This window comes from Bacillus sp. NTK074B (assembly GCF_017303375.1).
Lineage (GTDB): Bacteria > Bacillota > Bacilli > Bacillales > Bacillaceae_B > Rossellomorea.
On the sequence record NZ_JAFKOH010000017.1, the window covers coordinates 1 to 52,325 of the forward strand.

Consider the following 52,325-nt stretch of genomic DNA (forward strand, 5'->3'; position numbering starts at 1 on the left):
TGGACTAAGAAGGCGTCCTTTTGCCTTCTTGGGCCATTTAGCTTATGACCTCGAGGGGCTAGCCGCCGTAGCTGGACTGGTGAGACCCCGCAGGGCGTGAGGAGGCTCACCGCCAGCCCCGCGGAAAGCGAGCACCACTCGCTGCAATCAACAGCCACTCGCTACATCCAAAAGCAACAATGTTTACGAAAACAGCCTATCGAATAAATGAATAAGTAACTCTATCCTATCAAATGAACAGGAATTAGGGGATAAGAATTTCGGCTCTACTTCCATCTAAGAAAAAAAAGGCTGTCATCAAGAGTCCATTTTACATGACCCTTTGAGACACCCTCTAGTGATAATCATTTCGAAGAACTATTCGTTTCCGCTTCTGTTATTCTTTTTTTCTTACTGGTTTCTTTTTGAAAGGAAAGAATCAGTCCATACGTCATGAAGAGTAATATCACCCCTAATGGCAAAGCCGTAATGATGGTGGCAGCCTGCAATCCACTGATCCCCCCTGAACCCATCAAAATTGCAGCAATGGCAGCCAAGACTAAGCCCCAGCTGAATTTCACAAAAAATGGAGGATTTAAACTTCCGTTAGAAGTTTGCATCCCCAATACAAATGTGGCAGAATCTGCAGATGTGACAAAGAATGTAATGATGAGGAAAAGCGAAATAATCGATAGTACCCCGCTTAATGGCATTTGATCAAACACATAAAATAGGGAAGTCTCCAAACTTTGACCGGCTACATCTATTCCCTGAACAAGATCATAATACAATCCTGTCCCTCCAAATACACCAAACCAAAGAGAGCAAACGATAGTTGGGACAATGATGACCGCAATGATGAATTCACGGACCGTCCTTCCCTTTGAAACCCTCGCAATGAAGGTCCCAACAAACGGTGTCCAGGAAATCCACCATGCCCAGTAAAATATCGTCCAATCTTTCACCCATTGGTTATCTTCCATGTTGAAGGGTGAAAACCGCAGCCCCATACTAGGAAGATTCTGAACATAGCTTCCAAACGTAGTCAGGAATAGTTCCAGTACAAATTGAGAAGGCCCAACGATAAGGAAAACAATAAATAACAATACTGCCAGAATCATATTCGCATTGCTCAGGTATTTGATTCCCTTCGACAACCCTGTAGAAGCAGAGGTAATGTAAAGAACCGTTGCAATACCCATGATGATAAGTTGAACAGTAAAGTTTATAGGGGTTCCCAATAAGTAATGAAGACCGCTATTTATTTGTTGAGCTCCGATACCCAAAGAAATGGCTACGCCAAAAATGGTTGCAAATACCGCGATAATGTCCACGACATATCCAATCGGCCCATTCGCTTTCTTGCCTATGACTGGATATAAAGTGGCACTCATTAATCCAGGCATGTCCTTTCTGAACTTATAATAGGCCAACGCCAAAGCAACAACCGCATAAATGGCCCATGCGTGAAATCCCCAATGAAGATAGGTATACCGCAACCCGATTTTAGCTGATTGGATGGTTCCCCCTTCGCCATAAGGAGGCGTGGCATAATGAGAAACCGGCTCAGATACTCCATAAAAAAGGAGACCGATTCCCATTCCTGCACTAAACAACATGGCGAACCATGTTAACGTCGAATATTCCGGCCTGTCCGAATCTTTCCCTAATCGGATCTTACCGTATTTACTTAAGGCAAAAAAGATGGCGATGATAAAAAAGAATGTGGCTGAAAACTGATAGAACCAGCCAAACTTATCAAGGAGAACTCCTTGAGTATTCGTCATAACATCGATCAGTCCCTGAGGAAAAATGACTCCCCATAATACAAAGATCACGCCGATTGAAATCGCGATCCAAAACATCGGTGTAAAATTCTTCAATCTACTTCCCCCTCAATACAATGGTGTAGCTGAATAAAGTACTTCTCTATATGTAATGAAAATAAAGACATGAAACTATATTACCCTCTGATATACGGGACTAAACTAGTAAGTTAATGGAAATTGAAAAGGAAAATCCATTTATACCTCCCTGATAATTTTCTTTCTGGGAGTATCTATTTTGTATTTATGGGCAAATTATAGTAGACGGAGGTGATAAATATGACTAACAAAAACAACAAAAATCCACAGCAACAAAAAAATGAAGCAGAATTTGCTCAAGAACAAAACGCTGCTGAAAGAGCAAAAAAAGCTGCTAAACAACAAAACCAACAAAATAAATAATCTAACATAGTAGGAAATTCCGGATACTTAATAAGGGATCAGTCTAATGACTGGTCCCTTGTCCCTTTCTATTTATGAAAATAATTGATTACAATCATATAATGAATACACATCCTGAAACTTGCACACCATACGAGAAAAAATCTCCCCGAAATCCGTCGGGAAGATTTTTACTGTCGCATGCTACAACTATTCACTTTGACTACGCTTTGTTTTGAACGGTTTGTATGCGACCACTACGGCAATCACGGCAGAGGCAGCATTTATCAAAGTTCCGATTAAAGGAGAGCCTTTATAGCCTGTACCATCATACAAATTAGTGATGATTAGGCCCGCTATAATACTTAATAACAGACTCACTCCTAGAAATACTCCTATAAAAATAAAAAACTTCTTGGCATTTTTCCACAAAATTACAGCACTCCAATGTAAAGGATTGTTTATTAGAATATATCAGGAATCCACAACAAAGACCAGGTCCAGCCTTCTTTGATTAGGTGCCGGGATGCTCAATACCTTTATCTATTCCGCTTTATCCATTGAAGGTTTATTACTGGAAACTTCCAGCCTGCTTTTCCCCATTAGAAATACAAACACTAATGCAATTCCCAGTGGAATCAATGCATAGGCGAAAGTAGTGGTAATCGAGTCAGACATAGCGTTTGTAATCTTAGTCAGCACAAAATCTGGAATCTTCTCACGCATTTCCGGCTCAAAGATACTTCTCGGATCACCTTGAAAATTACCCCCGGCTTCTTGTCCTTTAAAGGCATTTTCCAAATGAGATGAAAATAGTTTCGTTTGGAGTGTTCCATAAACGGTTATACCGATCGTCATCCCTAAAGAACGGAAAAAGGCATTAGTCGAATTTGCCGAACCCCTGAATCGAGGATTAAGCTTATGGATCGTCGCATTAGGCAGTAATGAAAATGAAAAACCGACCCCGAAACCACTAATGATCATATATAGGGTTAATAACCATCTACTCGTGTCCGGCCCCATCGTCGCAAGTAACACCATTCCCGTTATGAAAGAAATGATGGAAACCCACATAATATTTCGATAACTTGTTTTGGTCATCCGAATCCCGGCCACAGCACTTCCTGCTACTGACCCCAGCATCAATGGGGTTAAGATCAAACCGGCATTTGTTGCTGATCCCCCATACACAGCTTGAACAAAAATAGGGATCAGGATCGTCAGGATGATGAAAGCAGCACCATATAGAAAGGCCAAAGCCTGGGCAGAGGCAAATAATGGGCTTTTAAACATCCAGAATGAAATAATCGGTTCAGATGCTCTTCTTTCAATAAGTAAGAAACTTAAAAAGAATAAAAGGAACGACCCAAACAATCCAATAATTTGCCAAGATGCCCATGGAAATTCTTTTCCTCCAAATTCAAGGGCAAACATCAGACTGACGACCGCTATCACTAACGTAATCGCTCCACCCCAATCAATGCGCTGATCAGATCTCTGTGGAGACTCTTTATAAGACGTTGATATAAAGACGAGGGATAGGAGTCCAATCGGAACATTGACATAAAAGATCCAATGCCAACTGAAGTTATCCGTTAGAAAAGCACCGATCAACGGTCCAAATACCGAAGCAGAACCAAATACCGCTCCCAGGAGTCCTGTCATTTTCCCACGTTTCTCTGGAGGGAATATATCAAATACAATCGTGAAAGCGATAGGCAGCAATGCTCCTCCGCCTATTCCTTGAATAGCACGGAATATACTTAACTGAACGATATCCTGCGCAATCCCACACAGAGCAGAACCAATCAAGAAAATGGAAAGGCCAAATATGTAAAAACGCTTCCTTCCATACATATCAGACAGCTTACCAAATATCGGCATTCCGGCCATCACCGCCACCATATACGCACTTGTGACCCAGACGAACTTATCAAGTCCGCCGAGATCTGAAACAATGGACCCCAAAGCCGTAGCTACAATGGTGTTATCCATGGCAGACATGAGGATCCCCAACAATAAACCGGCAAGTGCCAGCTTCATATTACTTTCTTTCGCAACCATCACCATCATCCTTCCAAAATCCGATAACTTCTATTTCATTATAGAACTTTCTAACTGATTGTCTAGTCAGATAATACCTGTATATTAGAAACAAAAAAACAGAGTACGTCAGCTGACGTACTCTGTTTGGAATTATACAATTGGATTACTTTTGAACGTTAGCCGCTTGTGGTCCACGTGCGCCTTCAACGATTTCAAATGTAACGTCTTGACCTTCTTCCAATGATTTGTATCCTTCACCTTGGATAGCAGAGAAGTGAACAAATACATCGTCTTGACCTTCAACTTCGATGAAACCGAAACCTTTTTCAGCGTTAAACCATTTAACTTTACCTTGTAACATAAAACATGTACCTCCTAGTGCAGTTGCACATAAAAATATTTATATTCCTGCTCTGATTAAGATTCAAGACCAATGTTCTTCAATCATGTATATTAACCGAACAAAAATAACTAATTAAATGATAACAGACTCTCCCTCAAAATTCAAGGCGGGAATGGGTCTAATTGTAAAATGACTAACCCAAACTACTCTGCTGTTGTCTTGGAATGTTCTTTAGTATACAACTTCTTGATCATCCGTATTTGGCCTCTGTGATTGATTTCATCTTCAAAGACATGAAACCATTTAAAGAAGTTATTTCCCTTTTGCCCATACCACCAATCTGTTTCTTCATATAACCATGCTTCGTCCAATTTTGAAAATTGCTGAATGGTTTTCTCCCTGGTACGTTTAAGATTTTCCAGGTAATACTCTACAGCATTTCCTTTAATAATTCCTGCCGCCTGTATTCCTAAACTTAATGCAGGTTCCAATTCAGCGGCATATGCTTCTACCTCATCATTTGTCATTTCTTCGAATGTCAACGCCTGATAGATCTTCTCTACAGCATCAAAATGAGCCAACAACATGCCGATGGAATTTGCTTCATCATGACACCGGTAATCGAGCATTTCAACAGAAAGATTTTCGACTTCACATATGGAGGTGAATCTGGCATAATCCATCATGGATAGAAGCAAGGAAAAATCCTTCTTTATTCCATCTTTTTCTTTTATTAAGTATAACGAGTTCATATCCATTATTTGCTCCCCCTTTTGATCTTCTTTGTACTATATTGGATACATAATGGAGATTTCCTCTATTTTTGTCAAAATCATTACGATTGATTGGTAGAGGCTTTTAGTATGTCACGTATTTCTCTCAGAAGTTCTTCTTTCAGATCGGTTTTGTTCTCTACTTTTATCTCCTCTTTTCTCTCCATCTTTTTATATAACCGTACGATGAAGAATATGACCCACGCAATCAGAAAGAAATCCACTACGTTTTGAATAAAGACTCCATAGGTAATCACTGCGTCTCCGAACGTAACCTTTAGGTCAGTGAAACTGATGCCCCCAAGGATGATGCCAAGAAGGGGCATCACGATGTCATCAACAAGTGATTTGACAATTTTGCCAAAGGCTGCGCCGATGATTACGGCTACAGCGAGATCTATGACATTTCCTTTTAAGGCAAACTTTTTAAACTCTTGCCACATACTCATTCTCCTTTATACATTTCCATAAGGTTAAATTTGAACTTTATCCAAATTAGTTTGCCACAATTATACAAATTTATATATTCGTTTAGCTTTGTTTCTGCTAAACTGGACTTTCATCAGTTTAAGTAGGAAAGGAGAGATGACATGTTATACCCTATCAGAATTCGTTCTGGAGCTGTCATTGTAGAAGAAGAAAAAATCTTATTAGCTGAGTTTAAGGACGAAAACGGGCTTCATTATAACCTTCCCGCCGGCGGAGTAGAAGAGGGAGAATCGATTAAAGAGGCTGCCGTGAGAGAAGCTTTTGAAGAAACAGGAGCAAAAGTAGAGGCTGAAGCGTTGGCATTCACCTATGAATATGCCCCACACCTGAATGAACATAGATATGGACCGACTCATACCCTTTCCATGTTTTTCTCTTGTAAGCGGACAGATCTTCATTCCACTCTTTCACCAAGTCAGCCGGACCCTACACAGACGGGGATTAAATGGGTACCAATATCTGAACTTCATTCGATCGTACTTTACCCCATGATACAGGATCGGATTTTGAAGTATATTAAAAAAGAGAAGCAGGAAGTATTTATAGAAGAAAATGAGCTTGTTAAGAAATAATCACTCATAAACACATCCATTCAACCTTCTTTCAAATACCTTTGTTACACTTCTACCAAGGGGGATAAAATGTTTTGGATCTGGTTGACCTTTGTATTGTACGCTATGTTTGTTGCACCTGGAAAAGGTTTTGCAAGTGACCCTATCATTCAGGATCTTCTCCGAGGAAATGTAAATGAAGTGGAACCACTCGTTTTAACCGTCTTTACTTTTCTTGGGCTCTTTCCCATGTTATTTGCAGCACTATTACTACCCTTCGATCAGGACAAAGTTCCGGCATGGCCTTTCATTCTTGGCTCACTTCGCACTGGGGGCTTTCACCCTTCTACCATACTTTTTCCTTAAGAAAGGTGAAAATCGATCCCTTCCTAGAACTCCTCGATGGCTGGTACCTTGGCTTCATCAAATGCGTTCAGCCTACTTCTGATCTTAATGGCCGCTGCTTCATTAATATTACTCAGATATTGGGTCTCACTGGCTTCCTATTGGAGTGCATTTCAAACTTCAAAGCTTGTCAGCGTCATGACGGTTGATTTCTTCATTTTACTTTGGCTTTCCTTTAAATCAATGGTCTCAATCTATAACATCAGGAAGAATCGGTGGCTTTCTTTCATACCTGTCATAAGACCAGTTATGTTACGATGGAGGAAACCAAACTGGAGGGTTACATATGATGTTTACAAAGATTCCGAAAGAGCAGAAAGATGAAATGATTGGAAGGATCCAAAGCTTTTACTATGAACAAACAGGGGATGAAATCGGGGATTTAGGCGCTGAAAATTGGTTCGACTTCTTCATGAAGGAAATGGGTCCCTTCCTTTATAATAAAGGAGTGATGGATTCAAAGGACGTGTTGATGGATAAAATGCTGCTTCTCGAGGACGACCTTTATGCATTGAAAAGACCAGTGAATCCCAAGTGATGCAGCTTTTATTAAAAAGGAGCAGTGCAAACTACTCCTTTTTAATATCATGAACAACCATGTCATCAATCCGTCCATTATCATTTACGATTTCAATGGTTACGGTTTCTTTATCTTTATTCTTTATTTCGTTAATCACCTTGTCCATATCGTCACTCTTTTTAATATCTACGGTTTTCTCAACTTTGAACTCTTGTGCTGCCTCTCCTTCTGATCGGCTTTTGAGCTCTTCATCCGAATAGATCAAGTCGGTTCCCAAAGCATTCTTGATCGTTTTTCCTTCCAAGTAAAAACGGGCACGGAACTTGGTATCCGGTTCTAAGGCTTCATCGGTTAATAATCCGGTAAATGTAAGTGATTCCTCTTGTTCATTCCACGTCACACCACCCTTTACAACCATATCTGCTGCATTTCGGTTGCATCCCGTTAAGAGGATGGCCACTAATACACCTGCAATCATTACTGCATTTGATCCTTTCACTTGTTGTCCTCCTTATATGTATGTGCACTATTATCTTACCAAAGTATCAATAAAGTGCACCAGAAACAATTGTTTTCGATACGGATAATGAAAAATACATTGATTGATTAACGATGGGGATGAAGATATGAGGATATGGGGATGTATAAATTGGAGTGATTACCGGATAATAGTCTCCTTGACTATCCAAAAAAGAATAGGCAGGTGGTTGGATCAATGTATCCCTGTCATTTCCATTTCTTAAATGGAGTGAGCTTCATGGATAACATTCTTTACTCCCGATATTGATCGTACCACCAATTAAAAGTAACCATTATGAAATAAACGTGGCTCCAGGGCAAGGGATCATTTTTTTAGATGTTTATTACATACTGCCTTCAGGATAAACAGTTTTTCCTGTACGCTTAACATCCTCCAGCATTTAGCACGAATGATCATAATTTTTCCCCTCTCCTTATTTCATGTTACTTCTCTTTACCTCCATCTAACCTTTTACAAACCAGTCAATTTGCTACAAATTGTCAAACAAAAATACTTTCTCCGACATAATGGCTTATCGAAAAAAGTATGAAAACGAAACGAATGTCAATCCGTACCAGTAAATGTAGAATTTCTTTTTATCTATTTTTGTTTAACGGCCAGTCAAAGGCGTTCATAGCAGTTTAATAAAATGATTCAGCACACGGGCTGTGAGCCCCCAGATTACTTTGTCCTCATAATAGTAAAAATGCTCTTTCATATTTCTAGCTTGCCATTCGTAGTTTTCACCACCAGGGATTTGTTTATATGGAAAGCCCTCTTCAGGCTCCATTTTAAACTTGATAGTATACAATTCCGGTTCCTTTTCACGAAGATATGAAAGTGGGGCGGTGAAAACTTCTTCCACTTCCGCCGGGTTTGGACGCATATCTTCAAATAATATATTCAGTTTTCCCACATAAGGATAAATGATGGTCCCGAATGGAGAAACAATATAATCCAAGGGATGTATGTCGGAAATTGCTTTCTCTGCAATCCCGAGTTCTTCTGACGTCTCCCTTAGCGCTGCCGCCCTCTCATCGGAGTCACTACGGTCGATCCTGCCACCCGGAAAGCATATTTCCCCCGGTTGTCTCCGCATCTTCAATGAGCGTACTTCAAATAATACGTGAATCTCATCTTCCACTTCTATCAAAGGAAGTAGAATAGCATACTCAGAAAATGTTTCACTTCCCAGCACTTTAGGCGCTCTGTCTTTGAAACGCATCAAAAGCTCGTTCATATCCATCCTATCCCTCCTTCTCTCATTATTCCATTCTATGATTTTCTTTATTATAGTATGAAAGAGATCTAACACCAAACCATATGAGCTCAACACAATTTACACCATTATTTTCCAGTACTTCTATGAAACTATGTTATACTATTGAAGTGTTCTCCGGTGAAGAGAAGAACACTCAGCTAATAAGAGAAAGGATTTGAAAGCATGTTTGGAAAAGTTGCTTCAGACGTATTAGGTTTAAGTGATATAGGTACAGTCATCAATCCGGCTGATTACGATAAAGCGGATGCCGATGATTACATTATGCATGAGGATGGAGAAAAGATCTATTTCCTGATCAAATCCAAGTCTGATGAGTATTGCTTTACAAATAAAGCGCTCATCCATCTGGACGGCACGAGTGCAGCCAGCAAAAAACGGGTTCTCCGCCGCCTCGATTATTATAAATATCAGCTCTCGAATATCCTTCTTGAAACCGCGGGAACCGTGGATCTCGATGTTGAAATCAAATTTAAGATCGGGTCGGATGTCTATTCCATTGATGTTCATAAAAAACACTTAACAGAAGTGAAAGATCTATATAAATCCCTGATTAAGATTAGTGAAATCACTACCGACAACAGCATATATTCTTCTTTCTCAAACGAGAGTCTCCAATTAGCGGCCTCCACATTGGGACAAGTAAAGACAAATGATGTGAATGTAGTTGAGCAGTTTAAAGAGGTCAATCAATATGCCTTCAATTGGATGGCAGATAAGAAAAAAGAGTTGACCCTAAAGGATTTCGGATTTGTATTTGAAAAATTCATTCAAAATTAATCATCTCATCATCCGGCTGGAATGCTCAGCCGGATATTCATTATGACAACTCAGTGGCACTTTACCCTTTCCACTCCTGGATCCCGTCATCCTCAATGATACCTAACGTTACATCAGCGATATCGGGATCAGCGATTAATTTCTCCTGTATGGCAAACTTAATGTCATCTGCTTCTGAAAGCGGCAGACCTTTCTTTAATTCAAGATATGATTCTACATGGTAATAGCGTCCTTCCTGGATGATTCTCAACTTGAAAATATCAATGACTGCCTCATGTTCAAAGATCGCACCAGCAATCCTGTCTTCCACTTCTTTAGGCGCTGCCACCCCAATCAGACCGACCATGTTATCATACCCTACCCGAAAAGCTACCCCCACCATCAGGAAACCAATTATGATTGTCACGACTCCGTCCAGTAATTGAAACGCGCTGAAATAAGAGACAAGTACGGCTACCAGTGCAAGGATGGCCCCTGAAACAGCTACCAGGTCTTCATAAAATACGAGTCTTGTTGGTGGTGCTGCCCGTTTTACATGCTTGAACGCACCATAGACAATACCCGCTCCCCTGCTTTCCACTCGAGCTTCCTGCCCGATTTCCTTCATGACTTTAAAGAGAATGGTTCCATCAATGACGATGTTTAACAATAGCACTGAAACATTGATCCAGATCCCTTTGACTTCTGCAGGATGTTTAAGTAGGTGAAACCCTTCACGAATCGTTTCATATGCCATAACCGATACGACGATAACCGCGATCATACAGAATAAGTTGATAACACGTCCGAAACCTGTCGGGAACTTTTCTGTCGGCTTTTTTTCTGAAAGAACACTGCCGATAAACACAAACCCTTGATTGACTGCATCTGCCAATGAGTGCATTGCCGATGCAAACATGGCCCCACTCCCGCTGAAAAGGAAAGCAGCCCCCTTCGCAATTGCCAGGATCCCATTCCCCACCATTGCAAAAAAGGAAGATTTATTACCCTTTTTCACTAGCGAAAGAAAAGATTCATTGCTCATAACGATCACCCCTTACGTTTTATCAAGCTAATAGGTAGTATCTCTCAAGCCTGTACTTTCATAAGTCAATTGACGAACCTTTTGAGCTTTTCTATACTGAAACAATAAGTATGGATACATACTATGTCCAATCTAGTTAGGAGTAAGAATCATGGATTTTACGATACAACACCTTTCCTTTTATTTAATACAGGTCGAAGGCAATGGGGAAGAAGCAGATAAACGTCATAAACATTTTCAAACGTTAACCGGAGCTCAATATGAAGAGAGTCCCCTGAAAAGCTTTCTTGACGGCGAACTGACAAAGATTGTCAAACGTAAGGTAGACAGGCATTCCAAGTCAGAGTCAGCTCCAACTAAGATTGGCCGCTTTGTTGTAGAGCCCGGTCATGAGCTGACCTCGAATCCAAACTATAATTTATTTCACCGAACACGGTTCGCAGAAAGTAAAGAAGCGTTTCGTGAGGAGTGCGATCAAATAGTCCAAATGTATATTGAAGCGAGCGCCATTAGAGGCGGAGCATTTCTTGTGGCTACAGCAAAGCTTACGAAATTTTTTGATGATCCCTTCTTGTTCATCATGAAATGTGATTTTGAACCAAAAGTTGCCACCATCACGGATGAAGCGACTTTGATCCACAATGTGGAAATGGCGATTACGACCAAAAACATGAAATCGATTCAATATCCGTATATGCCAGAAGAAGGTATGATGGATTCAGCGGAAATCAAGATCCATCAGGCGTCACATGCGAGATACTTTGAAGATTTCCTGAAATGGGTCGAGTATGAAAAATCCATGCCTGAAATCATCAAATCCCAAGTATATGGAATGGTAAAGGAACATATTTCTGAAACCTATGCGGAAGAAAGCGACGAACGGGTGGAATTTGAAGAAGCCGTTGAAGAATGGGCCATCAGCCCAAAGCGTGAACTGCAGGAACGGTTCACGACGGAACAGGTTGTCGAAGCCACTTCCCAAATTGTCGAGCAATCCCCTGAAGTGGAACTGAAAGTGAAGCTTGACCATGTGTCAGTGAAAGCCCTTCTTTCAGATTTCGGCGATAGCATCCATTTAGCAAAAGTGAATGGAAAATATGTATTGATGATCGAAAGTGAATCGGTCATGTTTGAAAAAGGGTTTTCCCCTCTCGAATTTTTAAAGCCTGATGAACTGCATGAGGTGATTCAACATATACAAGAAAAAGATTAACTTTGCCATGTGAAAAGCATGGCTTTTTTTGATCTAATCTTTCAATGAATAGTTGAACACTCTTGTGAAAATTTCGTTAATGGAATAAACTTTAGTAAGGAATTTTAATTGGGGATGGAGGTTGACTTTTGCTTTCTACTAGACAACTTCAAGACATTAAGGCACTACAGGAACTATGCGAACATCATGATGAGATCCATCTAAAGTTAAATTGGGAAATGCTACGAAACCGCAAAGATGGTCAAGATGATCTTTTACATTACCAAGATTCTAAACTGATCGGATTTTTGGCGATATACGGCTTTGGGGACTCATATGAATTATGCGGGATGATTCACCCGGATTTCCGCCGTCAACACCTGTTTCAAGATCTATTTCACAAGGCCGTGAAATCGTTGGAAAGCCGGACCGTCAATAAGCTCTTACTCAATGTACCCGGATCATCGACCACAGGAAAAAAATTTGCAGCCCAAACAAAGGCGGTATATGACTTTACCGAGTACGAAATGAAATGGAATCAGACACGATTGACCTCAGACAGCGATACTGTTCGCTTAAGAACAGCGGTTGAACACGATATTGAAACCATCATCGACCTTGATGAAAGCTGTTTCGGAGTTGTACGGGCAGATGCTGAATCCTACACAAAAAGATTATTCAAAGACTCTTCCCACGGCCATTTCATGATTATCCATGATGGGAAAACTCTAGGAAAGATAAGAGTCCAAAGAATGGAAAGAAAAAGCTTTATTTATGGTTTCGCCATTTTCCCAGACTTTCAGGGTAAGGGAATCGGACGAAAAGCATTATCACAGGTGGTAATGCAGGAAGTAAAGTGGACAGATGACATCTACCTGGATGTGGCAGCAGCTAATCAGAGCGCACTGAAACTCTACAAATCCAGTGGCTTTGAAACCTTTTACAGTCAAGATTATTACCATTATCCTATTTCATAAAACGAAAGGAGCACATGTGGCTCTTCAAACCCTTGTGCTTTTATTTGTAAAATTGGTGCTCTATTTTCCAAGTATCCCCGATTGTTAGTATTCCATGTGAATAATAAGGAAGCTTCCGTTTATCTGTGGGTGATCCAGGATTGAACAGGAGTGCGCCTTTCATATATCGTGAAAAAGGTATATGGGAATGACCAAAAATGATCACATCCACCTGTTCTTCGTCAAAGGCTTCCAGAACTCTTTTTTCGGTCGTTTTTCCTTTGCCGTCCCCATGTACCAACCCAATCTTCATACCCATCAATTCAATGGTCCTTTTTCTGGGCAGAAGGGATTGAAGTTCTGGGCGATCGACATTCCCGACGACAGCAATCAGTTCACCGTACTCTTCAAATTCCTTATAAACATCCACTGTATGAAAATCTCCCCCATGAATGATTAGATCACTTTCCATAAGGTCCTTCTTGAGAAGAAAAGGGAGATCTCTCCCTTTTCTCGGCATATGGGTGTCGGATACAATGACAATTTTCATATCATTCTCCTTTTTGTGTATCGTTTGATTTCTCAAGTAATTTTCCTCTTTCTGCCTCAATTGATTCAAGATCAATCCGGTCAAAGAGCGGGTTTGTGTTTTCAATCGAAAGGGTTAACGGCTGGGATACCTGCTTCCATGCTGGTTGCATGTGAATGCCTAATTGTTTCCCTAAATGAAAGGCGGTAAAGGGTAAAAATGGCTCAATCATCATTCTTAGATTACATATTATATAAAGAAACTCTTCCAGTACCTTTTTGCCTTCTTCCCTATTCTCTTTCACTATTACCCACGGTCTCTGATCATCAAAACGTTTATTCGACCAACGAATGAATTCAAACACCGTTTCCAACCCCTGACGTGTGCTTCCCTCTTCAATCAATCCGCCTACAGAAGTGAATATCTCTTCTATTCTTCGTTGCAAATGGTCTTCTACATAGGTTAAAACAAGAGATTCTCCGAATTCTTTCTTATAGAACTTCACTGTACGCTGAACAAGATTTCCGAAGGCACCGAGAAGTTCGCTGTTATGGCTGTATATAAACTCCCTCCAGGAAAAGTCAGCGTCCCTTTTCTCAGGTGCATTAACGGTCAGAAAATAACGAATGGTATCGGGATGATAATCGGTCAGCAGGTCCTTCAGCCATACAGCCCAATTGCGGCTGGTAGATATTTTCCTTTAGAATCGCCCATCATGGACACAATATACTTGTTCTACCTCCTTTTCATACAGCCACCCTCCCTGATAAAGATGGGTGAAGATCCGTTGAACCTCTTTATGGTGATGTTCAGTATCGGTTCTAGTATATTCATCATAGCTAAACCCCAAAGCTTGAAAGCATTGAACAAATTCTTCATGATATCGGTTCGCTACGTTTTCAACACTGGTGCCTTCCTGCTTCGCACGGATCCCTATCGGGGTACCGTTACAATCGCTTCCGGACACATAAAGAACTTTTTCCCCTTTCATCCGGTAATAACGAGCGATAACATCTCCAGGCAGTAGTGCCGCGATGTGTCCCAAATGAAGTGAACCGTTAGCGTAGGGCCAAGCCCCTCCTATAAAAATCGTCATATCCTTATCCTCCTCGAATATAATAAAAAACCCCTCGTCCTTAGATATCGACAGATATCTAAGGACGAGGGGTTAAGCTCGTGGTACCACCTTAGTTCATAGCTTGCTCACACAAGACTACCTCAACAAGTACGGGGCATAATAGCCCTTATACCGTGGCAATGATAACGGACGCCCATCCCCGTTCCACCCTACACCCAATTGGTTCGAATGGAATGCTCCGAGATCATTTTCCAAAATAGGTCACCCTGCTTCTTTTCAGCATCCGAAGCTCTCTGATAAGGGAACCCACCATGTACTCTTCTCATCAACGCACAAAGTGATTTAATTATATTATGCCACTATTCCCAAAAAATGCAATATTCATTTCAAGGTTTTATTTTCTCACTTTAGTGGAAAAGGGAAGGGCGGACAGATTAATAATTTGAATAGTCCTCTCCTATTATTCATTTCAATCTCAGAACTGAGACAGCTTCACATGTTTTACCAATCATTTCATCTATATGAAAACGAGGTGATGCCCAGATGATTTCCATGCAAAAGCAATTCAAGCGTCCAAAAGGAATCCTTGGCTGGTTCGTTGGAAAAGTCATGGAATATGATAATCGGAGAATAAATAATTGGTCCATTAAACAATTGTCCATCCAAAACGGAGATCGGATTCTTGAAGTGGGCTATGGTCCGGGATATTGTATCTCACGAATTTCCCGTCGGTTTCCCGGTACCCGGGTGGACGGTGTCGACATATCCGACACCATGAAGGAGGTTGCCCAAAGGAAAAACAAGAAAGCCATAGACGAAGGGCAAGTACGTCTGTTTGTACATGACATCAGTCAGTTCGAAATAGAGGCTGTTCAATATGACCGGATCTTTTCCGTCAATAATTATCCTTTATGGAATGATCAAAAACAAGGACTGATCCATTTATACAACATGCTGAAAGAAGATGGAACGTTACTCATTACCGTACAGCCCCGGGGTGATGAAGAGCGGGACAGCAAGGCTCGACGCTATGGGGAAGAGATTTCTCAGGCTTTACAGGAAACCGGCTTTAAACATATTACTCTATCCTATAAAGATGTGAACCCTGCACTGACTGTCTCTATAAAATGTGTAAAATAATTCATCATGCCAAGTAAACAGCCGACCCTGTAAGGATCGGCTGTACATCTTTTACTCCTCAGTGTTGCTTTCGTCTGTGTTGCTTTCTTCATCCATGTTTTCTTCCGTATTTGTATCATCATCTGTGTCGCTGCTGCACCCGGCTGCAAAAGTTACTACTGATAGTGCTGTCATTAACATTAATAACCACTTTTTCATACTTTTCATTTTCTTAGCCTCCTGTTATGATGCTTTGTTCAACTACATCTCTATCATACTGAATTTTCATAGTATGAGAAGGCTATTTACCTTTTTTTTACATTCATTTAGATTCTGTTCATCAACTTCTACATTTCTTTACAAAATGGACGAATTCATGAGTGGAAAGCTCCTGTCTTCGATGCTCTGATTAACTCCCTGATTTCATCGAATGAGTCTTGCTGAATAAGGTCTATAATTTTACTTCCAACCACTACCCCATCACAGCTTTCACTCATTCTGCGAACATGATCCGGGGTGGATATCCCGAATCCTGCCAGAACCGGAACCGGACTATTGGTCTTAAGCTTGTTTAAGTGACGAGATATATTCTCTGCAAACCCTTCTCTCGATCCAGTAATTCCATTAATTGTGACAGCATAGAGGAACCCTTCTGTCACAGACGCTAATTCCTTCACTCTTTCCAAAGGGCTGGTGAGGGTTGCCAATTGGATCACGGCTATTTCCTTTTCCTTCGAAGGCTGCTTAATCAAATCGTAATGCTCGAGGGGCAGATCAGGAATGATCACTCCGTCCACACCTGCTATTTTACAATCTTCGAAGAAGCGTTCTACACCATATTTGTAGATCGGATTGATATAGGTCATAAAAATCAGGGGGATCTCAATTTCTCCCCTTCTTTCAGTCAGAACATCGAACACCCTTCGAAGGGTGGTTCCCTTCTCCAACGCTCTTTTACCCGCTTCTTGAATCGTCGGTCCATCTGCAACGGGATCAGAGAAGGGGATACCGATTTCTACGGCCGTCGCCCCACCTTCTTCAAGCTTCTTTAGAGTTGTTATCAATGTTTCTAAGCCACCGTCTCCAGCCATTATATAGGGAATGAACAGTTTATTTCCCCGTTTTAATTCTGCTTCAAGGTTGCTTTCCAGAAATATTTTACCCATGCTGACTACCTCCCATTATGTCTTTTACTTGTTCAACATCTTTATCCCCTCTGCCCGATAGACATATGACGATTGATTGGTCCTTAGTCATGCCTGTAGCCAAATTCACCGCATAGGCAACGGCATGTGAGCTTTCGAGTGCAGGAATAATCCCTTCAGTCTGTGATAATTGTTTAAATGCTTCCAGGGCTTCAGCGTCAGAAATGGATGCATAACGGACTCTGTTAATCTCTTTTAAGTAGCTGTGTTCTGGGCCTACACCAGGGTAATCGAGTCCTGCTGAAATGGAATGGGCTTCCTGTATCTGCCCTTCTTCATTCTGAAGGAGATACATCATGCTTCCATGAAGGATTCCGACAGATCCTTTTGTTAATGTGGCCGCATGCTTCTCTGTTTCAATACCGCTTCCAGCTGCCTCTACGCCATATAACTCCACCTCTTGGTCCTCAATGAAAGGGTGGAACATTCCAATGGCATTGCTTCCTCCCCCGACACATGCCACAATGGCATCTGGAAGACATTTTTCTTTCTCGAAAAATTGTTTCTTGGTTTCTTTTCCAATGACACTCTGGAAGTCCCGGACCATTTTCGGAAATGGATGTGGACCTAAAACGGACCCCATAATATAATGAGTATCCTCTACATTGGCAACCCAGTAACGAAGTGCTTCATTGACGGCATCCTTCAGGGTGGCGCTTCCCTGGGTGACGCTGATTACCTTCGCACCAAGCAGCTCCATTCTGAATACATTCAGCTTCTGCCTCCGAATATCTTCGGCACCCATGAAAATAACACAATCAAGGTTTAATAAAGCACAAACGGTGGCGGTTGCGACCCCATGTTGACCTGCTCCTGTTTCCGCTACCACTTTTCTTTTTCCCATCCGTTCAGCAAGCAGGGCCTGACCGATGGTGTTGTTGATTTTATGTGCACCGGTGTGATTCAGATCTTCCCGCTTCAGATAAATTTTGGCTCCTCCTACCTTCCTGCTAAGGTTTTCTGCAAAGTAGAGAGGGTTTTCCCTTCCTACATAATCTTTTAAGTAATTTTGTAACTTTTCTTGGAAATGTTCGTCATTGACTGCTTCATCGTAAGCTGTCTCAAGTTCCTCAACAGCTTTCATCAATGATTCAGGAACGAACCTCCCTCCGAATTGACCGAATAGACCCTTATAATCTGGTTGTGCATATAACATTCTTCTTCCTCCATTCACTATTTTTTTATACAAGCACCGATTTTGCTTCCCTGATGAATGACTCTATCTTAATGCGGTCCTTCTTCCCATCCGTTTCAACCCCACTCGAGACATCCACCATATAGGGACGGACCTTAGTGACGGCTTCCCTTACATTCTCCGGATTTAATCCTCCAGCAAGAATCAAATGCTTTGGAATGTTGATTGAATGTGCATAATCCCAATTAAATGTGGTGCCATTGCCTCCACGATGGGGTCCCTTACCACTATCCAACAAGATCATCTCACCAGGAAATCCCTCAATCCCGTCTATATCTCTTCTTTCCTTCACCGAAATCGCCTTGATAAAAGGAAGATTGAGAGCTTCACAGAATTCCACGGATTCATCACCGTGAAGCTGCACATAATCGAGCTCTACGAGATGAAAGATTTCTTCCATTCTTTCTATTGATTCATTTACAAAAACACCGATTTTCAATAGATCTGGAGAAACGGATTTGCTGATCTCGGCCGCTTTCTCCACATCGACCTTTCTTTTACTCTCTGCAAACACGAACCCTATGGCATCAGCTCCCGCTTCTAATGCCCACTCGGCTTCTACCTGTCTTCTGATGCCGCACACTTTGACTTTCGTCATTTCATCTCACCGTTTTCAACTTGGAGAGCGGAGAGGGTAGCTGCAGGATCTTTACTTCTCATTAACGTTTCACCGACGAGGATCCCTTGTGCCCCTGCATCTTTCACTCTCCTTGAATCCGACTCATCCCTGATTCCACTCTCACTTATGAGTACGACTTCCCTGCTCTTTGCCATCGATGCCAGAGATTCAGTAATGAGAAGATCGACTTCAAAGGTTTTCAGGTTACGATTATTCACTCCGATTATAGTAGCACCGAGTTCCAGTGCTTTCATCATTTCTTCCTCATTGTGAACTTCTACAAGAACCTCCAGCCCTAGATTTAAGGCATAGGAATATAATTCTTTCAGTTTGGTGAAATCCAGGGCCGCCACAATTAACAGAATCACATTCGCTCCTGCATCCCTTGCACGATCGATCTGGATTTCATCGATGATAAAGTCTTTACACAGAATCGGGATTGAGACGGCTCTTCGAACATTTGCAAGATCTTCCATCCTCCCTTTAAAAAATGGTGTATCTGTCAGAACAGAAATGGCGCATGCTCCTGCTTCTGCATAGATAGCGGCTTGTGTCGCCGGATCCACTTCGGTTCGAATATCTCCTTTAGATGGAGAAGCCCGTTTGATTTCTGCTATCACCTGTAGGGATGAAGCGGATTTTAGAGTTTCGTATAATGAATTGTTTTGGGTGCTTTGACACTGAAAGGTGGTATATCCGGATTGTTTTAACTTCTTCACTTCTTCTCTCTTTTTTTCAATGATGGTTTCTAAAATGGTTGTCATTCAAATCACCTGCTTTCTTCGTTGTCGGCTATAGTGTACAAGGGATGAGAGTGCTTCATTTGCCCTTCCGCTTTCTATACTTTCCCTAGCGAGCTTTACCCCTTCTGCGAAGGTCGAAGCTTTACCATGGGCAACTAAAGCGATTCCTGCGTTGAAAAGCACCGTATCAGTATAGGCTCCTTCTTTTCCTTGTAAGACGTCCTGTAAGATGCACGCATTGTCCCTTGCATCTCCTCCTTTTATCTCTTCAAGGGTATAAGATGGAAGCCCGACCTCTTCTCCTGATAACGTAAATGAGCTGATTTCACCATCCTCCAAAAGGACAAGATGATTCTTTCCTGCAAGTGACGCTTCATCCATATAGTCCGCCCCATTCAGAACGATTGCCCGCCTTCTTCCCAATTCATGTAAAACATTTGCCATCGTTTCAAGCTTATCCCTTCTGTAGACCCCGACTAGCTGTGTTTCCAATTGAACAGGATTCGTTAATGGACCGATAAGATTAAAGATGGTCGGGATTTTCAATTCTTTCCTTACCTTCATTATTTTCTTAAGCCCTGAATGGATATGAGGGGCATAGAGGAAGGCGATATTGGTTTCATTCAGGAGATTTTCCACTTCATCTGCCCCGAAGTCCAATGAGACACCGAGATGTTCTAACACATCTGCACTGCCGGTCTTGCTAGAAATACTCCTATTGCCGTGCTTTGCAACTTTGACACCTGCTCCTGCCAATACGAATGCACTCGTTGTACTGATATTAAAGCTATGAGATCCATCCCCACCTGTACCGCAGTTATCCAATACATCTTTCACGGTGCTGGTTACGGGCAGCGCCTTCTCTCGAAGCACTTCAACCAGTGCTGTCATCTCCTCGACTGTTTCCCCCTTCATTTTCAACAGGGTCAAGAAACACGCTATTTGACTCTCGGTCGTTTCTTCCTTGAATAACTCCTGAACAGCTCCCCTCATCTCATCTCGTTCTAATGAATGACCGTCAGACAACTTTTGTAGATAGGTTTTCACGGTTATTCCCCTTTCTCATCTCGTCTAAAAAATTTTGAATGATTTTCTTACCCGTTTTCGTCCCGATCGACTCCGGATGGAATTGAACCCCGAACAATGGAAATTTCATATGCTTTATGGCCATGATTTCCCCATCATCCATGGAATGGGCAACTTCTTCTAATGATGGAGGCAAGGTCCCTTTCTTAATCACCAATGAGTGATACCTCATGACTTCAAGCGGTTGAGGCAGATATTCGAATACTCCGCTGCCATTGTGCTTGATGAGGGACGTCTTTCCGTGCATCACGTTATCTGCCAGTTCAATCGTTGCCCCAAAGACGGCGCCGATCGCTTGATGGCCTAAGCATACCCCCATAATCGGCACACTAGCGTGAAGATTCTGGATAATGGAGGTGCAGATCCCCGCTTGTTCGGGCTTTCCCGGTCCCGGCGACAGGATGATGCCTGAAGGATTCAGTTTCTTGATTTCTTCAAGTGTTGTTGCATCATTACGCCTGACGACCACCTTCTCCCCCAGCTCTTCTATATATTGATACAGGTTATACGTAAAGGAATCATAGTTATCAATGAGTAAAATCATCCTGTTACCTCCAATAATGATTTTGCCTTATTCAGCGTTTCTTCATATTCGCTTTCCGGGTCTGAATCATATACAATTCCTGCACCGGCCTGAACATTGGCAGTGCCGTCTTTCAACACCATTGTGCGGATTGCCAGGGCAAAGTCCAGATTTCCGTTGACGCCGATATATCCAACCGCCCCTGAGTATACTCCACGCTTTGTGGTTTCAAGTTCATTGATGATCTGCATCGCCCTGATCTTCGGCGCACCGCTGACCGTCCCTGCGGGCAAACAGCTTGTTAATGCTTCTAACGGGGTCACTTCATCTTTCAATTTTCCTTTCACCTCTGAAACGATGTGCATCACGTATTTATATCTTTCGATGGTTAAGTATTTGGATATATGAATGGAGCCGATTGTACAAACCCTGCCTAAATCGTTCCTGCCCAGGTCAACGAGCATTCGATGTTCGGCCAATTCCTTTTCATCTGATAAAAGTTCTTTCTCGAGCTCCAAATCTTCAGCACTTGTTATTCCTCTTCGCCTTGTTCCCGCAATCGGATTTGTCGTTATCTCGTCACCCTGGACTTTCAATAGACTCTCCGGCGAAGCACCCAGTACGATGTAGTCTTGGAAATCAATAAAGAACATATAGGGTGATGGATTAGATTTTCTCAAGCTCCTATAAAATGAAAATGGGTCACCTGAAAAGGACGCCTGAAGTCTTTGAGAAAGAACCACTTGAAAGATCTCCCCTTCAATAATGGATTGCTTTGCCTTCTCCACCTTATCCATAAATTCATCTTTAGAGGTCTGTGCAAGAAAGCTGAGGCGGTCAAGTTTTTGTTTATGAGTGTGTAAATAAACACCGGTAAGTTCTTTTTCAAGCCTCTTTAGCTTATCGTGCAGTTCTTCTCCTTTTTCCCCGGTCCATTCATCCATCACGACGATATATACTTTATGCTCGAGATGATCGAAGACGATGACCTTTTCATAAAACATAAGGTGGATGTCCGGCATCTCCAATTCATCAGTTGGAGCCTTTCCAATATCCTCGTACTGTCTGATCACATCGTATCCCAGATACCCGATTCCACCACCCGCAAATGGAAATGGAACCTCTTTTTGCTTGTGAGGGATCAGATGTTGAATGATCTTTATCGGATCCCCGGTCCGCTCTTCTACCTGATCAGATGAAGAGCGTTTGATCTGTACGTTATTTCCATATGCCTTGCATTCTAAAAATGGATCGCTCCCTACGAATGAATATCTTCCGGATTGTTCATGTTTCAACGAACTCTCCAATATAAATTTTTTCCTGCCCTCCAGGGACTGAAAGAGTGAGATTGGTGTATACATATCACCATTCAGTTCTTTCACCATGTAATTCAATTCCTGCTGTTTCATCGTTTTTATGCCTCCAATTCACTACCAATAAAAATCCATAAAAAAAGTCCCCTATGAACAGAAAGATCTGTTCATAGAGGACGATGCTGACCGCGGTGCCACCTCTATTGGGATATATAACTATATCCCCTCTTGATTCAAGTACGGGGTCTATCACCCGATACTCTATCCTTTTAACGGTGGAAATCCGTATGATCCTACTTCATTCAGATCATCTCTCATAAGTCCATTCCAGACAAGCTATCATGCTAAGGTCTCACTATCCTTAACTCCCTGTTAGGCATCACTTGAATGTACTCCTCTTATTCAACGATTTATCTCTATGAAATTATAAAAAAAGGGCATCCCTATCCTAATCTTTTGTTAAAAAGAAAGGACGGGATACCCGTGGTGCCACCTTTGTTGACTGCCTCGGCAGTCCACTCAATCGTATCGAAGCAGAATGCTTATAATACGCGTCTTTTGTAACGATAAGACATTCGCCAAAGCCTACTCCTATTGTTTCGGTTTGGAAGCTCGGAAGTCCATTCCCTATGACCGTTCACACTGGTTCACACCAACCACCAGCTCTCTGCAGTGTCGATTATAGGTACTCCTCTTCGTCAAAGCCGTTCGCTCATTTAATTAATTGTTTATTATACTAATCTCTTTTTATCACGATGTCAACTGTTTCTACAAAAATTATATTCAACATTGTGGTAAATGGTTCACACTATGGAAATCATCATCGAATCGCAAACCGGGCGATAGCCGATTTCCATATAGATTTTGTTGGAGGTGGGATTATCGAGGTCAGTATACAGGGAACAGAAAGCATGATCCTTCAATAAAAAGCGGCTGAGCTCAGCTACAACAGAAGTTGCATATCCTTTTTTCCTGTATTCTTTAGGGGTATAAACAAAATTGACAGTAATGCCATTGTCCGTTCTTCTTGCCCCCCTTGCCATGGAAACAGGCTGGCCATCCACTTCCCAAAAGAACACATATGCTTCGTTGTCAATCATGTCTTTCGCCCTATTCAGCGCTTCGTCTCCAGACATAGATACTACTTCTGTATCGGCGACAAATTCACTGATCCAGTTGGCCAACAGGCTCTCCTGACCAGAATATACGGGAACCATTTTCCCCTCGCTAACCGGGACATCGTTCACCTTATTCAATTGATACACACGCTGATTCATGCGGATTCTGGAGCCCGCTCCCGTAACGTGACTCCAGGCCCGAGTCAATTGAAGTGCCGTCTCCTTTTCGGCAACAAAACCTGGAATCGTCAGATGAAAATCATCAAAGAAAACTTTGAGTAGTAAAACTATTTCCTTTATCTCATCTTTCTCTACTTTCAGAGTACTGACAAGGTAGTGGGGAGGAGTCATGATGAATGATCCTACTGCCAAGCCGGATTCCTCTTCCACTAAAAGAAGCAGTGGATCTTTATACTTGTCGCTCGTTTTCATCGTATTCAATAAACCCAGTGGCAGGTTATTCGCCGCCTCATCCTCCATTAACAGAGAATGAACCTTATCGTTGAATGCAACCGCATCCTTGAACTGTGTCAGCTTATACATATTATCACCCCAACACAACATTCGACATATCTTATGACACTTCCTGCTTCATTCAGGAAGCTTTTTCCCGGTGATGGAGTGAAAGATATGGTATCCACTGACAGATACCCCAAGGGTGCCAGCACCTGGAAACACGGAATCGCCACATACCCAGATGTTCGTTAGCGGCGTCCTGTGGGAAAGACTCTTGAACAGGGCATGGTCATTGGTTTGGGGAAATCCGCCAACCCTTCCCCCTGGTCGATTCGTAAACCGTTCCCACGCCTTAGGCGCACCCGGGTAAAGTTCTACAATCCCCTTCTTTATGGAGGGTATGACTGTCTTTATTGAATCCAACATCTTCTCTTGAAGCTCCGCTTTATAGCTATCATATTTTTCTTTCGAATTCCAATTATCTAATTTGGTATGTGTGGAAATGGTCAAGGTCCTGAATCCTTCGGGGGCACGCTTGCGGTCTTCCGGGTGTGACAACGACAGAAATAGATGGTCACCTTCCGTCATATTCCCATTTTCACTTGTACATACTTGTGAAAACAATGGAAGATCTTCCGGCAGCACTTCTTCTTTCAGTAACAAGTAAAGTGACATTGTCCCCCACACCTCTTCGAGACCTTTTCCTTTCAGATAGCTTTTGAATTTCGGACCATACTTCGAAGGAAACAGACTTTCAAGAGCTTGGACCGGTACGTTGCATATTACGTGGTTTGCCCTGTATTCATTGCCCCTATGATCAGTTACTACCCAGTGATGATCTAGATCTTCACGGTCAATACCAACTACTTTCTTCCCCAAAGAGGCGTTGACACCGACAGATTCTGCTGCATTAACAAGGTTATGGGCAATCTGAAACAGCCCACCTTCGAGGTAAAAGGCTCCTTCATGATAGATATCCAGTGCCAGGCATCCCATCAACAATGAACATTGATCGCTCCCCACCTGCATACTGTCAATCAACTGCCCATCAATATAGTGTTTAAAGGAAGAATGATCATGAAGATTGTATTTCTTCAGTAAATGAGACATCGTTTCTTTAAAACTTGGGATAAGCGTCAAGGTTCCTGGACGCAGACTTATCATGAGCTCCATCCATTCTTTCAGTGTTTGAGGCGGCAGAACCGGCAGTGAACCCATTAATTTACGTATTTCCTTTGCCACCCTGTACACTTCCATGAAAAAGTGACTGATCTGATCTGCTGATTCAGGGAATGCTTTCTTTAATTCATTCACATGAGTTACCCGGTTTCGATGAAGGGTCAAGGTTTGATCAGGAAGATATATATCCATCACCCTTTCAAGTAATAAATGAGAGGGGGATTCAATTCCCAGGTATGTAAAGATTCGCTGATGAATACCCTCTTTTTCAAATCCCATGCCAAGAGTAGCCCCGACAGGAAATAAGGCTTTCCCCCGTTGGAACTTACCTGCACATCCTCCCCATTCCCGTGAGGCTTCAAGAATCTGCACATCGTAACCTGAACTGCCAAGGAGGGCTGCAGCGGTAAGCCCCCCGATCCCTCCACCAACAACGACAACCGTATTTTCCATCATTTTCACCCAATCCGTCATTTGTTACTATCCAATGTACTCCTTTGTCCTTGTCAACACAAAAACGGATGGGTCAGTTAAACCCATCCGTTTTTGTGTTTCGATTGAGTGGCCACAGATACCAATACGTACATGAAGAAAGAGATGATAATCGGAAAGATGACCGTATGCATATCCAGGTAGTTCGGTGCAAAGCTATGAAATAATATATATGCCATGAGCCCGGAAACCATTGAAGAAAGCGCTCCCGGACCATTTCCCTTTTTCCAGTACAGCCCTAAAACGATCGGCCAGATGAACACAGCCTCAAGACCCCCGAACGAAAACAAATTGAGCCATATGATCAATTCAGGGGGACTAAGTGCCATAAGAAAAACCAGTATACCGGTTACACTCGTCACCCAGAAGCTAATTTTCTTAATTTGCTTCTCTTCTGCAGATCTATTGATGAAATTCATGTATACATCCTTTACAATCGCTGACGATACAATCAACAGCAAAGAATCCACCGTCGACATGATCGCTGCCATGGGTGCTGCCAGTACAATCCCCGCAAGCCATGGCGGAAGCACTTCAAGTGCAAGTAATGGCATGACTTTGTCCGCCACTTCAATTCCCGGGACGACCGCTCTTGCAAGTACACCGATGAGATGCATCCCAAGCATGATTGAACCAACGACAATCGTACCGATGATCAAAGCCCTGTGCAGGGAACGGGAATTCTTATAACTCATGGCCCTAACGGCTACTTGGGGAAGTCCAACTACACCCACTCCCACTAAAATCCAGAAAGACGAAATATATCTGGCACTCAGTTCACCGCTCGGCCCATGAGGACTTAATAGACTTGGATTTTCAGCTTGCAATTCCAACATGATCTTTTCCATTCCCCCACCTGCCATGATGGTAGCAACGAGTAAAATGAGAGTGCCTCCAAGCATGACAACTCCTTGGATTGCGTCAGTAACGGCAACGGCACGGAAACCGCCAATTATGACATACACAAGCACAGAAACAGCAAAAAGGAACAATGCCGCTTCATAGCTCAACCCCGTCAGAGACTCAATAAGCCGTGCGCCACCTACCCACTGGGCAATCATGGCCGAGAATAGAAATAAAATGATACTGACCGCAGACAGAATTGTAATTTTATTACTCCCATATCGACCTTGTAAATAATCGATTAACGTAACGGCTTTATACTTTCGTGACATGATGGCGAACTTTTTCCCAAGAATCAGGAGGACAAAGTATCCTGTCACCACCTGACTCATGGCAAGAAGCACCCAAGATAAACCATATGTATATGCAGCGCCCGGACCGCCGATGAAGCTAGAGGCACTTCCGTATGTAGCAATCATCGTCATGGCAAGGATGAATCCTCCGAGTTCCCGACTCCCGAGAAAATACTCCTGTACAAATGATTCTGATTTACTTACATTTCTTGCTGTATAGATCCCTGCTAAGAAAATCAAAATTAAAAAGGCAAATAAGGGTATTAATGCCATACTATTCATGATCATCATCCTCCTCGTCAAAAGGAATGTCAGTCAGAAGAAATTTAACGACAACGATCACCAATATGACCATAAGGAGAAATCCCATGATACAGCTATAGAAGAACCATGCCGGCATCCCAAGGATCCAATCGTAATCCGAAACAGGTTGCTCCCCGAGGCCGAAAGCAAAGCCATACCACCATAAAAAATTTATAAGAACGAGTGCAATACCAATCAATGCTTCGTGGTTGGCAATCCGAAACCGTCTATCGTCTTTATGGTTCACTTCCCTTTGTCCCTCCTTTAAATAAACATCCTTTAACAATTTACGACAGGATGATAGGAAATGCAAGAAAAAGACAGGCCTGAAGCAAATGCTTCAGGCCTGTCTTTACAATCTAACAAAAGGGGGGTTATCATGAACCATTCTCTCTATTATGAAAGAGGGGGAACTCTTTTGTTTAATGAGAATGATTTTCAATATCATTGTAATATCTGCATTATAAAAAGTCAACATAAAAGAATGAATGTTCAGAGGAAAATTCTGGTGAATAATAAAAAGAATTGTGGTAAAATTCTAAATTGTACTCACTCTTAAAGAGATAGAAAAGGGGGAATCATTGTGAGCACAAAATTAAAAGCTTTTGGAATACCAATCGTCTTGGCTCTACTAGGTATAGGAGCGCTTTTCTTTCATCAACTTCTGATTGTGAAACAACAGCCGGATCCTGATTGGAGCAGGTCCATTCCTTTAGGCTACAGCTCTGAAGAGCGACCGCTTCCTTTTTATGGTGAAGAAGGACTCTTCCTTGCAGGCAACGGAGAGGTCGTTCAATATTCTTTTGATGAAAGTATCAGCCCTAGGAAAGAAAGCACCCTTCACACCAGTGTAACCCGTGGTAAGCCATTCTGGTCAGACGGTCAAAAGGTTATACAAGTGAAAGGAGAAGAATTAATTTCCACTGAGAAAGGTAAAGTAAGGACCATTGATGAAGAAGTGACAGGAATCAGCACCTCACCTAATGTCATCTTTTACTGGAAGGATGAAGTCCTTTATTCTCTTTCTCCAGATGATCTAACTGCTAAAGAAATTTTCAGGTTCAAAGGCGAGGTGAAAGATGCGTTTATTGATAACGGTGGAAGTGCCGTCTTACAGATCATGCAGGATGATACCCACTCCCTCCTTTACTACATGGATCAAGAATTACAATTGGTGAAGAACCCATTCTCTGTAGTCAATTCAGCCACTAACCACCATATGACCGGCCTGTCTTTTTCAACGGCCGATAATCAATTAAACGTTTTATACAATGAAGAGATGAGGGCCCAAGGAACTCTTTCCTATAAGATCTTTAAATTGAAAACACCGATTGAGGATATTGGAACCTCGATGATCAAGCCTTCAAAATTGGAATTCACGAACGAACAATCAGGGTTTAAGCTGCAAAGCCCGCGATCGGTAAAGTTCGCTTCCATTGATGGAAAGCCGTCCATCCTTTTTACATCTGAGAGTCATCAGGTCGGAGGGCAGAATGCCATCAGTCTTTATGTAGCTCCATTCAGCGACTCTACTCAATTTGTGGCATCGCCGGTCAGTACAACTAAGCATTTTACCTATTCACCAATCCAACTGTCTGACGAGAGTATTTCATGGCTCGATTATGACGGTGATTATTACGAATTATTCGGCGCATCAAAGAATGAACAAGCGATAGCCAAGAGTACGGAATGGTCTAAACGAAGTGTCAAAGAGGCGGTTAATAATGCTGTACTTATGCTCTTTAGCAGTCTGATCACCGTCTTGGTTTCGTTTTATTGGGTTCTCCCTTCCCTTTTTATCCTGATTCTTCTTTATATGTTTAAACCGAATATATTTGAAAAGGAAGAAATCAACTGGGTGGAATACGCTTCCATCATTCTATTCATTTTCATGCCATTGACGTTCATCAGTAAAGCCATGGGAGATTATTTTTATTTTTCTGCTCCCGCCTACCTCACCTTTTCTGGAAGTGAGTACGTTCTGCTATTAGTCATAAGCGTCATCACTGCGCTGCTCTGGAAGGTGGGGAGAGACCCTGATTGGGGTACATTTGGAGGGGTATTTTACTTTATGGGAATTTATATACTTCTTTATGTCACCTCCATCGGCCCTTATATTTTTAATTTGTTTTAATAGTAAAACGCTCAGGTATAGGGATCCTGAGCGTTTCTTATGTGCTATTCTTCTTCTCTCCAATGTTTCCGTTTGTAGAAGTACATATAGATCGTGATGCATAGAGTCAACCATGCACCCCCCGCAGTGAATCCCCCGAGTATATCACTTGGGTAATGAACGCCAAGATACACCCTGCTCAGTCCTATTAATAGGACCAGGATGGCTACGACCAACACACTTAGCCATTTGAATCGTTTAAGATCAAGGGCACGGAACAGTATGAATGCAAGTGAGCCATAAAAGATGAATGAGCTCATGGAATGACCACTTGGAAAACTGTATCCTCCCTGTTGGATCAACGCCTCGATATCAGGTCGATCCCGTTTGAATATCCACTTTAATAGCCCGTTGAACCCCGCCCCTGTAAGGATGGTAATCGATACGAAAAGAGCCAGTGGATACTTTTTTTGAAACAGTAGAATGAGTACCACACATATGGTTAAAATCGTGATACCTTTTATTCCGCCTAAGAACGTAATGGACGTCATGATCTCCGTTAATTTATTTGAAATCGTCCCCCTTACGATTTCAAATACCGCATCATCGAATTGAGCAATTTCATTTTCTTTCCATTCTTCCACGATGGATACGAATCCCCACGTGAATATGATAAGACATAACAGGGATATTGCGACAAAGACGCTTTGTTCAATATGTTTCTTCTTCACACGTTTCTCCCTCTCTCTAAACTCGACTTCTTATCTACTGAGCTTTTTTCTTTGAAGTCGTTTTCTTTTTCGTTGTCTTCTTTTCCTTTTTAGGCTTGGACGAATCAATGGATGCTTGAAGAGCCGCCATTAAATCCGTCACATTTTCTTTTGGTTCTTTTTCTTTGGACGTGACCATTTTCTCCCCTGTTTGTTTAGATTCAATCAATTGACTTAATCGTTCGCGATACGTGTCCTTATAATTCTCAGGCTGGAATTCAGTCGTCAATTGGTCGATGAGCATTGTGGCAGTCTGAAGTTCTTTATCAGTTATTTCATCTTCTTCAGGTACATTCGGTACATCACCGGTGCCTCTAACTTCATCAGGATAATGGATGGTTTCCATGACGAGAGTTTGTTCATATACCCGGACAATTGAAAGCTGCTCCTTCGATCTCATCGTCATTTTAGCAATTCCTACTTTACCTGATTCCTGTAACGCCTTTCTTAACAGGGAATATGCTTTCTTCCCGCCATCATTGGGAGAAACGAAATAACTTCTATCAAAGAAAATCGGATCAATTTCCTCCATTTTAATAAAGTCGACAATTTCAACAGCTTTATCACCGCTTGCTTCTTTCAGCTCTTTCAGTTCCTCATCTTCCAGTACGACAAATTTACCTTTCGTCACCTCATAGCCTTTCACTATATCGGTCTGATCCAACTCCTTTTCGCACGCAGGACAAACTTTCTCATACTTGATCGGTGTATGACAATCTTTATGAAGTGATCTTAGCTTGATATCCCGATCTTCTGTAGCAGCATGAAGTTTTATGGGGATATTCACCAGCCCAAAGCTGATCGACCCCTTCCAAATGGTATGCATAACTTTCATTACCCTCCTTTACATAAACTAATCCCTTACTCATAGCATTTAGTTTCTAAAGTTTCTTCATCCCCCTAAACATCTGGAAATAAATCTCCACATGGAAGGACACACTACTACTAAAAATCAAGGTGACAAATATGAAACCAATGCTCCCTACTTTACAGCCTGAATTACCATCAGAGGAAATATGGCATTATGAAGTGAAATATGATGGGTTTCGAGGGATTCTATCCGTATTCTCCCGTGATGAGATCACTTTGGAAAGCCGGAACGGAAAAGAACTCCTTCACCATTTCCCTGAAATTAAAGAACAAGTCCATACGCTACTGGATAAAAATGAGTTTCCCGCTCCTCTAACTCTGGATGGTGAGGTTGTATTACTACGCTCTTCCTTCAGTACCGAATTCCAAGAACTGCAAGTGAGGGGCAGAATGAGAAATCCGCAAAAAATACAACGTGAAGCCGCCAGGAGACCTGTTACATTTTTAGCATTTGATTTGCTTCAATATAAGCAGGAATCCTTTATTCAAAAGCCTTACCTAAAGAGAAAAGAGAAGCTGAGAGAAGTGTTTGTACAACTTGATTTACCTTTGGAACCCTCTCCATCTCAGCTTTCTTCTCTACAAATGGTCCCTCGCTTCAGAAACCTGAAGGAGATATGGGAACGTGTAGAAAAGGAAGAAGGGGAAGGAGTTATCGCCAAAAGGACTGACAGTACATGGGAAGTAGGGAAGCGAAGTACGAACTGGATAAAAAGAAAAAATTGGAAGTCGTGTCAATGTTTTATCACTGCACTGGACGAGGATAATGATTATTTTCATATCGGTGTATTTGATGGACAACATATCATGTCGATTGGTTTATTCCACTTTGGCCTCTCCCCTGAAGAGAAAAGGATCGTGAAGGCAAGTATTAAACAAAATTATACAGAGAAGAAAAATTCCCTATGGTATATTGATCCCGCCATTACCGTGGAAATCAACTATTTAAACTATCATGAAGGACAACTCCGGGAACCACATTTTAAACGATTCCTATTTTCCACTGCACCGGAAGATTGCACATATGAGCAATTTAAGAAAGACGAAGCCTCACTTCCTACGGAAGTGAATATCACTCACCCTGAGAAGGAATTGTTTAGGGAAATTCAAATGACAAAGCTTGATTTCATCCGGTTTCTTCGAAAGGTATCTGTTATGGTTTTACCTTTCATGAGGGATCGCCCTTTGACCTGCATCCGGTTTCCACATGGTATCTTTGGTGAATCCTTTTATCAAAAGAACACTCCCGACTATTCGCCACGTTTCGTCGAAACATATGAAGAGGATGGTATTCATTACACCCTCTGCAATAATCTTGAAACATTGATATGGCTTGGCAATCAACTGGCACTTGAATTTCACATTCCATTTAGGAAAGCGAATGAGAACTATGTAAGTGAAGTGGTATTTGATTTAGATCCTCCAACGAGAAATCATTTTCAACTTGCCGTCAAAGCAGCAATAATCATGAAAGAACTATTCGACGGATTGAACTTGCATAGTTTTGTGAAAACGTCTGGCAACAAAGGACTTCAGATCTACATTCCCCTTCCTGAGGGCTACACGTGGGAAGATACCGGATTATTTACTGAATTCATTGCTCACTATCTGGTGACCAATTACCCCGATGATTTTACAATTGAACGTTTAAAGAAGAATCGGAAAGGCAGACTGTATGTTGATTATATTCAGCACGGGGAAGGCAAAACCATCATTGCACCTTACTCACTAAGAGGAAACAAAATGGCCCTGGTCGCCACTCCACTATGGTGGGATGAGGTAAACGAGGATCTTCATCCTGAACATTTTACGATCGATGTGGTTTTGAGGAGAATCCAACAGAAGGGATGCCCATTCATACAATTCGAAACGGTAAAAACAAGCCAGCCATTTCAGAAGGTGATCGACTTCTTGAAGAATCGGTCCAAACAGTAAGAAAGAGGGTGCCCATTTTAGATAGGGGCACCCTCTTTCTTACTGTTTGGAATTCATGCACTCATGAACACTTTGCTCTCAATAATGGATTTGGCATGGTTTTGTAGAAGTTCATAGGTTGCTTCTTCCGTAAATTCCTGTCTGGACGCTTCATGGAAATCCTCGGGATGTGAGATCGACAATTCAATTTGGGATTGATAGAGATATGTTGCATTACCGATTAATTCCATATTGTACTGTCCCTCACCCAATTGGTTTACAATGACACGGACTTTCCCTCCGTTATTGTATACATCGATTTCTTTACCGAACTCATTCTGTTCCAGGAGGCACGTTACCAGACTGGAAGCAGACATTGCTGTGCCACATGCGTTTGTAAAGCCGACGCCTCTTTCAAACGTCCGCACATAGATTGACCCTTTTTCCAATGGGTGGACAAAGCTCACATTAACACCATCCGGGAAAAGGTTGTTGGGTCCATTCACTGTCTCTGAGATATTCTTCTGCTCATTTGAGAGAATATGCTCGGTACCAACAACACTGATTAAATGAGGGTTCGGTACTGCCAGGGCAGAGAATGTCAAGCGATCTGAAATCTCAGGAATGCTTTCATTTAATAATGTTTCACGATCCATATTCATCGGCAGTTGATTTAATCCAAAAAGGACAGGAGAAATTTCCACATTATACGTCGGGATGTTTTCAAATATGGACTCCTGTGATGCCACCCGGAGATTGGCTTTCATCGTTTGGATAACAATGGACTCTTTGTCCAGTAGCTCGCATACATAACGTCCCACACATCGAAGGCCATTTCCGCACATGGATGCCTCGGAACCGTCTGCATTGAAGACCCTCATTCTGGCATCACAATTTTCACTTGCTAATACAAACAGGATGCCATCAGCTCCAAGAGACGATCGACGATCACATAATGCAAGGGCAAGGTTTTGTCTTGCTTCATCGGTAAAGTCATATCCATTCGTCATTTCATCAATAAGTAAAAAGTCATTCCCAGATCCATGACATTTAATTAGATTCAAGTCCATCGTGAATCCCTCCACGGTAATTTACTAGTAAACTATTCATAATAGTCTTAGCTTGCCACAAACAAGCCCATTTCGCAATCATCTTCCCCATAATTTTAGAAAAGAAATGAACAGGGATGATTATCAGTTGAATTCCCTTTTCCTTTTCGAGACAATGAATGTGGTGATGATAATGAAAGAAGAATACCAATTTCGCTTTCAGGTCCGGGAAGTAATTGAAGCCTTTGATGAATACCAATCCAGGGATGTGACCGTTTTAGTACGTATTCAGAATGACAAAAAAGACCTTATCCATGAAGGTCTCTTTAGAGTACGTTTTAATAGCATCGGGATTTATCCTTCCCCCGCCGATGTAGCGGGGCAGATAACATCAAAACATTTGCAGCGCCTTCTTCTGGTTGAGCTGAAGCGATATATTAAACCCCAGAGGAAATTTTTATCTCCAGGGGAGTACAAACCCGTATGGTAAGTTATCTTCACTCCGATCATTCATGTGTAAGGAGCTCTTCCGTCCATTTGCAGGAGTGATGATAGCTTTCCATCACTATCCTCTTGTTTAACTTCAATTCTTCCATTATAGTTTCGGTCCCTGCCCAGTCCGCCTTCTCTATAGAGACGACAAGTTCGAGTATTTCTTTTAAATCATTCCGGGAACCCGTTAAAGCATTACAGATATCATCGTTCAAAGGAAGATCTTTTAGAATTTGATCGATCGGCATAGATAAAATGGTCTCCATTAAAGAAAACATCCCAGTCAGGAAATAACTCGATTTCAAGGGTGCACGATTATGTTTTTCTGCCAGTAATTCACACATTTTAGCCCTGGTCAAACATAATGTGATTACCTCATTTTCCAGCTGCTCTTTCTTGCCCGCCTGTTCCCTGACTGCCAATACATAGATCCAGCGTTTGATTTCAAGAAGTCCTAATAGAACGATGGCCTGACGAATCGAGTGAATCTTATGTTTCGGTCGATATGCAGGAGAGTTAATCAATTTCAACAATTTATATGAAAGTGAAAGATCCTGTTCAATCAACTGACTGATCCTGTCAATGCTCGGTTCAGACATTTCAAGGCTTTGAATGATGGAGTAATAGGAATGAAAGTACGTTGGGACATCATGAGTGGCAATGATCTTCGGCTTACTGAAGAAATAACCCTGAAAGTAATGATACCCCTTCCTCATCGCTTCTTCGTAATGGTTCGTGGTTTCCACTTTTTCAGCAAGAAGCTTAAAATGAAGTAAATGGGAAAGTACCTCAATACTTCCTCTTTCGTGTTCCGTTGTATTCATGAAATCTACCTTCACATAATCTGCGAGTTTCATCAATTCCCTGCAAAAAGGGTTGAATTCATTAAATATGAAATCATCTAATGCAATCTTATAGCCCAAGACTTTTAACTGCTGACATACCATCACCACTTCAGCACTCGGAACTACACTCTCAAGAATCTCAACGACGATCTCCCGCGGGTTAAAATAAGTAGGGACACTCAATTTAAGGAGATTTTCTGTAAAATTAATAAAACAGGGCTTGCCGGCTGATAAGCTTTCAAGCCCGATATTCAAATAACTGTTAATAATGACGTCTGCGGTTGCCTGATCCCCGTCGATATTCGGAAATATATTCATTTCATTGTTTCTGTAAAGAAGCTCATAGGCCACCGTTTCTTGATTACGATCAAAAATGGGCTGCCTGGCTACAAATACTTCCATCAAGATCACTCCTGCTTTACTCCTGATCAATATATCAGATAAATAGTCAAAAAGATTCATATTTCCCTTTAATAGTAACAAGAAAGATGTGGAAAGTCCATGTAATTTGACAATAGTTGTAAACGTTCGCAGTTGAGCACAATCCCTTGTTTAACGGATATACAAAAAAGCCCATCAGCATGATCAGCATCATGGTGATGGGCCACTTCACCTGAATACTTATTCATTTCAATGAATGGAATGGACAAAGAAATTCATAAGAAACAGTGCAGCAATGATATATAAAGGAATGGATACTTCCCGGGCCTTTCCTGTAGCCAATTTCAACACTGGATATAAAATAAAGCCGATGGCGATACCGTCCGCAATACTGTACGTGAACGGAATCATCGCAATGATGAAAATGGCAGGGAACGCCTCTGTCAGATCACGAAGATCCATATGTCGGATGTTTTGGATCATCAAGCCTCCGATAATGATAAGGATCGGAGCGATGGCATGATCCGGGATCCACTTTAAGTACGGGATGAACATCACCGAGCCTAAAAATAATACTCCCGTCGTCAAACTCGTCAATCCCGTACGGCCTCCAGCCGTCATGGCTGCTGCGCTTTCCACCGTTGAGACTGTCGGACTCGTTCCGAAGAACCCAGACGTAAAGGCAGAAAATGCATTGGCTTGAAAAGCTTTGGGATATTTGTGAGGTTGACCGATCATATCCGTATGTCCGTGAATAAGACCGATGTTTTCGAATACCAACACCATCGTCACTGAGAAAACTGCAATCCAGAACGGGATGTCCATTATGGCACTGAACGATATATGGCCGAAAACCTGACTGTATTCACTCAAATGAAATGAGTCAGATTGAATGGACGGCTCGATTCCAAAAAGGAATCCAAGTAATGTACCAAATGCAATACTCCATAAGAATTGACCTTTTACATTGCGGATGAAAAGAAAAATCGTCACCAAAAATGTCAGCACTGTCGCCAACACCTTCAATTCACCAAAATCACCAATCATGATAATGGCACTGTCTCCTCTTTGTATGAGACCACCCTTTTCAAGACCGATAAACATTAAAAACATCCCCAATCCAACGGTGATGGCTTCTTTTAATGTTTTGGGAATGGCTTCCGATAATACTTTTGAAAGCTTTGTAAACGCAATGATCATAAAAAGTATTCCTGAAATCACTATAACCGCTAAAGCTTCCTGCCACGAAAGGCCAGATGACTTTACGAGTGTAAACGTAAACATAGCATTAATCCCCATTCCTGGAACCAGAAGGATCGGTGCATTCGCCCAAAAGGCCATCACCAGACACCCTACGAAGGAAGCAAGTATCGTTGCCATGACCGCTCCTTCAAATGGGATCCCAGCTTCAGAAAGAATTAAAGCATTTACAGCGATGATATAGACGATTGTAAAGTAACCAATCGCACCAGCCATCATCTCCTGTTTCATCGTGGTACCGTGATCCTTTAACTGAAAAATACCTCCACGTGCTTTCATATTATAATCTTCCTATAAAACTGCCCTCTCCCTACCCGCTCCTCCTGATAATAGGGGAGCCACAAAATACTATTTTAGCAAAAGGTCTGACGTTTGCCAATATGTATTTTAGTGGTACAGGGGGCGAGGTCTTTGTTTCTCAATTGAGATTCGGTCGAAGATGGTTGGTGTTTTAATGATTTTTAAGGAAACCCAATTAAAGATGACGGAATGTTGCTGATAACAACCGGCATTGAGGAAAATGGAATCAAGCAGGTTCCTCTGCTCATTCAGCTGATTACCAGAAATCCCCGACCAACTCCGTACGACTTACTGAAGGACTTCTCTGACAAGGCATCATCAGTAGGTCCGTCCCTCAAAAAAGCCCCCATAAAGGAGGCTCTTCACTAAGATCCTATTTGTCTATTTCACGGATTAAGTTCGCCATTTCAATGGCTGATACCGCTGCTTCCCAACCTTTGTTCCCTGCTTTTGTACCGGCTCTTTCGATAGCCTGCTCTATTGTATCTGTCGTCAAGACACCAAAGATGACTGGCACATCTTCCTGCAGGCTTAGATTCGCCACACCTTTTGCCACTTCCCCGCTTACATATTCAAAATGAGCAGTTGCTCCGCGAATGACGGTCCCAAGTGTAATGACAGCGTCATACTTTCCAGACCGGGCAAGCTTCTTGGCGATCATAGGTATTTCAAATGCACCGGGAACCCATGTGACAGAGACACTGTCTTCTTCCACTCCATGTCGTTTTAACGCATCTTCCGCCCCGCCTAATAGTTTCGAAGTAATGAATTCGTTGAATCTAGAAACGACAATCGCAACTCTTAACCCTGATCCTACTAAATTACCTTCATAAATGGTTTTCATTTTATATTCCTCCTAGAATTTAAGTAAGTGACCCAACTTAGCATGTTTTGTTTTTAAGTACTTTTCGTTTTCAAATTTCGCCGGCATTTGAATCGGTACGCGGTCCACGATTTCCAGCCCATATCCATTGATTCCGGCAATCTTTCGAGGATTATTGGTCAATAGGCGCATTTTGGTTAATCCTAAATCCCTTAATATCTGGGCTCCGATTCCATATTCCCTCAAATCATCGCCAAAGCCCAATTTTTGATTGGCTTCTACTGTATCGTAGCCTTCTTCCTGAAGCTTATATGCCTTTAGTTTATTGATCAAACCGATTCCCCGGCCCTCTTGCCTCATATATAAGAGTACTCCTTTACCCTCTTGTTCAATCTGGGTAAGAGCTGTGGCCAGCTGGGGACCGCAATCACACCGATTGGAGCCGAATACATCTCCCGTCAGGCATTCCGAATGAACGCGCACGAGCACTTCTTCCTCCTCTGCCCATTCACCCTTTACAAGGGCGATATGCTCTTTCCCGGTAATGTTCTCTGTATAAGCGACTGCTTTAAAGTTTCCGAATTCGGTAGGAAGTTCAATCTCCACTTCCCTTGTCACAAGCTTTTCATTCTTTCTTCTATACCGGATCAGATCTTCAATGGAGATGATCTTTAAATCCCATTTATCAGCTAGCTTCATCAATTCAGGAACCCTCGCCATCGTGCCATCTTCATTCATGATTTCACAAATGACACCGGAAGGCTCCGCACCTGACAGAACAGCCAAGTCTATGGCGGCTTCAGTATGGCCGGCCCGCTTTAATACTCCGCCATTTTTTGCGACAAGGGGAAATACATGACCTGGCCTTTTGAAGTCTTCAGGTGTTGATGCTGGATTCAATAATTCCCGAATAGTCGCCGATCTTTCGTAAGCACTGATGCCGGTTGAAGCCGATTTATGATCAACTGATATGGTAAATGCAGTGCCGTGAGGATCGGTGTTTGACATCGTCATTGGCGAGAGCTTCAACTTTTGCGCAAGTCCTTCGGTAATCGGGGCACAAATCAAGCCCCTACCTTCCTTTGCCATGAAATTAATGACATCGGGTGTCGCTTTATCGGAAAGCGCAATAAAGTCCCCTTCGTTTTCCCGATTCTCATCATCGACGACAATAACGACCTTACCAGCCTTCAAATCTACAATCGCTTCTTCAATCTTATTAAACATGGGGCAACCCCTCCTATTAGTCGGCGAAACCATTTTCCGACAAGAAATCGTAACTGATGTTAGTAGCCGTGCTCTTCACTTGCTCCTTTGCTTCATAGAAGCGATGAAAGTACTTTGCCATCACATCACATTCAATATTGACAATATCACCTGCTTTTTTCTCACCCAGGACCGTATCCCCTCGCGTCTGAGGGATCAATGATATGGTTATCTTATTGCTATTCACTCCGAATACAGTAAGGGAAGTACCATCTATTGCGACAGAGCCTTTCATGATAAACAGATGACTTTGATGCTCAGGAATGGAAATGTCCATATACCAGGCATTTTCCACTTTTTCCACTCTTACGATGCTGCCAATGCCGTCTACATGCCCATTAACGAAATGGCCGCCGAATCGGCCGTTGGCAGCCATGGCCCTCTCCAAGTTCACTCTCGAACCACGGGTTAATGTCCGTAACGTTGTCCCCTCAAACGTCTCAGGCATCACGTCCACCTGAAATTGCCCCAGGTTGAAAGAAGTTACGGTCAAACAGACTCCATTTACACTGATGCTGTCACCGATCTTCACATCTTCCAATACCCGTTTGGCTGAAATGGTAAGTTCCATGGAAGAAGATGATTTCCTCATGCTCTCAATGAAGCCGATTTCTTCTATAATTCCAGTAAACATCCTTTCCCTCCTTTCTTTCATAACTGCTTATGAATTGGGGATTGCAACAATCTTAATATCCTTTCCTACACGTTCCACGCTCAAAATCTCCATTTCAAGACCTTCTTCAATGCTCAGGAACCCTTCCCCGCCAAAACTCGTGAAAGAAGAGCTTCCCCCAATAAGCTTTGGAGACATGTACATAATGAATTCCTGAAACGCTTTTTCCTTTAAGAAGGTAGCATGGATAGTTGATCCACCCTCCACATAAAGAGATCCGATCTGCCTGTCACCCAGTTCTTTTAACACTGAATGAATGTTGACTTCTTCATCTGAAAGGGTGACGATTTCACAGTCCTTTTCCAAGTATGGCCGTCTTTGTTCATCATTGACGGAATTCCCTGTGAAAATGACCGTCGGGCTTTGTGAGTCTTCCACTACATGTGAGTGGAGAGGTGTTCGTAAATGGGTATCCAGAATAATTCGAATGGGGTTTTTTCCACCTTGGGGCAAACGGGTGGTCAGGTGCGGGTTATCTTGTATAACGGTATTGACTCCTACTAATATCGCGTCATGCCGATGACGATCATAGTGGACTTCGGTTCTTGATTCTTCTGATGTGATCCATTTGCTGTCTCCTGATACAGAAGCGGTTTTTCCGTCTAGTGTGACGGCTGTTTTAAGCGTAACAAACGGGGTGCCATTTTGGATGTAGTGAAAGAAGTGTTTATTGAGCTCACAGGCTTCTTCCTGGAGCTCCCCTACCATTACTTCAATGCCAGCATCCCTTAATTGTTGAATACCACGTCCCGAAACATGTGGATTGGGATCCACGGCTGCAATGTGAACACGCTTCACACCACTTGTTATAAGCAGCTCTGAGCATGGTGGTGTTTTCCCGTAATGGGAGCAAGGTTCCAGTGTGACGTAAACGTCGCTTCCTCTCACCTTTTCACCTGCAGCTTTTATGGCGAGCACTTCTGCATGACCTTCACCCGCTTTAAGATGGGCACCCATCCCCACGATTTCTCCATTGTTCACTACCACCGCCCCAACCATCGGGTTTGGCGATGTCTGGCCCTGAGTGGACCTTGCCATCGAAAGAGCAAGCTTCATATATTGAGAGTTGTCCAAATAAATGCCTCCTTTCTTAATTAATATCGTAAAATAAAGAAACCCCAAGCACTAATTCTACTTGGGGGAAGTTGGCATGACTAAATAAAGCATCTAACCGATGAATTAAAAGGAAAAAATATCCACAAGAAAGGGGTAGGTGCTCCTATCAAGATCATCAACTAGATACTGCCGTTCCTTCTCCCATCCAGACTATCACTGTCGGCTTTGGAGTTTCACCAAATCCACCGTCTAATATTCATTAGCCGGGTCACGGACTGAGAGCATATGCTCATCACCGCCGGTAGGGAATTTCACCCTGCCCCGAAGGAAACCTATTCGATTAACATTATTCTATCATAGTTTCCATGCTGAAATCATCTAAGGCGCTTAAAAAATTATTTTTTGTATTCATTTTTCCAGAAAACTAACTTGTACAAAACTACAATAAAAAAGAGGAAGCCACTACCTGATAGAAGCAACCTGCATTCTTCTGCACATTTAAAACAAGCTTCAGCACAATCTCTACAATGTTATTGGTCATGTAAATGACATTCCGCTCCACACGCATCACAGATTTCTGCACAGAGGCCGATGATGCGCTGTACAAACTTACTTGCTCCGCTCCATTGTATGAATGGTATAGGCACAAATATCAGCACACTCCCGATCAAGTTCGATACATTTCATCATGAGTTTCTCATCCTTCAGGCACGCATGATAGCATACATTGCATGCTTCCCTGCAACGCAATAAACCCGGTAAACGTGATTTGTAGTTCTGAGTAAAAGGATGAGTCAGGAAGTAAGAAAATAATCATTATCTACGTACCACAAAAATATCAGGAGCCAATCCATTTCATCACTGTACGTCTCATAAAATGAAATGTAACTATGGTGGGAATCAAACAATCTTTGTATACTCTGGGGAAGATACCCTTTTTGTAAAGATAGATGATTTTGCCGCTTATAATTCAAAATCCATCGCTTATTGCCTTTATAGATAAGGACCGTGTCCCCTCCCTCGCTCTGCCATTCTATAGCGGTGGCACTTTGATATTTCAATTGAAAGGTCATTTTCTTCATTGGATGGTCAATCTTTATGGTCCGACTCCATTTTGAAAATGACAAAGACCCTTTATTCCTCCGGTGAAGCTGGTATTGCTTTGGATTATTAATCATGGATGTCCGCTGAATAAAGTAGTCAGTCCAGCCGTTGGTTTTCAGGTAATAGGAACCTTCCTTCGTGTGGACTCCTACAAGTGAATGTGCAGAAACAGGCATCTTTTCATAAAATAATCGGTTGGCCTTTTTCAATTCTTTCTTAATACTATAGCTAAGGTAAAGATTTGAACAAGCAGGGATGAAGATCAACAGAGGGAAATAATACAATTGTTGTGTCACGACAAGCATCCCCACACCAATGAGAAAGTACATGACACTTCGAAAAAGTAACGTATACTGTTCATTTTTGTATATTTGATAGAGGTTCATGTAATGCTCGTCCTTTCAAGGAATCTCTATCATGTTTATGTGAAAAAACCATAAAAAGACCTTATATAAGGAAAAGGCGAAGGATTTACGAAACTCTCCTGATTTTAAGAGTTGTTTGTAAATCCTTCGCCATGTTTTTAAGAATGCAGTAGTTCACCAGGCTGGTTCCATTCCACCAACTGTTTCAACTTCGATTCTGCATCATGATAGCCCTGCCAGTATAATTCGTCCAATTTTTGCGGATTTTTTTCAATCCGGCTGACTTTGAGGGGATACTGGGGCTGGATAATTAACACTTCCCCATTCTTTTCTTTCAGTTCTATTTCTTGAATCGTCTGATTGTAACGCATATACCGGTTCATTATAGTTTTGTGCAGCTCTGGATACTGGGGATACCTTCTTTTCAAAAAAAAGGAAAATCTTGACGGCTTTTTATAATATCCCCTATTACGGGTCAGGATGACCACATTTTTCTTGAATCCGTCCTGCTCGGCTTTTTCTATGGGAACCGGATCACTTATACCACCGTCCAGGAGGTGACGGGAATTAAAATCAACGACCGGTGCGACAAATGGAAGAGAACTCGACGCACGAATAATCGTAAGAAGGTCTTCTCCATAGTCATTTCTTGAGAAATAGGCAGGCCTCCCTGTATGACAATCCGTGGTACCGACAACGAATTCCGTTTGGTTGGAATAAAAAGCTTTGTAGTCGAATGGGACCAGTTTGTTAGGGATTTCATCAAAAACATAGTCCATACCGAATAATTCGCCCGTTTTCCAGTAGTTGCGCCATGATAAGTATTTAGGGTCGCGGATGAAGTCGACATTCACCTTTTTATTGCGCCCATTTTGTTTGGATAAATAGGAAGCAGCATTACATGCACCTGCGGAGACTCCGATGACATAAGGGAATTCAATACCGTTTTCCAAGAAACATTCCAAGGCACCGGCTGTATAAATCCCCCTCATTCCGCCTCCTTCAAGAACGAGACCCGTCTTGTTTATCATCATCTTCTTGAACACCCGCCTTCTGCTGTAATAAATAATGTTTTACTTCTTGGGGAAAGAGATCCATTCCGGAAAGTTCTCCTATAGATATCCAACAGGGGATATAGTTTCCTCTATTCCGGAAAGTGCCATATTCTTCTCCCTTTCCTGAACCGAATAAACCATTATATTTTCCCACAAAATAATAAGAATGTGTATCAATCTGCCCGAAGGTAAATGCGAATTTCAGATCGGAGACGTTGATACCCAATTCTTCCTCGGCTTCCCTGATGGCCGTTTGAATTTCGGTTTCCCCTTTTTCCATTCCTCCCCCGGGGATTACATAATAAATGGAGTGATCCCTTATTCTCTTAATGAGCGCTACCTTATCATCTTCAATCAGAATGATGCCAACGCGGTGCTTCATATTCGTTTCAACCCCTTTAATTAACACCATTCGACATAACTCACCTAAATCCTTCATGGGTCATGAATGAGGTCCACCCCTCTCCATTAAAGATGAAGCATGGCGTTAGCTCAGTTCTTTTTTCTTGAAGATGGCGGGTGTGATGTGGAGGGTGGTTAAGCATATGACCAAAGTAAGAATGAGGGTTGCGGTTAGATGTTCATCCCACCTGGAATGAATGATCAGTTCATTGATATACTTGGAGAGCTGTCCTGGTGACCATTTCAAGGTTTTGGTCATGTAGCCTGATAGGAAGGTGATCATCATAGTGAACCCAATCGTATAAAATGCCGTTAGACCCGGTGATTGAGCTAAACTGCTGAAGAAAACGACCATGGTCATAATAAAGGTTAGCCATAATCCGTAAATGAGGAACCCCTTAAAGAATAGATTGATGTCAATGCCTCCGAATAAAAGATGGATATAATAGTAACCAGATAGCATCCCAAGGCTATAGGAACTCCACACAAGTACAAATGCAGCTGACCATTTGGAATAGATATATGATGTGTATGGAACGGGCTTCACCAGAACCATGACGGCATTGCCACTTTTCCTTTCTCCAGAAATCGTCCCCATAAATCCTAAAATAATGACCAGAACGCCGAAAGTACTGTATTGACCTAAGATAGATAACACTACCTCAGCCGATGACGGGTTCGGAATGGATATAATCGTTCCTTGGGGAAGATCTCCCACAGATTGTAGGATCTCAGGCATATAATAAGCCGTTAACGGTTCCGTCAACCCGAATAAAACGAACACAGCGGGCATCCAGAGTACCTTATAATTACGTATTAATTCCAGCATTTCCTTTCTGAATAAAACCAAGCCGATTTTCATCTATTCATCACCTCCATGAATACTTCTTCCAGACTTTGTTGACTGCTCTCGAACTTGGTCACGTCCCAGCCATATTCAGAGATGCAGGAAAAAATCCTGGACCGGTCCCTTTCAAGGTCAGAAACTTCAAAGGATAATTGTTTTCCATCCGAAATGATGTTGTGGATCCATTCTTTTTCCTTTAGAAATCCAAAAAACTTCTTGCTATCTTCATCAAAATGCAATTTTATCTTCAATCTGTTATATCTAGCCTTCACTTCCTCAATAGGTCCACCTTCTATCAGTTCACCGTCGTGCAAGAACAGCACTTCATCACATATTTGTTCTGCGTCATTTAATATATGGGTTGAAAACAAGATCGTCGTTTCTTTATTTAACGACTTTAATAATTCCAACACTTCCCGTCTTCCGAAAGGATCCAGCGCCGAGACCGGTTCGTCAAGGATGAGGAGCAAAGGCTTATGAATGAGGGCTTGAGCAATTCCAAGACGCTGCTTCATCCCTCCTGAATATTGACCTACCTTTCGATCCTTCCCTTCCTGCAAGCCGACCATGGCGATCAATTCTTCCGCCTGCTTTCGGGAGTCACCTTTTGCCATCCCTGAGATTTCACCGGAAAATATCAGGAACTCCATTCCCGTCATCCATTCAAAAAAGGCAGGGTACTGGGGAAGATACCCGATCATTTCACGGATATCTTCCGAGGGAACCGCTGTATGGATTGAACCTCTTGTTGGTCTTACTATTCCTGCAAGCATTTTTAAAATCGTCGTTTTCCCTGCCCCATTGGGACCCAGGAGGGCTGTACACGCCCCTTCTTTCAACCCGAAGGAAACGTTTTTCACCGCAAGCTTTTCTCTATATCTCTTTTCCAGATAAGCCACTTCCAGAACGTTCATTTGCTATGCCTCCTTCCAAAAACGAAATAGATGACAGGACCGATGATATTGATGAACAAAATGATCAATAACCAAAGCCATTTCGGTCCCGTGGTTGACTTTATGCGTATCAAATCGATTACCGCCACCACCATGAGTATGAACTGAATGACTATAACGGGAGCAATAAGCCCCCAGTTGACAGACTGCAATGCTTGTTGTACCTCGCTCATTTTCTCTTCCTCCTTTTGGTTTGCATTGATTAGACGCACGAAGAAGAAATTCGTTCAATACATTATTTTTCCTCAAAAAAAAATGACCCCCAACCATATGGGGATCAATCCTCAATGTATTCCATCATATAATGAATGCAGTTTATGGACTTCCGTTTTCACAGTCTGAACAAGTGATGATGGCGATATCACTTTCGCCCCGCTTCCAAAGGAAAGTATCCAGTTTACGAGTCCGATGCTTACACGTGCCTTTGTCGATAAGATAAAATGCTCTTCATCTGCCCTTTGAATACTGACGTCTTTCCCAAACTTATCGATGATTACGTTAATGAGGGAGTTATGTAACTTGATTCTGATCCACTCCTCGTCTCCTGCAAACATGTGGAAGGTTGATTGAACATACTTAGATACATCAAAAGCTTCAAATGGGAAGGTTTCAGTAAGAACTTCAACATTCCGGAGTCGATCCACCCGGTAATGACGAATTTCAGCCGCATCGAAATAATAAGCTATAAGATAATAAAAATCATTTGCCCACGTAAGAGCGTAAGGTTTCACTTTGTAAAGACCTCCCTCGTGGCTAAGGTTAAACTGTTTGTTCACATCGAAACGACCATATTGGAAAGTGATCATTCTGCGTTCTGTAATAGCCTCATGAATGTCATGTATAGTGCGCCGTATATAGGGACTCTCACTTTTTATGGAAGAGTCGATTTGAATTTCATTATGTAATCGTTTTCCTTGCCGGTGACTGGTTAATTGTCTGATTTTCCCTGTCAGTTGAACCGTTTCTTTCTTTGAAATAAATTTGGCGGAGACGACCGCATCAATGAGCATCCTGAGTTCATATAATTCGAACAGCCGGTACTGATGACTATAATATTTGGGCAGACCTTCCTTTTCCTGATTGACTGTGACATCGAACCCTTGCCGGATTAAGTGATCAAGGTCATCCTTTAACGAATTCTTGTTCAATTTCATCTCGGTTCCATACGTTTGCTTAAAGCGGAGAATGATGTCATCCAGGCTCAGTTCGTGATTTTCATCCGTTTCTTCCTTCAATATACTCATCAGCTTCAATATTCTTTCTTTATTGTCGATTCTCAGCATGAAAGTGGATGCTCCTTTCAGAAATAATCATTTTATAAAATTATAAAGTGATAGAATTTTTTGTCAACTCTTCATGTACCCCTGACTAAAAAAGAACCCAACGAGCCGTTTGGGTTCTTAGTCATGTCATTTCAGTATTCGAAAGATTGTCGGGATTAGGTAGTGTTCACCTTCGTATGCCTTCACCGCTCCAAGTATGGTAAAGATCAAGGCAAGGATCCCTACGATCGGAGCCAATACAAATCCAATCAGGACGACCATCAGTACCGAGCTTACCAATCCATAAACGGCATAGGAAATAAGAAAGTTGAAATATTCCTTTCCGTGAAAGTCCACAAATTCCGATTCGTCCTTCTTAATAAGCCAGATGACCAATGGACCGATGAATGCGGTGAAGAAGCTTAAGATATAAATTAGAGCTGCCATCATTCTTTCGTCTTTTGTTGGCATGTCAATTCCTCCCTGTTGAAACTCTTTAGCGGATACATCAATTGTATCCTCCTCTATATTTACGTACTTTCCCCCATAAAGTTTCATCCATTAGGATGATTTTCTTTATTCGAGACTTTTGGACATCCCTCATGAAACGGATAGTACTGGAATATGTATAGAGAAGGAGTCTGTCCCGGGACATACAGAAAGGTCGTGGTAAACATGAGTAAATTGGAAGCCTTCATATTGGGAATCATTCAGGGTTTAACCGAATTTCTGCCCATATCAAGTACTGGTCATCTTTACCTTGGGAGGTTGACGTTTGGACTGGAGGAAGCCGGGCTATTCTTAGATACTATGCTTCATATCGGAACATTGATTGCTGTTCTCATTGTGTATCAAAAGGAACTACTTTATATGATTAGGCACCCCTTCAGCAAATTGTCCTGGATTCTCATCATTGGCACCATTCCTGCCGTGATTGTAGGATTTTTGTTCGAGGACTTTTTTGACTCCATCTCGAAGACCGGTTCCACCATCGGTTGGGAATTCCTCGCAACTGGATGCATTATGTATTGGGCTGATGGAGTCAAGAACGGCTATAAGAAGCTGGAAGATCTTTCTTACAGAGATGCTGTCGTGATCGGAAGCTTTCAAGCTGCCGCCATATTCCCGGCACTGTCGAGATCCGGCTTGACGATAGCCGCAGGGTTATTCAGGAAGCTCGACCGGGAAACGGCTGCCCATTTTTCATTCCTTTTGTCCACACCCGCCATACTTGGAGGAATCGTGCTTCAAGGCAATGAAATGTTCGGGGGACATATTGAAGCGATATCATTCCCTAGCCTGGCTATCGGAACGATGAGTGCAGCCGTTTTCGGTTATTTCGCTATCATCACCATGGTGAATTATTTAAAGAAGCACTCACTGAAAATATTTTCCTATTATGTGTGGGCTTTAGGGTTATTGATCCTTATCCTTCAATACTCTGGATTTATGTAGGAGGAAGAACATGAACCATGAATGGGTTTTACAAATTCTTACTTTTCTAACCGATTTAGGATATGCAGGGATTTCACTTGCTCTCATGATCGAAGTCATTCCTAGTGAACTGGTTTTAAGCTATGCAGGCTTTATGGTCAGTACAGGCAAGCTTACATTTATCGGAGCTTTCCTGAGTGGGATCATCGGGGGGACCATTGCACAATTATTCCTTTATTGGTTAGGTTATTATGGGGGGCGGCCGTTCTTTGAGAAATACGGTAAATATCTTCTTATCCATCCAAGGCACCTCCATGCTTCTGAGAAGTGGTTCGACAAGCATGGAACCATCGTGATTTTCACAGCTCGTTTTATTCCGCTCGTTCGCCATGCCATCAGTATACCCGCTGGCATCAGCCGCATGCCCCTTTCTACATTCAGTCTCTTCACCTTTGCTGCTATGCTTCCCTGGACACTGTTATTTATAGTCATTGGAATGGAGCTCGGTACTCATTGGGAGCATATTGAAGTGATTGGGGTACGCTACATTAAACCACTCAGTTTAATCGCTTTATTCACAACAATCATATATCTGTTTTTTTCCATGATAAGAAATAAAAGGACGGATTAACTTCTTTTTTTATATAAAGTTGTTTAAAATAAGAAGCAAACAAGCCTTAAGAAAGGATATATTATGACATCCATACTATTAAGAAACGTAACCATCTTCCCCATTACATCCAAGCCCATCCAAAACGGGTCCCTGCTAATAAAAGACGGAATAATCAAACAGATATTCCCCCATGAGGCAAATGGAGATCAATCTACTACAGTTTATGATTGTCAAGGGAAATTCCTATTCCCCGGTTTCATAGACTGCCATACCCATTTAGGACTTTATGACGAAGGTACCGGCTGGGCCGGCAATGACGCCAATGAAACGATTGAACCAATGACACCTCATATCCGAGCCTTTGATGGGGTGTATCCATTGGATCCTGGTTTCAAGGATGCCCTTAAATATGGGGTCACCACTGTAAATGTCATGCCGGGAAGCGCGAATGTGATTGGTGGCACTACGTCCGTCATCAAAACCCTTGGCTCCAATATTCAATCCATGATCATTAAGGAAACCTCCGGATTAAAGATCGCATTAGGAGAGAACCCGAAACGGATCCATAGTAATGGAAACAATGATTCCATTACTAGAATGGGAATTATGGGAATGCTCAGGGAAGCTTTCTTTTCAGCTAAATATTGTGATCAACCAGAGGAGTTGCGAGTGGCACCGCTCGTATCTGCATTAAAACGGGAAATTCCGGTTCGAATACATGCTCACCGCGCAGATGATATACTTTCCGCCGTGCGTTTTGCAGAGGAATTTAACTTGGACCTACGGATTGAACATTGCACGGAGGGTCACCTTATTTCAGAAGAACTCCAAGGGAAAAACCTAAAAGTTTCCGTCGGGCCGACTTTTACAAGACGATCGAAAGTAGAGCTTAAAAACAAGAGCTGGCTCACTTATCAAAAGTTGACGGAAGCCGGTGTCGAAGTTTCAGTCACGACTGATCATCCTTACACACCCATTCAATACTTGAATATGTGTGCAGCGATCGCTGTACGTGAAGGGTTGGATGAACAAAAGGCATTGGAGGGGATCACCATTCTTCCAGCCAGAAACCTCGGTGTGTCTGAAAGAATCGGTAGTATAGAGGTCAATAAAGATGCGGATTTAGTTCTATGGAGTCATCACCCGTTCCACTTCATGGCGAAGCCGCTGGTGACATTTGTGAACGGGGAAATCGCGTATCAAAACGTGTAGGAATTTGGTAAAAAATTTTATCAAAAATTAGCTTTTTACCTATTTCCTTTTTGAGATATTTCGTATATGATACAAATGGATAATATATTTCCGATTACATTGTTCTTAAGACGCTGTTTATTCATATATTGAGCGACTGTAATGAAGGGAAGGCAAAAGGTGCGCCACCAGTTTCTTGACTGGTCTTAGTGGGTTCGATTCCCACCCCGAAATTTTTTAGTTACCATTTAAAAATTTCGAGGGTGGGATCGTACGCAAGTAGACTGCCCTCTAGGAGGGTCTACTATGATCAAGAAACGTGAATTACATGAGTGTCATGAACTTTATGACCTGATGGCGCACCCGGATGTCTTCCCTTTTGTTCGCCAAAAGGCACATTCCTACGAGGAACTTCTATTCCTTACCAAGCAGACAATCGAGGCAGAAGAACAGGGAGAACTGATTTCCCGGACAATTGTGGACGAGTGGGGCAACCCTATAGGCACAATCAATCTTTTCGACATCCAGGAAAATGCAGGCTTCCTTGGTACATGGCTGGGTAAGCCATTCCATGGAAAAGGGTATAACCAGCCTGCCAAAGATGCCTTTTTTTCCGAACTGTTCTTTGAGCTTGGCATGGAAACCATTTTCATGAGAATCCGTAAAGTAAATACCCGTTCTCAAAGGGCTGCTGAAAAACTCCCGTATGTGGTAAAGGCAAATGAGACGAGAAAATCTCTTTATGATCAATTAAATGCTCAGGAAGAAGTTTATGATCTTTATGAAATCCCGAAAGATTTGTACACACTCTATCTATATCAGTTGCAACAGTCACCAGAGGAAGAACAGGCTCTTGAAGCTTAGACTGCATGAAAAAAGTTATCACTCAAAGGTACTGACCTTTCGTGATAACTTTTTTATTATGTCCAATTAAAATGACGCATGAATCATAAACATTACCGTAAAAGTGACGGCAAGCTTCAAATGCCATGCCCCATCCTTCCTCTTAAACCGTCTGAATCCCATAAAAACAACGAAGCATAACACCATACTGGTGAGGATCCCGGTGATGTTCGTAAAATTCCACTGAAAGCTTATCATCACTGCAAGGATGACATGAAAGATAACACCTGTTGTCGCCAATAAAGCAAGTGGGACATGCCATTTTCTTAATAGCCTTCCTGCCTCTTGGACAAGACCTTTAATCTCAAGGTTTCTCCATTTCACTCTTCTTAAACCTTTCCATTTCAATAATTGGAAAACAGGAAAGATACAGAAGACAATGAAATAGATAATTCGTGATACAGACCCGAACTGCTTGAAAAAACCTTTATACGTATCCTCATCGACAAGCAGGGAGCTTTGGTAATTAAGGGCGATTAGGGTTATGCCTGCTGCAACCACACACGCAGTTAAAGCTACATACACGATGATTCTTTTCCGCTCTTTCGGATTCGGGATTGTATTCGATAAGAATGACGGAAATTGTTTGTTAATATTTGATTTCATGCACTTACCCCTACTATCATAATATACCGATAGTATAAGCCTTAAAGATGAAAATTACATGAAAATCAAATGAAAGTATTCTCTTTTCAAAAGGCTGTTTTCGCAAAGATTGTTGCTATTCGCATACAAACTAATATGTACGATGCTCTGTCATTTAAGTTGTGGTGCAGGAGGGTGAAGGGAACTGCTCCGCTTTCCACGGACGTTCGGCCGAGCTCCTCAGCAAATTCGCTTCCGGGGTCTCGGCACGCCCGTTTTCCGTAGGAGTCTACGCAGTTCCCTTCACCCTCTAGAATAGTATGTGTTGACAGAGCAAAATGGTTTGTGACCATCAATTTAAAAAGAGTAAGGAACTATGAAATAAAATCAGTCACTGCAACGAATGAAAAAGCAGTGGCATACGCGATCTCCACCTTTCCTTTGTGATCGTCAAACTTTTCGTCAGTTGATTCTCGCTGCAGGTGCTCGACTCCTGCAGGAAACGCTGGACAGCACGAAATGCGGAGGCGGCTCGTTCAGCCCCGACAAGCATAAGATCAATGGACTAAGAAGGCGTCCTT

The 52,325-nt window shown here is 42.1% G+C and carries 56 protein-coding genes, 2 pseudogenes, 1 riboswitch and 3 other annotated features; of the genes and pseudogenes, 16 read left to right on the top strand and 42 right to left on the bottom strand.

Annotated elements, in window-relative coordinates; translation table 11 throughout:
- Positions 1–344: 344 nt before the first annotated feature.
- Positions 345–1,862, bottom strand: a complete 1,518-nt coding sequence (locus JI667_RS19730; RefSeq protein WP_280515518.1) for a glycine betaine uptake BCCT transporter — start codon at positions 1,860–1,862, stop codon at positions 345–347.
- A gap of 222 nt (positions 1,863–2,084) precedes the next feature.
- On the opposite strand from JI667_RS19730, the gene JI667_RS23025 reads away from it, so the two are divergent.
- Entirely contained in the window at positions 2,085–2,207 is a 123-nt protein-coding gene (locus JI667_RS23025) for a hypothetical protein (RefSeq protein ID WP_280515519.1), read from the top strand.
- 522 nt (positions 2,208–2,729) lie between these two features.
- Here the strand turns inward: JI667_RS23025 and JI667_RS19735 are convergent.
- From JI667_RS19735 to mscL, 4 genes are all read right to left on the bottom strand, one after another.
- Entirely contained in the window at positions 2,730–4,250 is a 1,521-nt protein-coding gene (locus tag JI667_RS19735; RefSeq protein WP_206858027.1) for an MDR family MFS transporter, read from the bottom strand.
- A gap of 145 nt (positions 4,251–4,395) precedes the next feature.
- Positions 4,396–4,593 carry a cold-shock protein CspD gene (cspD, locus tag JI667_RS19740; protein WP_032088076.1) on the bottom strand — a complete coding sequence of 66 codons (198 nt, stop codon included), beginning with the start codon at positions 4,591–4,593 and terminating at the stop codon, positions 4,396–4,398.
- Between the two features lie 185 nt (positions 4,594–4,778).
- Positions 4,779–5,327 carry a DinB family protein gene (locus JI667_RS19745; protein ID WP_206858097.1) on the bottom strand — a complete coding sequence of 183 codons (549 nt, stop codon included), beginning with the start codon at positions 5,325–5,327 and terminating at the stop codon, positions 4,779–4,781.
- Between the two features lie 83 nt (positions 5,328–5,410).
- The gene (gene mscL, locus JI667_RS19750; protein WP_206858029.1) at positions 5,411–5,791 is read right to left on the bottom strand and encodes a large conductance mechanosensitive channel protein MscL; all 381 of its coding nucleotides are present in this window, start codon (positions 5,789–5,791) and stop codon (positions 5,411–5,413) included.
- Positions 5,792–5,938: 147 nt separating this feature from the next.
- Between mscL and JI667_RS19755 the strand changes: the two genes are divergently transcribed.
- The 3 genes from JI667_RS19755 to JI667_RS19765 all read left to right on the top strand — a co-directional run bounded on the left by JI667_RS19755 (position 5,939) and on the right by JI667_RS19765 (position 7,331).
- Entirely contained in the window at positions 5,939–6,409 is a 471-nt protein-coding gene (locus JI667_RS19755; RefSeq protein ID WP_206858030.1) for an NUDIX domain-containing protein, read from the top strand.
- Positions 6,410–6,478: 69 nt separating this feature from the next.
- On the top strand, positions 6,479–6,754 hold the full coding sequence (locus JI667_RS19760) for a hypothetical protein (protein ID WP_206858031.1): 276 nt from the start codon (positions 6,479–6,481) through the stop codon (positions 6,752–6,754).
- A 325-nt stretch (positions 6,755–7,079) separates the two neighbouring features.
- A complete protein-coding gene (locus JI667_RS19765) occupies positions 7,080–7,331 on the top strand; it encodes a DUF2164 domain-containing protein (protein WP_206858032.1) in 252 nt (83 codons plus the stop codon).
- 31 nt (positions 7,332–7,362) lie between these two features.
- On the opposite strand, the gene JI667_RS19770 is transcribed toward JI667_RS19765, so the two are convergent.
- Together JI667_RS19770 and JI667_RS19775 are read right to left on the bottom strand one after the other, a co-directional pair.
- Positions 7,363–7,812 carry a hypothetical protein gene (locus tag JI667_RS19770; protein WP_206858033.1) on the bottom strand — a complete coding sequence of 150 codons (450 nt, stop codon included), beginning with the start codon at positions 7,810–7,812 and terminating at the stop codon, positions 7,363–7,365.
- Between the two features lie 652 nt (positions 7,813–8,464).
- On the bottom strand, positions 8,465–9,079 hold the full coding sequence (locus JI667_RS19775; RefSeq protein ID WP_206858034.1) for an NUDIX hydrolase: 615 nt from the start codon (positions 9,077–9,079) through the stop codon (positions 8,465–8,467).
- Between the two features lie 198 nt (positions 9,080–9,277).
- Between JI667_RS19775 and JI667_RS19780 the strand changes: the two genes are divergently transcribed.
- Complete coding sequence (locus JI667_RS19780) at positions 9,278–9,892, top strand: PH domain-containing protein (RefSeq protein WP_206858035.1); 615 nt, start codon at positions 9,278–9,280, stop codon at positions 9,890–9,892.
- 61 nt (positions 9,893–9,953) lie between these two features.
- On the opposite strand, the gene JI667_RS19785 is transcribed toward JI667_RS19780, so the two are convergent.
- On the bottom strand, positions 9,954–10,916 hold the full coding sequence (locus JI667_RS19785) for a cation diffusion facilitator family transporter (RefSeq protein WP_206858036.1): 963 nt from the start codon (positions 10,914–10,916) through the stop codon (positions 9,954–9,956).
- A 151-nt stretch (positions 10,917–11,067) separates the two neighbouring features.
- On the opposite strand from JI667_RS19785, the gene JI667_RS19790 reads away from it, so the two are divergent.
- Together JI667_RS19790 and JI667_RS19795 are read left to right on the top strand one after the other, a co-directional pair.
- A complete protein-coding gene (locus tag JI667_RS19790; RefSeq protein ID WP_206858038.1) occupies positions 11,068–12,129 on the top strand; it encodes a DUF3900 domain-containing protein in 1,062 nt (353 codons plus the stop codon).
- Between the two features lie 128 nt (positions 12,130–12,257).
- Positions 12,258–13,085, top strand: a complete 828-nt coding sequence (locus JI667_RS19795; RefSeq protein WP_206858040.1) for a GNAT family N-acetyltransferase — start codon at positions 12,258–12,260, stop codon at positions 13,083–13,085.
- Positions 13,086–13,125: 40 nt separating this feature from the next.
- On the opposite strand, the gene JI667_RS19800 is transcribed toward JI667_RS19795, so the two are convergent.
- Positions 13,126–13,614 carry a metallophosphoesterase family protein gene (locus JI667_RS19800; RefSeq protein WP_206858042.1) on the bottom strand — a complete coding sequence of 163 codons (489 nt, stop codon included), beginning with the start codon at positions 13,612–13,614 and terminating at the stop codon, positions 13,126–13,128.
- 271 nt (positions 13,615–13,885) lie between these two features.
- Positions 13,886–14,689 (bottom strand): annotated as a pseudogene (locus JI667_RS19805) (class I tRNA ligase family protein); the annotation flags it as partial.
- Between the two features lie 57 nt (positions 14,690–14,746).
- Positions 14,747–15,009, bottom strand: a binding site (T-box leader).
- Positions 15,010–15,214: 205 nt separating this feature from the next.
- Between JI667_RS19805 and JI667_RS19810 the strand changes: the two are divergent.
- Positions 15,215–15,811, top strand: coding sequence for a class I SAM-dependent DNA methyltransferase (locus JI667_RS19810; RefSeq protein ID WP_206858045.1), 597 nt, complete (start codon positions 15,215–15,217; stop codon positions 15,809–15,811).
- 51 nt (positions 15,812–15,862) lie between these two features.
- Here JI667_RS19810 and JI667_RS19815 read toward each other — a convergent pair whose 3' ends face one another.
- The 12 genes from JI667_RS19815 to JI667_RS19870 all read right to left on the bottom strand — a co-directional run bounded on the left by JI667_RS19815 (position 15,863) and on the right by JI667_RS19870 (position 27,465).
- Positions 15,863–16,018: a hypothetical protein gene (locus JI667_RS19815; RefSeq protein WP_206858047.1), complete on the bottom strand. Its 156-nt coding sequence runs from the start codon at positions 16,016–16,018 to the stop codon at positions 15,863–15,865.
- Positions 16,019–16,164: 146 nt separating this feature from the next.
- Complete coding sequence (gene trpA, locus JI667_RS19820) at positions 16,165–16,956, bottom strand: tryptophan synthase subunit alpha (protein WP_206858050.1); 792 nt, start codon at positions 16,954–16,956, stop codon at positions 16,165–16,167.
- Complete coding sequence (gene trpB, locus JI667_RS19825; RefSeq protein WP_206858051.1) at positions 16,949–18,151, bottom strand: tryptophan synthase subunit beta; 1,203 nt, start codon at positions 18,149–18,151, stop codon at positions 16,949–16,951. The genes trpA and trpB overlap by 8 nt, the downstream gene beginning before the upstream one ends.
- A 25-nt stretch (positions 18,152–18,176) precedes the next feature.
- Entirely contained in the window at positions 18,177–18,788 is a 612-nt protein-coding gene (locus JI667_RS19830) for a phosphoribosylanthranilate isomerase (protein WP_206858052.1), read from the bottom strand.
- The gene (trpC, locus tag JI667_RS19835; RefSeq protein WP_206858053.1) at positions 18,785–19,573 is read right to left on the bottom strand and encodes an indole-3-glycerol phosphate synthase TrpC; all 789 of its coding nucleotides are present in this window, start codon (positions 19,571–19,573) and stop codon (positions 18,785–18,787) included. The genes JI667_RS19830 and trpC overlap by 4 nt, the downstream gene beginning before the upstream one ends.
- Complete coding sequence (gene trpD / locus JI667_RS19840) at positions 19,574–20,599, bottom strand: anthranilate phosphoribosyltransferase (protein ID WP_206858054.1); 1,026 nt, start codon at positions 20,597–20,599, stop codon at positions 19,574–19,576. It lies immediately after the preceding gene.
- Positions 20,571–21,182, bottom strand: a complete 612-nt coding sequence (locus JI667_RS19845; RefSeq protein ID WP_206858056.1) for an anthranilate synthase component II — start codon at positions 21,180–21,182, stop codon at positions 20,571–20,573. Before JI667_RS19845 ends, trpD begins: the two co-directional genes overlap by 29 nt.
- A complete protein-coding gene (gene trpE, locus JI667_RS19850; protein ID WP_206858058.1) occupies positions 21,179–22,570 on the bottom strand; it encodes an anthranilate synthase component I in 1,392 nt (463 codons plus the stop codon). The genes JI667_RS19845 and trpE overlap by 4 nt, the downstream gene beginning before the upstream one ends.
- A gap of 73 nt (positions 22,571–22,643) precedes the next feature.
- Positions 22,644–22,889 (bottom strand) — a binding site (T-box leader).
- 50 nt (positions 22,890–22,939) lie between these two features.
- Positions 22,940–23,185, bottom strand: a binding site (T-box leader).
- Between the two features lie 92 nt (positions 23,186–23,277).
- Positions 23,278–24,135 carry a GNAT family N-acetyltransferase gene (locus JI667_RS19855; RefSeq protein ID WP_206858060.1) on the bottom strand — a complete coding sequence of 286 codons (858 nt, stop codon included), beginning with the start codon at positions 24,133–24,135 and terminating at the stop codon, positions 23,278–23,280.
- A 48-nt stretch (positions 24,136–24,183) separates the two neighbouring features.
- On the bottom strand, positions 24,184–25,701 hold the full coding sequence (locus JI667_RS19860) for an FAD-dependent oxidoreductase (RefSeq protein WP_206858062.1): 1,518 nt from the start codon (positions 25,699–25,701) through the stop codon (positions 24,184–24,186).
- A 56-nt stretch (positions 25,702–25,757) separates the two neighbouring features.
- Complete coding sequence (gene panF / locus JI667_RS19865) at positions 25,758–27,197, bottom strand: sodium/pantothenate symporter (protein WP_206858063.1); 1,440 nt, start codon at positions 27,195–27,197, stop codon at positions 25,758–25,760.
- Positions 27,190–27,465, bottom strand: a complete 276-nt coding sequence (locus JI667_RS19870; protein ID WP_206858064.1) for a YhdT family protein — start codon at positions 27,463–27,465, stop codon at positions 27,190–27,192. Before JI667_RS19870 ends, panF begins: the two co-directional genes overlap by 8 nt.
- A gap of 60 nt (positions 27,466–27,525) precedes the next feature.
- Here JI667_RS19870 and JI667_RS19875 point away from each other — a divergent pair, with 60 nt between their 5' ends.
- Both JI667_RS19875 and JI667_RS19880 read left to right on the top strand, forming a co-directional pair.
- Positions 27,526–27,777, top strand: a complete 252-nt coding sequence (locus JI667_RS19875) for a hypothetical protein (RefSeq protein ID WP_206858065.1) — start codon at positions 27,526–27,528, stop codon at positions 27,775–27,777.
- 24 nt (positions 27,778–27,801) lie between these two features.
- Entirely contained in the window at positions 27,802–29,352 is a 1,551-nt protein-coding gene (locus tag JI667_RS19880; protein WP_206858066.1) for a hypothetical protein, read from the top strand.
- A gap of 44 nt (positions 29,353–29,396) precedes the next feature.
- Here the strand turns inward: JI667_RS19880 and JI667_RS19885 are convergent, their stop codons facing one another.
- Positions 29,397–30,062, bottom strand: a complete 666-nt coding sequence (locus JI667_RS19885) for a phosphatase PAP2 family protein (protein WP_206858067.1) — start codon at positions 30,060–30,062, stop codon at positions 29,397–29,399.
- Between the two features lie 34 nt (positions 30,063–30,096).
- Entirely contained in the window at positions 30,097–30,927 is an 831-nt protein-coding gene (locus JI667_RS19890; RefSeq protein ID WP_206858099.1) for a Ku protein, read from the bottom strand.
- Positions 30,928–31,067: 140 nt separating this feature from the next.
- Here JI667_RS19890 and JI667_RS19895 point away from each other — a divergent pair, with 140 nt between their 5' ends.
- Positions 31,068–32,906 carry a DNA ligase D gene (locus JI667_RS19895; RefSeq protein ID WP_206858068.1) on the top strand — a complete coding sequence of 613 codons (1,839 nt, stop codon included), beginning with the start codon at positions 31,068–31,070 and terminating at the stop codon, positions 32,904–32,906.
- 53 nt (positions 32,907–32,959) lie between these two features.
- Here the strand turns inward: JI667_RS19895 and dapF are convergent, their stop codons facing one another.
- A complete protein-coding gene (gene dapF, locus JI667_RS19900) occupies positions 32,960–33,955 on the bottom strand; it encodes a diaminopimelate epimerase (protein ID WP_206858070.1) in 996 nt (331 codons plus the stop codon).
- Positions 33,956–34,127: 172 nt separating this feature from the next.
- Here dapF and JI667_RS19905 point away from each other — a divergent pair, with 172 nt between their 5' ends.
- On the top strand, positions 34,128–34,424 hold the full coding sequence (locus JI667_RS19905; RefSeq protein ID WP_206858072.1) for a hypothetical protein: 297 nt from the start codon (positions 34,128–34,130) through the stop codon (positions 34,422–34,424).
- A 16-nt stretch (positions 34,425–34,440) separates the two neighbouring features.
- Here JI667_RS19905 and JI667_RS19910 read toward each other — a convergent pair whose 3' ends face one another.
- From JI667_RS19910 to JI667_RS19980, 16 genes and pseudogenes are all read right to left on the bottom strand, one after another.
- Entirely contained in the window at positions 34,441–35,673 is a 1,233-nt protein-coding gene (locus tag JI667_RS19910) for an EAL and HDOD domain-containing protein (RefSeq protein ID WP_206858073.1), read from the bottom strand.
- 228 nt (positions 35,674–35,901) lie between these two features.
- The gene (locus JI667_RS19915) at positions 35,902–37,191 is read right to left on the bottom strand and encodes an NCS2 family permease (RefSeq protein WP_206858074.1); all 1,290 of its coding nucleotides are present in this window, start codon (positions 37,189–37,191) and stop codon (positions 35,902–35,904) included.
- Between the two features lie 394 nt (positions 37,192–37,585).
- On the bottom strand, positions 37,586–38,056 hold the full coding sequence (gene ribE, locus JI667_RS19920) for a 6,7-dimethyl-8-ribityllumazine synthase (RefSeq protein WP_206858075.1): 471 nt from the start codon (positions 38,054–38,056) through the stop codon (positions 37,586–37,588).
- A 12-nt stretch (positions 38,057–38,068) separates the two neighbouring features.
- Positions 38,069–39,262 carry a bifunctional 3,4-dihydroxy-2-butanone-4-phosphate synthase/GTP cyclohydrolase II gene (locus JI667_RS19925; protein ID WP_206858076.1) on the bottom strand — a complete coding sequence of 398 codons (1,194 nt, stop codon included), beginning with the start codon at positions 39,260–39,262 and terminating at the stop codon, positions 38,069–38,071.
- A gap of 16 nt (positions 39,263–39,278) precedes the next feature.
- Positions 39,279–39,935, bottom strand: a complete 657-nt coding sequence (gene ribE / locus JI667_RS19930; RefSeq protein WP_206858077.1) for a riboflavin synthase — start codon at positions 39,933–39,935, stop codon at positions 39,279–39,281.
- A gap of 27 nt (positions 39,936–39,962) precedes the next feature.
- The gene (gene ribD, locus JI667_RS19935; RefSeq protein WP_206858078.1) at positions 39,963–41,048 is read right to left on the bottom strand and encodes a bifunctional diaminohydroxyphosphoribosylaminopyrimidine deaminase/5-amino-6-(5-phosphoribosylamino)uracil reductase RibD; all 1,086 of its coding nucleotides are present in this window, start codon (positions 41,046–41,048) and stop codon (positions 39,963–39,965) included.
- Positions 41,049–41,219: 171 nt separating this feature from the next.
- A riboswitch (FMN riboswitch) is annotated at positions 41,220–41,363 on the bottom strand.
- Positions 41,364–41,425: 62 nt separating this feature from the next.
- Positions 41,426–41,536, bottom strand: a pseudogene (locus JI667_RS23095) (hypothetical protein); the annotation flags it as partial.
- A gap of 103 nt (positions 41,537–41,639) precedes the next feature.
- Positions 41,640–41,720: a four-helix bundle copper-binding protein gene (locus JI667_RS23225; protein ID WP_368077921.1), complete on the bottom strand. Its 81-nt coding sequence runs from the start codon at positions 41,718–41,720 to the stop codon at positions 41,640–41,642.
- A gap of 104 nt (positions 41,721–41,824) precedes the next feature.
- On the bottom strand, positions 41,825–42,520 hold the full coding sequence (locus tag JI667_RS19945) for a hypothetical protein (protein WP_206858079.1): 696 nt from the start codon (positions 42,518–42,520) through the stop codon (positions 41,825–41,827).
- A gap of 137 nt (positions 42,521–42,657) precedes the next feature.
- The gene (locus tag JI667_RS19950) at positions 42,658–43,530 is read right to left on the bottom strand and encodes a patatin-like phospholipase family protein (RefSeq protein ID WP_206858101.1); all 873 of its coding nucleotides are present in this window, start codon (positions 43,528–43,530) and stop codon (positions 42,658–42,660) included.
- Positions 43,502–43,966 (bottom strand): NUDIX domain-containing protein, encoded by a 465-nt coding sequence (locus tag JI667_RS19955; protein WP_206858080.1) that lies wholly within the window; start codon positions 43,964–43,966, stop codon positions 43,502–43,504. The genes JI667_RS19950 and JI667_RS19955 overlap by 29 nt, the downstream gene beginning before the upstream one ends.
- A 75-nt stretch (positions 43,967–44,041) precedes the next feature.
- Positions 44,042–44,818: an ABC transporter permease gene (locus JI667_RS19960; RefSeq protein WP_206858081.1), complete on the bottom strand. Its 777-nt coding sequence runs from the start codon at positions 44,816–44,818 to the stop codon at positions 44,042–44,044.
- Positions 44,815–45,717, bottom strand: a complete 903-nt coding sequence (locus tag JI667_RS19965) for an ATP-binding cassette domain-containing protein (protein ID WP_206858083.1) — start codon at positions 45,715–45,717, stop codon at positions 44,815–44,817. Before JI667_RS19965 ends, JI667_RS19960 begins: the two co-directional genes overlap by 4 nt.
- Positions 45,714–45,929: a PLDc N-terminal domain-containing protein gene (locus JI667_RS19970; protein WP_206858085.1), complete on the bottom strand. Its 216-nt coding sequence runs from the start codon at positions 45,927–45,929 to the stop codon at positions 45,714–45,716. Before JI667_RS19970 ends, JI667_RS19965 begins: the two co-directional genes overlap by 4 nt.
- Before the next feature lie 111 nt (positions 45,930–46,040).
- Positions 46,041–47,039 carry a helix-turn-helix transcriptional regulator gene (locus JI667_RS19975; protein WP_206858087.1) on the bottom strand — a complete coding sequence of 333 codons (999 nt, stop codon included), beginning with the start codon at positions 47,037–47,039 and terminating at the stop codon, positions 46,041–46,043.
- A 126-nt stretch (positions 47,040–47,165) separates the two neighbouring features.
- On the bottom strand, positions 47,166–47,489 hold the full coding sequence (locus tag JI667_RS19980) for a DUF4870 domain-containing protein (RefSeq protein ID WP_206858088.1): 324 nt from the start codon (positions 47,487–47,489) through the stop codon (positions 47,166–47,168).
- A gap of 204 nt (positions 47,490–47,693) precedes the next feature.
- On the opposite strand from JI667_RS19980, the gene JI667_RS19985 reads away from it, so the two are divergent.
- The 4 genes from JI667_RS19985 to JI667_RS20000 all read left to right on the top strand — a co-directional run bounded on the left by JI667_RS19985 (position 47,694) and on the right by JI667_RS20000 (position 51,120).
- The gene (locus tag JI667_RS19985; RefSeq protein ID WP_206858089.1) at positions 47,694–48,473 is read left to right on the top strand and encodes an undecaprenyl-diphosphate phosphatase; all 780 of its coding nucleotides are present in this window, start codon (positions 47,694–47,696) and stop codon (positions 48,471–48,473) included.
- Positions 48,474–48,483: 10 nt separating this feature from the next.
- Positions 48,484–49,083 carry a DedA family protein gene (locus JI667_RS19990; RefSeq protein WP_206858090.1) on the top strand — a complete coding sequence of 200 codons (600 nt, stop codon included), beginning with the start codon at positions 48,484–48,486 and terminating at the stop codon, positions 49,081–49,083.
- Positions 49,084–49,146: 63 nt separating this feature from the next.
- A complete protein-coding gene (locus JI667_RS19995) occupies positions 49,147–50,277 on the top strand; it encodes an amidohydrolase (protein WP_206858091.1) in 1,131 nt (376 codons plus the stop codon).
- Between the two features lie 285 nt (positions 50,278–50,562).
- Positions 50,563–51,120, top strand: a complete 558-nt coding sequence (locus JI667_RS20000) for a GNAT family N-acetyltransferase (RefSeq protein WP_206858092.1) — start codon at positions 50,563–50,565, stop codon at positions 51,118–51,120.
- 66 nt (positions 51,121–51,186) lie between these two features.
- Here the strand turns inward: JI667_RS20000 and JI667_RS20005 are convergent, their stop codons facing one another.
- The gene (locus tag JI667_RS20005) at positions 51,187–51,765 is read right to left on the bottom strand and encodes a hypothetical protein (protein WP_206858094.1); all 579 of its coding nucleotides are present in this window, start codon (positions 51,763–51,765) and stop codon (positions 51,187–51,189) included.
- Positions 51,766–52,325: the final 560 nt, after the last annotated feature.

Bases quoted from the DNA above. Each gene is read 5' to 3' on its own strand.
- JI667_RS23025 (WP_280515519.1), top strand. From the start codon at position 2,085: ATGACTAACAAAAACAACAAAAATCCACAGCAACAAAAAAATGAAGCA.
- JI667_RS19735 (WP_206858027.1), bottom strand. From the start codon at position 4,250: ATGGTTGCGAAAGAAAGTAATATGAAGCTGGCACTTGCCGGTTTATTG.
- cspD (WP_032088076.1), bottom strand. From the start codon at position 4,593: ATGTTACAAGGTAAAGTTAAATGGTTTAACGCTGAAAAAGGTTTCGGT.
- JI667_RS19745 (WP_206858097.1), bottom strand. From the start codon at position 5,327: ATGAACTCGTTATACTTAATAAAAGAAAAAGATGGAATAAAGAAGGAT.
- mscL (WP_206858029.1), bottom strand. From the start codon at position 5,791: ATGTGGCAAGAGTTTAAAAAGTTTGCCTTAAAAGGAAATGTCATAGAT.
- JI667_RS19755 (WP_206858030.1), top strand. From the start codon at position 5,939: ATGTTATACCCTATCAGAATTCGTTCTGGAGCTGTCATTGTAGAAGAA.
- JI667_RS19760 (WP_206858031.1), top strand. From the start codon at position 6,479: ATGTTTTGGATCTGGTTGACCTTTGTATTGTACGCTATGTTTGTTGCA.
- JI667_RS19765 (WP_206858032.1), top strand. From the start codon at position 7,080: ATGATGTTTACAAAGATTCCGAAAGAGCAGAAAGATGAAATGATTGGA.
- JI667_RS19775 (WP_206858034.1), bottom strand. From the start codon at position 9,079: ATGGATATGAACGAGCTTTTGATGCGTTTCAAAGACAGAGCGCCTAAA.
- JI667_RS19780 (WP_206858035.1), top strand. From the start codon at position 9,278: ATGTTTGGAAAAGTTGCTTCAGACGTATTAGGTTTAAGTGATATAGGT.
- JI667_RS19785 (WP_206858036.1), bottom strand. From the start codon at position 10,916: ATGAGCAATGAATCTTTTCTTTCGCTAGTGAAAAAGGGTAATAAATCT.
- JI667_RS19790 (WP_206858038.1), top strand. From the start codon at position 11,068: ATGGATTTTACGATACAACACCTTTCCTTTTATTTAATACAGGTCGAA.
- JI667_RS19800 (WP_206858042.1), bottom strand. From the start codon at position 13,614: ATGAAAATTGTCATTGTATCCGACACCCATATGCCGAGAAAAGGGAGA.
- JI667_RS19810 (WP_206858045.1), top strand. From the start codon at position 15,215: ATGATTTCCATGCAAAAGCAATTCAAGCGTCCAAAAGGAATCCTTGGC.
- JI667_RS19815 (WP_206858047.1), bottom strand. From the start codon at position 16,018: ATGAAAAGTATGAAAAAGTGGTTATTAATGTTAATGACAGCACTATCA.
- trpA (WP_206858050.1), bottom strand. From the start codon at position 16,956: ATGGGTAAAATATTTCTGGAAAGCAACCTTGAAGCAGAATTAAAACGG.
- trpB (WP_206858051.1), bottom strand. From the start codon at position 18,151: ATGTTATATGCACAACCAGATTATAAGGGTCTATTCGGTCAATTCGGA.
- JI667_RS19830 (WP_206858052.1), bottom strand. From the start codon at position 18,788: ATGACGAAAGTCAAAGTGTGCGGCATCAGAAGACAGGTAGAAGCCGAG.
- trpC (WP_206858053.1), bottom strand. From the start codon at position 19,573: ATGACAACCATTTTAGAAACCATCATTGAAAAAAAGAGAGAAGAAGTG.
- JI667_RS19845 (WP_206858056.1), bottom strand. From the start codon at position 21,182: ATGATTTTACTCATTGATAACTATGATTCCTTTACGTATAACCTGTAT.
- trpE (WP_206858058.1), bottom strand. From the start codon at position 22,570: ATGAAACAGCAGGAATTGAATTACATGGTGAAAGAACTGAATGGTGAT.
- JI667_RS19855 (WP_206858060.1), bottom strand. From the start codon at position 24,135: ATGTATAAGCTGACACAGTTCAAGGATGCGGTTGCATTCAACGATAAG.
- JI667_RS19860 (WP_206858062.1), bottom strand. From the start codon at position 25,701: ATGACGGATTGGGTGAAAATGATGGAAAATACGGTTGTCGTTGTTGGT.
- panF (WP_206858063.1), bottom strand. From the start codon at position 27,197: ATGAATAGTATGGCATTAATACCCTTATTTGCCTTTTTAATTTTGATT.
- JI667_RS19875 (WP_206858065.1), top strand. From the start codon at position 27,526: ATGCAAGAAAAAGACAGGCCTGAAGCAAATGCTTCAGGCCTGTCTTTA.
- JI667_RS19890 (WP_206858099.1), bottom strand. From the start codon at position 30,927: ATGCATACCATTTGGAAGGGGTCGATCAGCTTTGGGCTGGTGAATATC.
- JI667_RS19895 (WP_206858068.1), top strand. From the start codon at position 31,068: ATGAAACCAATGCTCCCTACTTTACAGCCTGAATTACCATCAGAGGAA.
- dapF (WP_206858070.1), bottom strand. From the start codon at position 33,955: ATGGACTTGAATCTAATTAAATGTCATGGATCTGGGAATGACTTTTTA.
- JI667_RS19905 (WP_206858072.1), top strand. From the start codon at position 34,128: ATGAAAGAAGAATACCAATTTCGCTTTCAGGTCCGGGAAGTAATTGAA.
- JI667_RS19910 (WP_206858073.1), bottom strand. From the start codon at position 35,673: ATGGAAGTATTTGTAGCCAGGCAGCCCATTTTTGATCGTAATCAAGAA.
- JI667_RS19915 (WP_206858074.1), bottom strand. From the start codon at position 37,191: ATGAAAGCACGTGGAGGTATTTTTCAGTTAAAGGATCACGGTACCACG.
- ribE (WP_206858075.1), bottom strand. From the start codon at position 38,056: ATGAAAACCATTTATGAAGGTAATTTAGTAGGATCAGGGTTAAGAGTT.
- JI667_RS19925 (WP_206858076.1), bottom strand. From the start codon at position 39,262: ATGTTTAATAAGATTGAAGAAGCGATTGTAGATTTGAAGGCTGGTAAG.
- ribE (WP_206858077.1), bottom strand. From the start codon at position 39,935: ATGTTTACTGGAATTATAGAAGAAATCGGCTTCATTGAGAGCATGAGG.
- JI667_RS23225 (WP_368077921.1), bottom strand. From the start codon at position 41,720: ATGATGAAATGTATCGAACTTGATCGGGAGTGTGCTGATATTTGTGCC.
- JI667_RS19945 (WP_206858079.1), bottom strand. From the start codon at position 42,520: ATGAACCTCTATCAAATATACAAAAATGAACAGTATACGTTACTTTTT.
- JI667_RS19950 (WP_206858101.1), bottom strand. From the start codon at position 43,530: ATGATAAACAAGACGGGTCTCGTTCTTGAAGGAGGCGGAATGAGGGGG.
- JI667_RS19955 (WP_206858080.1), bottom strand. From the start codon at position 43,966: ATGGTGTTAATTAAAGGGGTTGAAACGAATATGAAGCACCGCGTTGGC.
- JI667_RS19960 (WP_206858081.1), bottom strand. From the start codon at position 44,818: ATGAAAATCGGCTTGGTTTTATTCAGAAAGGAAATGCTGGAATTAATA.
- JI667_RS19965 (WP_206858083.1), bottom strand. From the start codon at position 45,717: ATGAACGTTCTGGAAGTGGCTTATCTGGAAAAGAGATATAGAGAAAAG.
- JI667_RS19970 (WP_206858085.1), bottom strand. From the start codon at position 45,929: ATGAGCGAGGTACAACAAGCATTGCAGTCTGTCAACTGGGGGCTTATT.
- JI667_RS19975 (WP_206858087.1), bottom strand. From the start codon at position 47,039: ATGCTGAGAATCGACAATAAAGAAAGAATATTGAAGCTGATGAGTATA.
- JI667_RS19980 (WP_206858088.1), bottom strand. From the start codon at position 47,489: ATGCCAACAAAAGACGAAAGAATGATGGCAGCTCTAATTTATATCTTA.
- JI667_RS19985 (WP_206858089.1), top strand. From the start codon at position 47,694: ATGAGTAAATTGGAAGCCTTCATATTGGGAATCATTCAGGGTTTAACC.
- JI667_RS19990 (WP_206858090.1), top strand. From the start codon at position 48,484: ATGAACCATGAATGGGTTTTACAAATTCTTACTTTTCTAACCGATTTA.
- JI667_RS19995 (WP_206858091.1), top strand. From the start codon at position 49,147: ATGACATCCATACTATTAAGAAACGTAACCATCTTCCCCATTACATCC.
- JI667_RS20000 (WP_206858092.1), top strand. From the start codon at position 50,563: ATGATCAAGAAACGTGAATTACATGAGTGTCATGAACTTTATGACCTG.
- JI667_RS20005 (WP_206858094.1), bottom strand. From the start codon at position 51,765: ATGAAATCAAATATTAACAAACAATTTCCGTCATTCTTATCGAATACA.